The sequence below is a fragment of the Sporosarcina sp. D27 genome, from assembly GCF_000586555.1.
GTDB lineage: Bacteria > Bacillota > Bacilli > Bacillales_A > Planococcaceae > Sporosarcina.
Window position 1 is genome coordinate 115,343 of record NZ_AZUC01000014.1, and the last position, 57,671, is coordinate 173,013.

The 57,671-nt window shown below is 38.2% G+C and carries 49 protein-coding genes and 2 pseudogenes (2 of these 51 running past the window's edge); 38 read left to right on the plus strand and 13 right to left on the minus strand.

All coding sequences use genetic code 11. The annotated features are described in order from the left end of the window. On the minus strand, nt 1–973 hold the 5' portion of the coding sequence (locus tag N693_RS0103290; RefSeq protein ID WP_025783353.1) for a M28 family metallopeptidase. 473 nt of this gene lie to the left of the window's left edge; only the first 973 of its 1,446 coding nucleotides appear in the window; it begins with the start codon at nt 971–973; its stop codon lies off the left edge, out of view. A 1,161-nt stretch (nt 974–2,134) separates the two neighbouring features. Between N693_RS0103290 and N693_RS20520 the strand changes: the two genes are divergently transcribed. Together N693_RS20520 and N693_RS0103305 are read left to right on the plus strand one after the other, a co-directional pair. Then, on the plus strand, nt 2,135–2,395 hold the full coding sequence (locus tag N693_RS20520; protein WP_025783354.1) for a M14 family zinc carboxypeptidase: 261 nt from the start codon (nt 2,135–2,137) through the stop codon (nt 2,393–2,395). Between the two features lie 616 nt (nt 2,396–3,011). Further along, nucleotides 3,012–4,055: a M14 family zinc carboxypeptidase gene (locus tag N693_RS0103305; RefSeq protein WP_025783355.1), complete on the plus strand. Its 1,044-nt coding sequence runs from the start codon at nt 3,012–3,014 to the stop codon at nt 4,053–4,055. Between the two features lie 1,065 nt (nt 4,056–5,120). Here the strand turns inward: N693_RS0103305 and N693_RS0103315 are convergent. After that, nucleotides 5,121–5,756 (minus strand): 2OG-Fe(II) oxygenase, encoded by a 636-nt coding sequence (locus tag N693_RS0103315; protein ID WP_025783356.1) that lies wholly within the window; start codon nt 5,754–5,756, stop codon nt 5,121–5,123. Between the two features lie 399 nt (nt 5,757–6,155). On the opposite strand from N693_RS0103315, the gene N693_RS0103320 reads away from it, so the two are divergent. The 8 genes from N693_RS0103320 (at nt 6,156) to N693_RS0103355 (ending at nt 15,476) form a co-directional block, all read left to right on the plus strand. Then, the gene (locus N693_RS0103320; protein WP_025783357.1) at nt 6,156–6,845 is read left to right on the plus strand and encodes a FadR/GntR family transcriptional regulator; all 690 of its coding nucleotides are present in this window, start codon (nt 6,156–6,158) and stop codon (nt 6,843–6,845) included. Between the two features lie 62 nt (nt 6,846–6,907). Then, a complete protein-coding gene (locus N693_RS0103325; protein WP_081760073.1) occupies nt 6,908–8,080 on the plus strand; it encodes an MFS transporter in 1,173 nt (390 codons plus the stop codon). 449 nt (nt 8,081–8,529) lie between these two features. Further along, the gene (locus N693_RS0103330) at nt 8,530–9,144 is read left to right on the plus strand and encodes a sterol desaturase family protein (protein WP_025783359.1); all 615 of its coding nucleotides are present in this window, start codon (nt 8,530–8,532) and stop codon (nt 9,142–9,144) included. A gap of 62 nt (nt 9,145–9,206) precedes the next feature. Next, nucleotides 9,207–9,920 (plus strand): GntR family transcriptional regulator, encoded by a 714-nt coding sequence (locus N693_RS0103335; RefSeq protein WP_025783360.1) that lies wholly within the window; start codon nt 9,207–9,209, stop codon nt 9,918–9,920. A 15-nt stretch (nt 9,921–9,935) separates the two neighbouring features. After that, on the plus strand, nt 9,936–11,915 hold the full coding sequence (locus tag N693_RS0103340; protein ID WP_216593573.1) for a bifunctional UDP-sugar hydrolase/5'-nucleotidase: 1,980 nt from the start codon (nt 9,936–9,938) through the stop codon (nt 11,913–11,915). Between the two features lie 93 nt (nt 11,916–12,008). Continuing rightward, complete coding sequence (locus N693_RS0103345) at nt 12,009–12,671, plus strand: lysoplasmalogenase (protein ID WP_025783362.1); 663 nt, start codon at nt 12,009–12,011, stop codon at nt 12,669–12,671. A gap of 285 nt (nt 12,672–12,956) precedes the next feature. Further along, nucleotides 12,957–14,447, plus strand: a complete 1,491-nt coding sequence (locus N693_RS0103350; protein ID WP_025783363.1) for an aldehyde dehydrogenase family protein — start codon at nt 12,957–12,959, stop codon at nt 14,445–14,447. A 312-nt stretch (nt 14,448–14,759) separates the two neighbouring features. Further along, complete coding sequence (locus N693_RS0103355; RefSeq protein ID WP_025783364.1) at nt 14,760–15,476, plus strand: hypothetical protein; 717 nt, start codon at nt 14,760–14,762, stop codon at nt 15,474–15,476. A gap of 313 nt (nt 15,477–15,789) precedes the next feature. On the opposite strand, the gene N693_RS20525 is transcribed toward N693_RS0103355, so the two are convergent. Then, nucleotides 15,790–15,900, minus strand: a complete 111-nt coding sequence (locus tag N693_RS20525) for a putative holin-like toxin (protein ID WP_253271151.1) — start codon at nt 15,898–15,900, stop codon at nt 15,790–15,792. Between the two features lie 344 nt (nt 15,901–16,244). On the opposite strand from N693_RS20525, the gene N693_RS0103365 reads away from it, so the two are divergent. The 10 genes and pseudogenes from N693_RS0103365 to N693_RS0103420 all read left to right on the plus strand — a co-directional run bounded on the left by N693_RS0103365 (nt 16,245) and on the right by N693_RS0103420 (nt 23,955). Further along, nucleotides 16,245–16,712 carry a GNAT family N-acetyltransferase gene (locus N693_RS0103365; RefSeq protein ID WP_025783365.1) on the plus strand — a complete coding sequence of 156 codons (468 nt, stop codon included), beginning with the start codon at nt 16,245–16,247 and terminating at the stop codon, nt 16,710–16,712. A gap of 630 nt (nt 16,713–17,342) precedes the next feature. Continuing rightward, nucleotides 17,343–17,981, plus strand: coding sequence for a hypothetical protein (locus N693_RS0103375; RefSeq protein WP_025783367.1), 639 nt, complete (start codon nt 17,343–17,345; stop codon nt 17,979–17,981). A 126-nt stretch (nt 17,982–18,107) separates the two neighbouring features. Continuing rightward, the gene (locus N693_RS0103380; protein WP_025783368.1) at nt 18,108–18,674 is read left to right on the plus strand and encodes an NUDIX hydrolase; all 567 of its coding nucleotides are present in this window, start codon (nt 18,108–18,110) and stop codon (nt 18,672–18,674) included. Nucleotides 18,675–18,748: 74 nt separating this feature from the next. Further along, a complete protein-coding gene (locus N693_RS0103385; RefSeq protein WP_025783369.1) occupies nt 18,749–19,447 on the plus strand; it encodes a peptidase E in 699 nt (232 codons plus the stop codon). Between the two features lie 386 nt (nt 19,448–19,833). After that, a complete protein-coding gene (locus tag N693_RS18830; RefSeq protein ID WP_051508680.1) occupies nt 19,834–20,382 on the plus strand; it encodes a DUF2441 domain-containing protein in 549 nt (182 codons plus the stop codon). Between the two features lie 740 nt (nt 20,383–21,122). After that, on the plus strand, nt 21,123–22,208 hold the full coding sequence (locus N693_RS19590) for an S-layer homology domain-containing protein (RefSeq protein WP_025783372.1): 1,086 nt from the start codon (nt 21,123–21,125) through the stop codon (nt 22,206–22,208). A gap of 173 nt (nt 22,209–22,381) precedes the next feature. Next, a complete protein-coding gene (locus N693_RS0103405) occupies nt 22,382–22,699 on the plus strand; it encodes a hypothetical protein (protein WP_025783373.1) in 318 nt (105 codons plus the stop codon). Between the two features lie 209 nt (nt 22,700–22,908). Continuing rightward, nucleotides 22,909–23,256: a hypothetical protein gene (locus tag N693_RS0103410; RefSeq protein ID WP_025783374.1), complete on the plus strand. Its 348-nt coding sequence runs from the start codon at nt 22,909–22,911 to the stop codon at nt 23,254–23,256. Nucleotides 23,257–23,355: 99 nt separating this feature from the next. Next, nucleotides 23,356–23,499: pseudogene (locus N693_RS19860) on the plus strand (DUF2441 domain-containing protein); the annotation flags it as partial. 138 nt (nt 23,500–23,637) lie between these two features. Continuing rightward, nucleotides 23,638–23,955: a YqhV family protein gene (locus N693_RS0103420; RefSeq protein ID WP_172643567.1), complete on the plus strand. Its 318-nt coding sequence runs from the start codon at nt 23,638–23,640 to the stop codon at nt 23,953–23,955. A 119-nt stretch (nt 23,956–24,074) separates the two neighbouring features. Here N693_RS0103420 and N693_RS0103425 read toward each other — a convergent pair whose 3' ends face one another. Beyond that, nucleotides 24,075–24,371, minus strand: a complete 297-nt coding sequence (locus tag N693_RS0103425) for a hypothetical protein (protein WP_025783376.1) — start codon at nt 24,369–24,371, stop codon at nt 24,075–24,077. Nucleotides 24,372–24,693: 322 nt separating this feature from the next. Between N693_RS0103425 and N693_RS0103430 the strand changes: the two genes are divergently transcribed. The 4 genes from N693_RS0103430 to N693_RS0103445 all read left to right on the plus strand — a co-directional run bounded on the left by N693_RS0103430 (nt 24,694) and on the right by N693_RS0103445 (nt 30,490). Next, nucleotides 24,694–26,082, plus strand: coding sequence for a TldD/PmbA family protein (locus tag N693_RS0103430; RefSeq protein WP_025783377.1), 1,389 nt, complete (start codon nt 24,694–24,696; stop codon nt 26,080–26,082). A 2-nt stretch (nt 26,083–26,084) separates the two neighbouring features. Then, nucleotides 26,085–27,428: a TldD/PmbA family protein gene (locus N693_RS0103435; protein WP_025783378.1), complete on the plus strand. Its 1,344-nt coding sequence runs from the start codon at nt 26,085–26,087 to the stop codon at nt 27,426–27,428. A 408-nt stretch (nt 27,429–27,836) separates the two neighbouring features. Beyond that, nucleotides 27,837–28,088: a phage holin gene (locus tag N693_RS0103440; protein ID WP_025783379.1), complete on the plus strand. Its 252-nt coding sequence runs from the start codon at nt 27,837–27,839 to the stop codon at nt 28,086–28,088. A gap of 524 nt (nt 28,089–28,612) precedes the next feature. Then, complete coding sequence (locus tag N693_RS0103445; RefSeq protein WP_025783380.1) at nt 28,613–30,490, plus strand: AAA family ATPase; 1,878 nt, start codon at nt 28,613–28,615, stop codon at nt 30,488–30,490. A 104-nt stretch (nt 30,491–30,594) separates the two neighbouring features. Here the strand turns inward: N693_RS0103445 and N693_RS18840 are convergent. The 4 genes and pseudogenes from N693_RS18840 to N693_RS0103465 form a co-directional block, all read right to left on the minus strand. Continuing rightward, nucleotides 30,595–31,650: pseudogene (locus N693_RS18840) on the minus strand (M42 family metallopeptidase). 210 nt (nt 31,651–31,860) lie between these two features. Further along, complete coding sequence (locus N693_RS0103455) at nt 31,861–33,507, minus strand: amidohydrolase (protein WP_025783381.1); 1,647 nt, start codon at nt 33,505–33,507, stop codon at nt 31,861–31,863. Between the two features lie 238 nt (nt 33,508–33,745). Continuing rightward, complete coding sequence (locus N693_RS0103460) at nt 33,746–34,438, minus strand: LrgB family protein (protein ID WP_025783382.1); 693 nt, start codon at nt 34,436–34,438, stop codon at nt 33,746–33,748. Continuing rightward, nucleotides 34,429–34,812, minus strand: coding sequence for a CidA/LrgA family protein (locus tag N693_RS0103465; protein ID WP_025783383.1), 384 nt, complete (start codon nt 34,810–34,812; stop codon nt 34,429–34,431). The genes N693_RS0103460 and N693_RS0103465 overlap by 10 nt, the downstream gene beginning before the upstream one ends. 311 nt (nt 34,813–35,123) lie before the next feature. On the opposite strand from N693_RS0103465, the gene N693_RS0103470 reads away from it, so the two are divergent. The 4 genes from N693_RS0103470 to N693_RS0103485 all read left to right on the plus strand — a co-directional run bounded on the left by N693_RS0103470 (nt 35,124) and on the right by N693_RS0103485 (nt 40,819). Then, nucleotides 35,124–37,244 carry an ATP-dependent Clp protease ATP-binding subunit gene (locus N693_RS0103470; protein WP_025783384.1) on the plus strand — a complete coding sequence of 707 codons (2,121 nt, stop codon included), beginning with the start codon at nt 35,124–35,126 and terminating at the stop codon, nt 37,242–37,244. Between the two features lie 268 nt (nt 37,245–37,512). Continuing rightward, entirely contained in the window at nt 37,513–38,415 is a 903-nt protein-coding gene (locus N693_RS18845; protein ID WP_037592634.1) for a DMT family transporter, read from the plus strand. Nucleotides 38,416–39,043: 628 nt separating this feature from the next. Further along, nucleotides 39,044–40,072, plus strand: coding sequence for a DUF2268 domain-containing protein (locus tag N693_RS0103480; protein ID WP_025783385.1), 1,029 nt, complete (start codon nt 39,044–39,046; stop codon nt 40,070–40,072). A 342-nt stretch (nt 40,073–40,414) separates the two neighbouring features. Next, nucleotides 40,415–40,819 (plus strand): hypothetical protein, encoded by a 405-nt coding sequence (locus tag N693_RS0103485; RefSeq protein WP_025783386.1) that lies wholly within the window; start codon nt 40,415–40,417, stop codon nt 40,817–40,819. A gap of 415 nt (nt 40,820–41,234) precedes the next feature. On the opposite strand, the gene N693_RS0103490 is transcribed toward N693_RS0103485, so the two are convergent. Both N693_RS0103490 and N693_RS0103495 read right to left on the minus strand, forming a co-directional pair. Then, nucleotides 41,235–42,281, minus strand: a complete 1,047-nt coding sequence (locus N693_RS0103490) for a DUF4179 domain-containing protein (protein WP_025783387.1) — start codon at nt 42,279–42,281, stop codon at nt 41,235–41,237. After that, nucleotides 42,271–42,798, minus strand: coding sequence for an RNA polymerase sigma factor (locus N693_RS0103495; protein WP_025783388.1), 528 nt, complete (start codon nt 42,796–42,798; stop codon nt 42,271–42,273). The genes N693_RS0103490 and N693_RS0103495 overlap by 11 nt, the downstream gene beginning before the upstream one ends. A 400-nt stretch (nt 42,799–43,198) precedes the next feature. Between N693_RS0103495 and N693_RS0103500 the strand changes: the two genes are divergently transcribed. The 4 genes from N693_RS0103500 to thrS all read left to right on the plus strand — a co-directional run bounded on the left by N693_RS0103500 (nt 43,199) and on the right by thrS (nt 47,915). Continuing rightward, nucleotides 43,199–43,711: a nucleoside deaminase gene (locus N693_RS0103500; RefSeq protein ID WP_025783389.1), complete on the plus strand. Its 513-nt coding sequence runs from the start codon at nt 43,199–43,201 to the stop codon at nt 43,709–43,711. Nucleotides 43,712–44,762: 1,051 nt separating this feature from the next. Next, nucleotides 44,763–44,966 carry a hypothetical protein gene (locus N693_RS19870; protein WP_081760041.1) on the plus strand — a complete coding sequence of 68 codons (204 nt, stop codon included), beginning with the start codon at nt 44,763–44,765 and terminating at the stop codon, nt 44,964–44,966. Nucleotides 44,967–45,037: 71 nt separating this feature from the next. Then, nucleotides 45,038–45,358, plus strand: a complete 321-nt coding sequence (locus N693_RS0103510; RefSeq protein ID WP_025783390.1) for a hypothetical protein — start codon at nt 45,038–45,040, stop codon at nt 45,356–45,358. Nucleotides 45,359–46,724: 1,366 nt separating this feature from the next. Further along, a complete protein-coding gene (gene thrS, locus N693_RS18850; protein ID WP_037592636.1) occupies nt 46,725–47,915 on the plus strand; it encodes a threonine--tRNA ligase in 1,191 nt (396 codons plus the stop codon). Between the two features lie 304 nt (nt 47,916–48,219). Here thrS and N693_RS0103520 read toward each other — a convergent pair whose 3' ends face one another. The 3 genes from N693_RS0103520 to N693_RS0103530 form a co-directional block, all read right to left on the minus strand. Beyond that, entirely contained in the window at nt 48,220–49,557 is a 1,338-nt protein-coding gene (locus N693_RS0103520; protein ID WP_025783391.1) for an MATE family efflux transporter, read from the minus strand. Nucleotides 49,558–49,739: 182 nt separating this feature from the next. After that, nucleotides 49,740–50,300, minus strand: coding sequence for a TetR/AcrR family transcriptional regulator (locus N693_RS0103525; RefSeq protein ID WP_025783392.1), 561 nt, complete (start codon nt 50,298–50,300; stop codon nt 49,740–49,742). Nucleotides 50,301–50,745: 445 nt separating this feature from the next. After that, on the minus strand, nt 50,746–52,821 hold the full coding sequence (locus N693_RS0103530) for a S9 family peptidase (RefSeq protein WP_025783393.1): 2,076 nt from the start codon (nt 52,819–52,821) through the stop codon (nt 50,746–50,748). A gap of 299 nt (nt 52,822–53,120) precedes the next feature. Here N693_RS0103530 and N693_RS0103535 point away from each other — a divergent pair, with 299 nt between their 5' ends. From N693_RS0103535 to N693_RS0103560, 6 genes are all read left to right on the plus strand, one after another. After that, nucleotides 53,121–53,612 (plus strand): RNA polymerase sigma factor, encoded by a 492-nt coding sequence (locus N693_RS0103535; protein ID WP_025783394.1) that lies wholly within the window; start codon nt 53,121–53,123, stop codon nt 53,610–53,612. 1 nt (nt 53,613) lies between these two features. Then, nucleotides 53,614–54,486: an anti-sigma-V factor rsiV gene (locus tag N693_RS0103540; protein ID WP_025783395.1), complete on the plus strand. Its 873-nt coding sequence runs from the start codon at nt 53,614–53,616 to the stop codon at nt 54,484–54,486. Between the two features lie 141 nt (nt 54,487–54,627). After that, complete coding sequence (locus N693_RS0103545; protein ID WP_025783396.1) at nt 54,628–55,500, plus strand: polysaccharide deacetylase family protein; 873 nt, start codon at nt 54,628–54,630, stop codon at nt 55,498–55,500. Nucleotides 55,501–56,130: 630 nt separating this feature from the next. Next, complete coding sequence (locus N693_RS0103550) at nt 56,131–56,613, plus strand: site-2 protease family protein (protein WP_025783397.1); 483 nt, start codon at nt 56,131–56,133, stop codon at nt 56,611–56,613. A gap of 228 nt (nt 56,614–56,841) precedes the next feature. Then, the gene (locus N693_RS0103555) at nt 56,842–57,330 is read left to right on the plus strand and encodes a GNAT family N-acetyltransferase (protein WP_025783398.1); all 489 of its coding nucleotides are present in this window, start codon (nt 56,842–56,844) and stop codon (nt 57,328–57,330) included. A 222-nt stretch (nt 57,331–57,552) separates the two neighbouring features. Then, nucleotides 57,553–57,671, plus strand: partial view of a histidine phosphatase family protein gene (locus N693_RS0103560; protein ID WP_025783399.1) — the 5' portion only. Its footprint extends 451 nt past the window's final position; only the first 119 of its 570 coding nucleotides appear in the window; it begins with the start codon at nt 57,553–57,555; the stop codon falls past the right edge of the window.

Sequence of the window (57,671 nt, forward strand, 5' to 3'; positions counted from 1 at the left end):
TGAACTTCATGTCTACGTCCGTGTTGTAACCTTTGAATACACGTGCTAACTCGAGCATTAAACCTGTGCCAGACGCATTGTCATTTGCACCCGGGGCACCGACTACACTATCCATATGTGAGCTAAGAATCACTTCTTTGCCTTTATTCTTTTTATTCTTGGCCTTTTTAGTACCGATGACATTGACGGATTGCAAATTGGAATAATGTTTCGAGCTAAGCGAAATTTCAACAGGACCTTTATCCATCTGTTCTTTCAACCATTCTCCTTGGATATAAGCCGCTCCATAAACTGGAATGTCATAAGATTTCGTTAAATTAGGATTGAAGGTGGAACCATAGTTGCCGCGGCTACCTACAACGCTTTGAAGGATGATCCCGGTAGCACCAGCAAGTACTGCATTGTCAACTTGCAGGCGGTAATTAGCAGTTGTGGAAGCACGTGTTAATAAGACAACCTTTCCTTTGACGTCCGCTGGGAAATCACTTGCATTCGTCCCGTCTTCCACAAAAATAACTTTCCCATTCATTGGCTTTTCACTTATTTTACCATTAGGTGCTGCACCCATTTGCCATGCTTCTCCATCAGCAAATTCAATAGTTGCAATATATTGATCAGCGACCGGAAAATATTGATATTCCACTTCATAGCCGTGGTTTCTTAGCTGGCTTGCAATATAATCTGATGCTTGCTTTTCCGCTTCCAATCCCCCAGGACGCGGACCGATTTCCTCCGACAAATACCTGATATGTTCGATCGCCCTCTTGGCATCTACTCGTGCAACAACTTTCTGGTCGTGTGCTGCATCTGACTTTCCATTTGAAGTTTGAGCCGTTAGTGGTGCGGCGTTAGCTTGTCCGATATCCGCAAATGGAGATGTGCTGAAAACCATTGTCCCTGCAAGTGTAATAGTCAAAATTGATTTCCTGAAAGCTTTACTGCCATTTCCAATCAATATTTTACTTCGTTTCATAAAAATCTCCCACTCCTTCTCAGTTAATATTTGTCTTTTCGAGTTGAACTTGAAAACATGGAAGTCTTTACTTAGAGCCATCAGTCTCTCATTTCTACTATCACACTCCTATAATTACCTAGCGGTTCATGTCGCTCAAAGTATTCTCTTTTCAACTCTTTAACTCCTTCATAAAAAATGAAATCAGCTATTAGTTATCACAAAATTGTGAATTTTAGGGTTTTTAGAAGTGAAATGGGCCTGTCTGCTAATTAGTCCAGGTCCTTAATGCATGAAGGCACTAACAATGGCAAGAAGTTTTTTGGAAGGCAATCATATTAGCATTTTGTTGCCTTCCTTTTGTCTTTTTTTCAAAATTGCAATGAGATTCCTGTGTTTCAAATCTCGAGAACGTATCAAGAAGTAAATCGCTTAACTAGTTCAATATGTTCAATATTAGAAAGGAAAAGCGTTGAATGTATAACAGGTTAAAATACCTATAAAGGGTGTAATCTTTATGAATCATTCTGCCGTTTAAAAGGTATGTGGTTCTAACTGTTTTCACTTTTGTGGAAGGGATTGGTGAATTAGAAAGAGAATCCTTTGTTTAGTTTGAATTTTCAAAGAAAGGAAAAAGAGCGGAAGATATGCTAAATGTCTCTGTTAATAATTTTATGAGAAAGTAAGAAAGGAGTGGTGTTAGATATTTCCATACAAAATAGAAGAGTTAAAGGAACCGAATTATTAATAATGGCTTGGATGTGAGCTTTTTGTAGAAATGTTGGTGATCATCAAATTAAATGCATCAATCGTTACTACCAATATCGATTGATGCATCTGTTGAAAAACACTGAAGTGCCAAGAGTGATTAAACATGTATCAAATTGAAAACGTGTATCATCATACACTGGAAGTTACAACTGCTGAGAATACACAGCTTACACGGTTACAATCTTCTTTAGAGAATATAGGAGCATGTGTCTTTGCTATTGTGACAAAAGAAATATCATGTCTGAAGATGTGAGTAGATGAATCGGAAGAAAGAGGTTGGATAATTGGACAAAGGGGAGTGTTTAGTTGATGAAGAAAAATTCACTAGCACTGTCGGGATCCTGACACTATGAGCCAGTCTCGCTTTTCCTGGAAATGCAGTAGAAAAAACGGACAATCTAGAATCCCATCATGGAAATTCCATCTCGGGATATTTACAAAGCGACTGTTGGGACAGGAAAAAAGGGGATCCCCATTGAAATCGAGACTCATGGAAATGAAAAGACAGAGACTGAGGCGGTCCTTAATTTACTCAAATCAATAGGGTCTAGAAATTCACGTGAGTCAAAGAAAATTCGCGATGAAGTAACACTTGTTTTTCTACCAAAAATGAATCTTGATGTGTCAGTGGGGACAAAAGACGGAACGATATGCCTTGGGAAGAGATACTAGCCAGTTTTCCACGGTTAAGTGGAGTAGCTCTTGCTTGAAACTATATGAACCATGGCATTAGCCAAATGTATGAATATAGTACCAATCCAGGATTTGATGTGAAATGTGACTTCAATCCGGATTTAAACTATGTCCCACGGGAAAAAGGTTTTCGAGGAAACTCAAGTTCACTAGGATGGTTTATCACACCTGAAACGCAAACCGTTCGCGATGTATACAAATCGTTAAAAAGGAGTATGGCAACGTAAAGAATCTTGCAGCCTATAATGAATTACAGGAATACGGTAATTCACCGTTTAAGAATTATCCACTTTATTTACAAGGGATTGTCTTCCCTGGGACTGCATTAGGCACATTCGCGTTAGACAGCAACGGCACTGTACTATTTGAAATGACTGGCCAAACGCAGATAATGGGCCAGAAGAATAAAGGGCAACTTGTAAAAGCTGTTTAAAGAGGACTAATAGGCAAAATTCATGCAGTTGCTGACGGTTCAATCGTCAACTTAAATCCTGAAGACTACGAGAAAATACCATTGACATCTGATTTTCCTGCGAACTGAACTAAAAAATTATTAGCTTAAGCAATACTACTAAGTTAAAAGGGAGAGATAAGAATGAAAAAAACAATGCTTGCATTTTCGCTTGCAGGAGCATTAGTTCTAAGTGCATCACCGTTTGCACTGCCGATAGCGGAGGCGGTTGGAAACGGTCCGAATTATGGCGGTAATGAAACGATAAATACATCCATCTTACACACTTACGACGAAATGGTAGATAACCTTAAGAAGCAGCAAACAAAACAAAAAGATATGGAACTGGAAGTGATTGGACAAAGCGTTAAAGGAAGGGATCTGTATCTTGTAAAGTATATAAAGAATCCTGAAAACCCAACAATCCTTTTCCTTACACAGCAGCATGGAAACGAGCAGCTGACGACAGAAGGATCACTTGAGTTCATCAAACACCTCGGTACCGGGAAGATGAAAGGTGTCATCGATGGTGTAAATATCTTGATAGTTCCAATGCTCAATGCAGACGGTGCAATGGGAGATGTCGACTTTTCCTTAGATGATTATATCGCTAGCGGAAGTCGCCATTTAACCCGTTACAATGCGCTAGGAGTAGATCTGAACCGGGATCATGTAAACAAAATTCAACCTGAAACGAAAGCACTCCATGATAATGTAATACGTGCTTATAACGTAGACTACATGATTGATTTGCATCACCAAGGTACTAAGAGTGAGCGAGATGGAGAATTAGTGTCAGGTTCCATTCTTTATCCCACTACACCGAATGTTAGTCCTGATGTATTACTGAAATCCAAACAGCTTGGCGCAGTTGTTTTTGATTCAGTCGATTCAACGGGATGGGGCCATCTTGGCAAATATAATGGAGGGTCTGCCGAAACGATTAGCCGTAATGGAATCGCAGTGGAATATGGCATTTCCACACTTCTTTTTGAGATGCGAGGCATGTCGGATCATTCCTCCGAGTCTGCTGTTCTGGGTCAAAAGAGTAATGGTTACTTAATTAAGCAGACCATTAAGACGCTTGATGCGACTGTACGTGCTATAGCGGACCGTTCTATCGATAATAAGGACATTAGTTTCTGGGATACACTGGCTACTCAGCAATCACAACCTTCCAAAGAGTAAGTAATAAGAGATATGTAATAAGTAAGTCTTAATTTTTTGCGATATCTCCCTTCATGGCATTTTTAAATGGAGGGGGATATTCTTGTTTGATTTTCTAAAATCTTTAGATGCCATGAACCATCATGAATGTTTAATCAGACACGAAAGTTTGACACGTTGGTTCCTTTCCAACGGACCTGCAGATGCAAAAGAACAAATCCATGCAGCTCAAAATCACTTGCCACAACTCAGGTAAGTGGCTGTTTGGCACGCAGGAATCGAGTGGGAAAAAGTATATTCCTAGTTTCGAAATCGAGTATGATGAAATACAGTTAATTCAGAAGGTAAAATATTATTATCAGACTTAACGAGGAGGAGTTATATGAACAAACGATTCTGGACCTGCGCGCAGCGTTTGGACACTGAAATTGAACGATGAGAGGGTGCTGGAGATTGAAGATTGGTGAAGGAGAAATAGATAGTTTTCCTATGCACGACCCAACTTAGGCAAGGTTCGGGATTGTTTCTGAACTGTATTGTGGAAGAGTTTTACTTGAAGCATGACAGCTGAAATTACTGTATAGTACATAGTAATTTCAGCTTTTTATTTCGTTTACAATACTTACGATTAAGAGATTGGAAAATGCAGAAAAAATCGTGAATATTCTAATATCGAATAAGTGTTGAGCAATTTGCAAACTTACTTCAAAATAAATCCTCAGGCAACATCGGTAAAAATACTCACAAGTTTTATCGATGTAAAGGGATGAATGTATGTTTTATCATAGGAATCTGAAAAAAATAATATACGAGGGAGAAAATGATGGAGAATTTAGGGAAGAACTTATTTACTAAATAGAATTAAATAAGTCTAGTAAAAAGAATTATTGTTGGTATTATTCTTGCTCTTACGGTTCCCGATGCAAGCTGGATCAATATTTTGTTTGGGTGACTGTGCACGAAACAATCATGTTTAAACAAACATGATTGTTTCGCGCACAGGCACCACAACTATGGATTAAAGATCTGTATGTTTACACTATTCAGAAAAAGGAACTAACAAATTAATTCAGTTAAACCTCCCACTCACCGTACCCTCTGTTTCCGCATCCATTGTGTCGCTACCCACTTTTCCCCAGTTACCACAGGTGCTCCGCCATGTAGCGTTACATCATTTAATGTTGGATCGTTATAGAAATATTCAAAGTAGACGGCCATCCCTTTTCTCGGCGATACGGAAAAGTTCAGGTGGGGGAAGAACGTTTCGCCACCTTCCTCTACATCATTCAAGTACATGACTAGCGTACTAATTCGGTTGTTTGTTACCTTACTAGTCGACGAGAAGAAATCGTGATGTGCTCTGTATTCTTGACCCGGCTTGTACTGCAGGATTTGCAGACCTTCTCCATGTTCAATGGGAATATTCATAACCGCTTCAATTCTTTTTTCGATTCTCGCAACAATTTGGTTTTCGCTTTCTTCAATAAACATACTGCTACTTGTTCTCAACTCGTTTTCTTCACGTGTCGTGCCGATTTTTGAACGTTTCATCTTGTCTGTGGACAATCTGATTAGTTCATCGCATTCTTCATCACTTAACATATTGCCTAAAACGACAATCAATGGTTCTTCGATTTTCGCGACTATGTCAATCTCTCTATCCGTCAGTATCTTTTTACCAACGTGATTAAATATCGTTTGCTCTTTATTCTCCGCTATCAACTTCGAACACCTCTTCAATAGTTTGATTTTCAAATCAAATACGCCCTGTGGCTATGAGTGTACAGCTAATGTCGGACTTCTTGTACGGTTCACACTTCCTCTTTGGATGTAAAGTTAATTTATTTTAGCATGCTGGAATGAGTATCGTAAATTAGTAATGTAGTCAAAAAGGTAGTTATATATTCCTGTTTTTACTAATATGTTTGCCATTCGGTCATATCTTAACAGGCTTAATAAATATTGGTGAAAAAACAATCATCACTGGTTAAATAAAAAAGATAGTTTCTTCCACCGACATCTGACAGGAGTTCTCTTATTTACTTATAGTAAATTAAGTGATATATTGGCTAAGTCCAATCATCCTACAACTTTTCAAAAAGAACCATTGGAGGTGCACTCATGCTGAAAAAGACAGAACGTTTGTCATTGGTTGAGCAAGTGGTAATTCAAATTGAACATCTTATCGAAAGTAGCCATTGGCAAATTGGCGATCAATTGCCTGCAGAGATGCAATTAATGAAGGAATTTGACGTGAGTCGGAATACATTAAGAGAAGCAATTCGTGCTCTAGTTCATGCGGGTTTACTTGAGACCAAACAAGGGAGCGGTACGGTTGTAAAATCATCTAGTGCCTTTGGTGTAGCCCTTCATAGACAAGTTGAAAAGTCGAGCGTCATGGAAACGTTAGAGGTGCGTCTTGCTTTAGAAAGAGAAGCAGCACAGCTTGCAGCTATCCGACGTAATGATCTTGATTTAGAAGCAATGACCGAGTCTATTCAGTTATGTAAATTGGCATCTGAAAAAGGAGATGTACAAGAATTTTTACAAGCAGATATTATATTTCATAAAGCAATGGTCAAAGCATCACATAATAAGATGTTAGAACGTCTTTATGAACATATAACTGAACCACTGCAGTCTTCAATCGAAGAAATAATGGTGGCAGGTGCATACTTTAACTATAGTGAAGAGATTCACTATGAATTACTAGAAGCCATTAAGCAGCAAGATGTGCATGCAGCTATTAGTTATGTAAATCAATACATAAACGATTTCAGAGAGAAGATTAAACGCATTCAGGAGGACTAAACTTGCAAAAAGATACAAAATTACAACAAACAAAAATAGATTCTAAGAAAAAATGGCTCTTAATGATTGGCGTCATCTTAATTGCTGCCAATTTAAGGGCGCCACTTACATCGATTGGTTCTTTAATTACATCAATAAGAACGGATTTAGGTATTAGCCATGCTTTGGCTGGAACGATTACGACACTTCCTTTACTCGCATTTGCTCTACTTTCACCTCTCGCACCGAAAGTGGCCCATAAAATTACGATGGAAAGAACTATTTTCCTTTCATTAGTTGTCTTGGCAATTGGTATTGTCTTAAGATCATTATTTGGAACAGGCGCATTATTTGCAGGAACTATTCTAATCGGGGTTGCAATTGCGTTTGGTAATGTACTACTACCTGGATTTATTAAAATGAACTTTCCATTAAAAGTTGGGATTATGACTGGAATGTATGGCGTGTTTATGAACATCTTTGCAGCACTTGGGTCGGGCTTAAGTGTACCTTTAACAACTATCGGTGAAATTGGCTGGGAAGGATCACTCGCATTTTGGGCAATTCCTGTTATTATTGCCATTGCGGTTTGGGCTCCACAATTGAAAAAGGGTAAAGAGCCGACTGAATATTCAAAGGCAACACCAAAAGAGAAATTATCGTTAGCTCGCTCTCCGCTTGCGTGGGCAATTACGTTGTTTATGGGAATACAATCTCTTATTTTTTATACGTTAGTGACTTGGCTACCAGAAATACTACAAGGCATGGGGTATAGTATGAGTGCAGCTGGATGGATGCTATTTTTAATGCAATTTGCTATTATTCCATTTTCATTTATTATTCCTATACTTGCCGAACGAATGAAAAATCAAATCCTACTAGTTGTAGCTATTTCGGTTCTGTTCATTCTTGGTATAACAGGCGTTTTAATTGGAAATTCCTCATTCGTACCGATATCAGTAATTATGATTGGTATTGGTGCAGGTAGCGCATTTAGCTTATCGATGATGTTTTTCAGTATGAGAACAAGCAATGCTGTTGAAGCATCTGATATGTCAGGAATGGCACAATCGTTTGGATACTTACTGGCAGCTACTGGCCCGATTGTATTTGGTGCTTTACATGATATGACAGATAGTTGGACAATGCCTCTCATTATGTTAATTGCTTTCGCTGTCGTCATCTTACTAGTAGGTATTGTGGCTGGAAAAGATAGAGTACTTGGAAATACAATTTCAAAAGAGCTACAATCATAAGAAGCCATTAACTGTGTACGACACAACACTACTGCAATTCTAGAGGTTGTCGAAACATTTGCAGAGAAAAAATAAAAGCTAGATGGAAGCTATTTTTTGTAGCTCTCATCTAGCTTTTATTTATATAGAGGATTTTAAGACGGGATGTTGTTTCACAACTCATTTGAGGATTTTTCACGAAATTGATTCCATTACCGAATGTGTGAGAAGGGGGCACTTTCGAAATAATGATTCTATTCATTGATTGAGCCCGATCTGCAATTTGTAGAAGAAAAAATTGTTAATTTGCTTTTAAATAACCTTCAGTACTTTCGAATTTAATTGACTATCTTTTTAGAAAACTATATAGTTTGGTAAGACCAATATTAATACTGGTCATACCAAGAGTGACATTTTCATAGGCTAGACTACCTTGAGAATTTTTCAACTATACGATAGGAGGAATGTAAATGAATACTAAGTACATGAAAGAGTTTGTCACGTATCCAGATATCACTATTATGCTCGTTCTCTTTATTCCGCTCATGGGTTATACTCTATTAAATGCTCTCTACATTGGTACGTGGATTGCTTTCCTTATTGGGATGGCGACTTATGCAATGAGTGAGTATGTAATCCACCGATTTTTATTTCATATGAAGACTCCAACTAATCCTTTTTTGCTGAAATGGATTAAGCGCTTACATTTTGATCACCACGCTGATCCTAACAATTTAAAACTGTTATTTTTACCCCTTTGGTTCAGTTTGCCGGGCTTCTCAATCTTTGCGCTCCTATTCTACTTAATAACAGGAAGCTTCCAATTAATGATTGCTTATCTAGCAGGCATCGTTGTCTATTTTATGTATTACGAATGGAAGCACTACATTGCACATCGACCTGTTCAACCGCTAACGGAGATAGGGAGAAAGATTAAGAAAGCCCATCTTTGGCATCACTTTAAAAATGAAAACTACTGGTTTGGTGTGACGCATACCTCTGTTGATAAAACGTTTGGAACTTATAGAGATCAAAAAACGGTCGAAAAAAGTGAGACTGCAAAGAATTTAGAGAAGCGCACTTGAGTGGAAAGCGATAGAGGTATTCTACGTTCTCTATTTATACGTTGCCAAAAGGAGACCTTGCTATGAATCGAACAGCATCTGTTGAAAAAGAACTCATTAAAGCAATCCTTCAAGGAGAATATTTAGCAGGCAGCCAAATTGAGACGGAAAGAGAATTGGCGGCTATCTATGAAATAGGGCGCCCTGCGATTCGAGAAATCTTGCAGCGCCTCAGCCATGGTGGCTGGCTGACGCTTAGAAAAGGACAACGTGCTGTTGTGAATGATTATTGGTATGGCGGAAATATTACAACGATCGTTGATATAATCGAGTACTTTGACCAAGTACCCGATGCTTTTGTTCTCTACTTTTTAGAACTGCGTATTGCGCTAACACCCAAGTATGTAAAAAAAGCAGTAAAGCTAAATCACCCTAAAGTAGTGGGCTTGCTTTCCGAAATTGATGGGTTGCCAGACACTCCGGAAGCATTTGCGTCTTATGATTGGAAGGTGCAAAAAGAGTTAGCCAGGTTATCAGAGAACCCTCTTTTTGCACTCGTACTTAATAGCTTTGAGACGGCCTATGTAAAAATGGCAATGAAATACTTCGAAAGCTCTTTTCGCCGAGAAGCTTCGTTGAGCTATTATAAGAAATTAATGGCCGTTGCATTAAAAGGGGATGATCAGCTAGCAGAAGAGCTCGCCCATGCGATGATGGAAAAAAGCTATACGCTATGGGCAAATCAATTGTCATCTGATGAAAAAATAGGTGTGAGATTTAGGTTCGATGACATGTAATAAGCAAGTTATGCTTTGCACAGATACTTAAGGGGGAGAGGGATTACAATTACTAAATTACTAGTCAGGTTTCTTTCAATCGTTCTACTTATAGCAACAGTCTTCATGATGGATCTACCAAAAGGGAACGCTGCTTCAGCTGAGGATTCCATAACCATCCTTTTCACGCATGATTTACATGACAATTTCCTTCCGTTTGAAATCGATAGAGGGCAAGGGGAAGTGACAGTTGGCGGGTATGCTAGATTACATAGTGCGATTCAAGAGCAAAGAGAAAAAGATCCGGATGCCCTATTAGTCGATGCGGGTGATTTCGCGATGGGGACATTGTTCCAAACGATTTACCAAACGGACGCACCAGGTTTAAAAATGATGGGACAAATGGGATATGATGTAACTACAATCGGAAATCATGAGTTTGACTTTAGAGCGGAAGGGTTAGCGAGAAGTTTACGCGCTGCGAAAGATAGTGGTGAAGAACTTCCTAGCATTGTTGCTTCAAATACGATCTTTCCGACAGATGAGGATGGGGAGTTAGCCGACAACATAAAAGCTTTAAAAGAAGCGATGAATGAGTACGATGTGAAAGATTATATGGTCATCGAGCGTAAAGGGATTAGAATCGGCATATTAGGGTTGATGGGAGAAGAAGCAGCTGGCAACGCTCCTATGTCCGGTGTTACGTTTAATGATGCGATAGAAAGTGCCACGTCAACAGTTGCCACCCTAAAGAATGACGAAAAAGTAGACCTTGTCATTGCTCTTTCCCATTCAGGTACGTCCGAAGACCCGTCCCAATCAGAGGATGAACTCATAGCAAAAAAGGTTCCGGACATTGATGTTATTATTAGTGGTCATAGCCATACAACTCTAGAAGAACCAATTATTGTAGGGGATACAATTTTAGGTTCAGCCGGCGAATATGGAGAAAATTTAGGTGTGCTAACTGTTTCAAGGAATGAAAAAAACAAATGGACAGTCAATAATTATGAACTACAGTTAATCGATGATTCTCTTCCTTTAGATCCGGAGATTACCAAAACAATTCAGGAGTATAAACATGTGATTCAGGAAAACTACCTTCGTCACTTTGGAATGGAATTTGATGAAGTGCTTGCTTACACACCCTTCGATTTCACTCCTTTTACAGAGTTAGGAATCGATCAACAAGAAGAACCATTAGGCAATTTGATTGGAGACTCCTTTGTTCATACCATTCAACAATTGGAAGGGAGCGAGTATGAGCCGATTGCTGCAGCTGTTGTCCCTGTTGGTACTATTAGAAATTCATTTAGTAAGGGGAACATCACGGTTTCAAATGTGTTCAATGTAAATTCTTTAGGCATTGGCCCCGATGGAATTTCTGGGTATCCTCTTCTAGATATATATCTAACCGGGAAAGAATTAAAGACGGTCGCGGAAGTCGACGCCTCAATTACACCGATTATGAATGAGGTTCAGTTGTATATCGCTGGTTTAAGCTATACGTTTAATACAAATCGTCTCATTTTCAATAAAGTGACAGATATCAGCTTGCAGTCTCAGAATGGCACAAAGGAAGAAATCGATGATAAAAAACTCTACCGTGTCGTAGGCGGATTATATTCTGTTCAAATGCTCCCTTATGTTAATGAAAAGTCTTTTGGAATCCTCTCTGTAGTACCAAAGACAAAAGAGGGGAAGCCTGTGACAGATTTTGAAGACCATATTATTTATATGAATGATCACCAGGAAGTGAAAGAATGGTACGCCATCGCCAATTACATGAAATCCTTTGAAAAAGATGACGGCGTCGCACAAGTGCCCGCCTATTATAATCAACTGAAAGATAGAAAAATCGTAGTTCATGATGCAAATATTTTTGCGATCCTTAAAAATCCGAATGGCATTATCCTAACCGCATACGGGATCGTGCTAGCTTTCGTTGGATTCCTTGCTATACTGATTACCTATATTGTGAAAAGGAGAAAGCGTAAAAAGGGAACTGCAGTTTAAAGCCGCTACCTTGGCACGACACAACTCTGAAATAGTTCTAATAGTATTAAGTTGTGTGGTGCACAGGCAGCCATTAAGAAGGAGTGAAGTTGCTTGCGTAAAGTACTACTGGCCCTAATTACCATAATGGGGCTTGTCTATATTTTTCTGATACCGGAAGAACCGGTAGGCATCAAAATCGCAATGAAATTAGTTCCAATGATGTTGATTATCCTGTACGCGGCTAGGAACACGTCTCTTGTTTCTCCTCTCTATAAAAAGATTGTTCTCATCGGCCTTGCCGTGAGCATGGTAGCGGATGCGGCAATTTATTGGTTCATGGCTGGCCTTGCTACATTTTTAGTCGCCCATTTGTTTTATATCGCTGCTTTCCGGACAGCCCGCCGCAAGTCCGTCCCTCTGATTGCTGCAATACCGCTTATCCTCTACGGGATTTTTATGGTATTTTGGATTGCGGTTCCGCAAATCGCTTCAGGAGAAGTGGTGCTCGGCGTAGCAATCATTGCTTATATGGGGGTCATTCTGCTGATGGGGTGGGAAGCGATTCGAACACGCTTGCCACTGGTGATAATAGGGGCACTTCTGTTTATTTGCTCGGATTCATTCCTTGCGATCGATCGATTTGTTACCCCGCTTCCAGGTCGTGATGCACTCGTCATGATTACTTACTACGCTGCGCAAGTCTTTTTTGCCGCAAGCATCGGGAGCCAGTATGTGAAGCTAAGTCCTGACAAGGAAAAGACGATACCTAGTTAAGAAAAAAATAAGATAAGATTGCTACACAATTTGTATACTAGAATCCATTAAAAGTAACCATCTCATCTACTAAGTCAGGTAGATGAGATGGTTACTTTTTGCTTTACGAAAATAGCGAAAAGTGGTTACCTGTGCACGAAATAACTATAATGTGCTGAAGGTGTGTAGTGTACAGTCTAGCTTTTTTTGTCGAAGGTTATGTATGGATAGTAGACTTTATATGTTTGTTGTTAGACTATTACGGGGAAATAAATGAAATAGATATACAAAGGAGGACGAATAAAAATGAGTTCTGTAAATGTAAAACAGTCTATTGACTCATCTTATAAGCTCTATATAAATGGGGAATGGACAGAAGGTTCAAAAGGTGTAAAACTCGATTCTATTAATCCCTCAAATGGTGAAAAACTAACTGAATTTATTAATGCATCGCATGATGACGTTGACGCTGCTGTTGCCGCTGCACAAAAAGCATTTCCAGAATGGTCGAAAGTAGGCATTGAGGAAAGAAGTAATATTCTACTAAAGATTGCTGATGTAATGGAAGAAAATATAGATCATTTAGCTATGATAGAAACGCTTGATAACGGAAAACCATTGAGAGAAACAAATGGTGCGGATCTTCGATTAGCTGTTGACCATTTTCGTTACTTTGCCGGTGTGATTCGTTCAGAAGAAGGGACAGCTCAACAACTAGACGAAAACAACCTCACAATCGTTCTCAAAGAGCCACTGGGTGTTGTTGGACAGGTTGTTCCTTGGAATTTCCCAATTCTTATGGCTGCTTGGAAACTTGCACCTGCGCTAGCTGCAGGTAATACAATTGTCATTACACCGTCTTCTTCAACATCATTGAGTCTCTTAGAGTTTGCTAAGTTATTTGATCCCCTATTACCTAAAGGGGTAGTCAATATCATTACAGGTAAAGGGTCAGAATCTGGTGATTATCTCCTTAACCATGAAGGTATCTCTAAATTGGCATTTACGGGTTCTACAGAAGTAGGTTATAAGGTTGCTAAAGCAGCGGCTAATCGTTTAATCCCTTCTACTCTAGAGTTAGGTGGTAAATCCGCGAATATTATTTTTAATGATGCTCCTTGGGACCGTGCGATTGAAGGTGTTCAAATGGGTATTCTCTTAAACCAAGGACAGGTTTGTAGCGCAGGTTCACGTATCTTTGTCCAGGAAGATATTTACGAAGATTTCTTAAAAGCAATGAAAGAAGCTTTTGAAAAAGTTAAAGTAGGACTTCCATGGGAAGAAGGCGTCCAAATGGGTGCGCAAATTAACCAAAAACAACTTGATAAAATTTTGAAATACGTAGAGCTTGGTAAGCAAGAAGGGGCTAAAGTGGTTACAGGCGGTTATCAACTTAAAGATGATGAATTAGGTGATGGTGCTTTTATGGCACCAACTATTTTAGCGGATGCCGACAATAAAATGCGCATCGCTCAGGAAGAAATCTTTGGGCCAGTCGCAACAGTCATTAAATTTAAAGACGAAGACGAGGTCATACAGCTAGCGAATGATTCCGACTATGGACTTGCAGGAGGCGTGTTCACTCGCGATATTAATAAAGCGCTTCGCGTCTCTCGTGGCGTTCACACAGGAAGGATGTGGGTTAACCAATTCACAAACGTTTCTGCCGGGGCGCCATTTGGAGGGTATAAAAAATCAGGTATCGGTCGTGAAACTTACAAAAGTATTTTAGACGCTTATACTCAAACAAAGAATATTTTCATTAATACTAGTGAAGAAACCGAGGGCATGTATTAATTCAAAACTGCTTTCTGTTCACGATGTGATCTTGAGTTGATTCGAAGTTGTTCGGTGCATAGGTAGAGGCACTGGTTATATGAAAATTGTAATTAAAGTGAAGGAAGTAAATAAGAGAAGCGATCATCATTGTTTGGTGATCGTTTCTTTTTTAATATCTAAAATTGTATGAGAACCATTCATGAATCTTTGTCCAAAGAGAAAACTACTTAAAAGGCATCTCTAATTAAGAGGAGTTTAATTGAGAATTGTTATCATCTATAGTATATTAGATAAGGAAAGATACTTAAAATTAGTAAAGGGGGATTTACAATGCAAATATACTGGACAAAAATAAATAAGATTATAGAAGAAACGCCTGAGGTTAAAACCTATTTACTCGATTGTCCTGAAGACTTTACATGGGAAGAAGGGTCTCACACTCACTTTGCACTGAAAGGTTTTAATGCCGGAGAGAAACCGAATCGTAGCCTGATTCGTCATATGTCCATTTCCACGTTGCCTCATGAAAATTCGATTGGTATTACAACCCGTATAAAAGAACAGTGCTCTGAGTTTAAAACAATTTTGAGAGATCTTGATGTCGGTGATGAAGTTGCAATATTTAAAACACATTCAAATGTACCACTAAAAAGAGAAGACAAAAATGTATATTTGCTGTCTTCAGGTGTAGGGTTGGCAACGTTCAGACCGCTGGTACTTGATTATTTTGAACGTGCAGACAATGTCAATCAAATCCATTCACTGAACATTGACTCATCAAAAGATTTTTTATTCACTACTATTTTTGAGTCCACGCCTGATAAGAAGTTCACGTCACAGTTTGTTGATAACCGAGAAGACTACTATGAAGAAGTGAAGCAACTTGCTTCAGACAAGGATGGACTCTTCTATGTGGTCGGTAGCGATGAATTCCTTGTGCAGAATATTAAAGTACTGCGTGAGCAGGGGGTAAAACCGGAACAGATAATGTTGGATAAACGTGAACAATCTCTTCCTGAGTTTTTGTCGGTGGATGTACCAATTTAAATGGGACAATATACTTAGTGATGACTGTCTGTGCAAGGCTCAACTCCAGAAAGAATTTGAATAGTATTCGAGTTGAACGGTGCACAGGGATTACTAATCGTATAACTACCAGGTACATAATTTAAAGTTGGTTTTGAGTCTTATCGAAGTGATGAAATCGTATGAATGTGATAAGATTAACATATACTAAAAAAGACAGGGTGCTAGAACACCCAGTCATTGTAGCTGACATCCGCATGAAGTGCGGTTAGCCAGTGGGAAAAGAGTGTTAAAAGTAACCATCTCATCTACTTAGCGTGGTAGCGGAGGGTGGTTACTTTTTTTGTTTGGTGTATAGAGCAATCATCGATACAACCGCTGTTACAGTTGCCACGAGGAACATTCCGAATTGGAATAACATGCTAATTGCTTCGTAGGTTACCATAGTAACACCCCCTTTCTCAAGGGAGTGCCAACCGCCCATCCGCTATATATCGCTACCTTATTATTATACCATTTATTAAGTATAAAACCAAACGTATGTTTCTTTTTTTATGAAAAATAAAATTAGTATTATAAAGATCTAATTTCAGTAACATGAAGAAAAATATCTGTATACTTAGAAATAGTAAGTTCTTTCTCAAGGGGATGTAGTTGTTGGATAACGGTTACGCATTATTAGGACCATTATGAATCGAAAGCGAGCTTGGATGATGTTAGGGGAAATCCTTTATAATTAGGACTGAAGCGGAATATTTAGTATTTTGATGAAAGGTATGAGGAGCTATCATGGATTATATTTTTAGTAAAATGTCACAAAAACAAGCAGAAAATATTGCTTCAAACTGGCTCTATGAAGGCAAATATTCTTTTTATGATATTGGGGCGGATGAGGAGGATTTAGCTGAATTTTTGAATCCTCTAGAACGTGGGGAGAAATATTTTTCAGTTAGATTAGACGACGAAGAAATTGGGTTTTTCTGTTTTGATAATGAAACTGGTTCTGTTGATATTGGGTTGGGAATGAAACCTGAACTAACGGGGAGGGGTTTTGGATTGGATTTTCTCAAATCCGGTCTAAACTATGCAATATCAAAGTATAACCCAGAAAATATAACGTTGTCAGTAGCTACATTTAATGAAAGAGCCATAAAACTATACATAAAAGCAGGTTTCGAAACGACAGGAACCTTCATGCAAGACACAAATGGTAGTCGATTTGAGTTTATGAGGATGCGGTATGTCTGTGTAAAGTAAACAGCTATAAGGATCTTACTTAGTCTCGCTCGTTTATAAAATTTAGGATCAGTGCATTTCTAGTAATAGTCCAAGGTTGTGAACTCTTTTACTGCTATTTTACATACAATTAGTTGGCAAGTTCTAAAGGGGGAGCAGTGTGAATAAAAGACGTCGAGCTTTATTATTTTTAACGATTAGTGTTTGGATTGCATATATTGTTTGTGCAATAATCTTTGGATTCAGTGTCTGGTTTGTTAAGGTCCTAAGTATAGCGTATATTACTCTTTTTGGAATACTACTATTCAATGTTTGGAAGTATGTAGAACTCAAAAATGGTTCACAGCAATAATTCGGAAAATGATTGCAGGTACGGAGGTGGCCCTACGCTTTCTACTAGACATTTGACGATGTGTACAAAATATAAAAATGTTCTAGCTAAATAAAACTGAAAATGATGAACCTTTAATAAAATAGAACGTCATAAAGTGTAAAGAGGTCACAATTCTACCGTATTATTGAAGTATGGAAATATAATTTTTCTAAACACCTAGGCAAAATAATAATAATTGAAAACGGAACAGCTAAGGTAAATGTTACTAGGATATAGGGCAGACATCTAAATTCAAGTATTTATAAAGGAGGAAGGCTATGCGTAAGTTTTTGAAAATTTTGTTTGTTGTGTTTGGGGTTATCACTTTAGGCATTGCACTACTTGTATTCACCTTTCTTCAAAGTATGAAGCCGGATAAGGATAAAGAAGAAGCAATAAAAAGCCAAGCTGAGCAATATTTAAAGGAAAATTTCAATGGGAATTATGAAGTCTATGATGCCTTGTACGACAATATGGGCAACTTCGGATTTGAATATGCTGCAAAAGCGATAAGAGAGAACACTGACTTTTTAATTTATTATGATGATGAAACAGAGAAATTGGTGGATACGTACATTGCAAGTAAGTGGAGAAAGGAACTAGAGGGTGAAATACATCCTTTTCTTTCGGAAAATCTCGGAGAGAACATCGATGTCTACGCCTTCTTTAATGACAAGATTGGAAATGATTTAGGAATTGATCCTAATGGCTCTAGTAGTTATAAAGATTTCGATGTCGAGGCAACTATTCGTTTGACTTTACCCAGAAAAAAGAAAGCAGATGATGAGAGAGTTTTCAACGAATTTATATCATATTTGAAAACCAATGATAAATTGCTACACGGTAAAGTTGTGGTTGCCTATATTGCTGAGAATGGTGTGATTTTAGAGGACGATGAATGGTGGGAAGATTTCTGAGAAAAAGGTAAAAATATTCTGCGAATTTTCGTCAATCTTGAATTAGTCTTGGACTTAGAAGGAGTATTATAAAACACTAGATCCTAAAGTAAGATAGAAAAAAGAAATGTATTTCGGAGGATAACTATGAACAAGTGGAAAACGATAAAATCAAAGTATTTACATGAAAGTCCATTCGGGAATATTAGAATAGATCGTTGTGAGCTTCCAAACGGTAAAGTGATTGATGATTATTGTGTTAATGAATATTCTGATTGGGTAAATGCGGTTGTCATTACGGAAGAAAATCAGATTGTTCTGGTTGAACAATATCGTTATGGAGGGGATGATTTCTTCTTAGAAGTTCCTGCCGGGAAAAAAGAAGGGCACGAAACGCATGAGGAAGGCTTAATTAGAGAGGTGAAAGAGGAGACAGGTTACACTTCTTTGAAAAACCCTATTTTCTTAGGTGAATTTATGGTGAATCCAGCAACACAAAACAATAAAGTTAGGACCTTTCTGATCCTTGATGCATTTAGCGCATATGAGCAAGATTTAGATGATACTGAAGAAATAAAGGTTAGATTATGCGACTTTAATAATTTTGAAAATGAACTAGTGGCAAACAAAATTAATACACAGTTATTTACGGCAACAGCTTTTTTTATGGCTAAGAACTATATTCTTAAAAACGAACCTGGAAGATTAAGCTAAACGGCCAGCCAAGTTCTACAAAATTTATTTGTAGAGCTTATTTCTTATTACTTTTTTCTGAAAGGAGGACGTAGATGAGACAAATAATTGCTCTTGGTGGTGGCGGGTTTTCAATGGAACCAGATAACCCTTTGTTAGATTTGTATATATTAAAACAAGCAAAGAGAGCAAATCCGCATATTTGCTTCATCCCTACTGCAAGTGGAGATTCCGATAATTATATTTCAAGATATTATGACTTTTTCAATCAACAAGAGTGTCAACCATCTCATTTATCTTTATTTGAACCTCCGACAAGGGATTTTGAGAGCTTTATTTTAGAGAAAGACATTGTTTATGTTGGTGGAGGGAATACTAAAAATCTATTAGCTTTGTGGAAAGAATGGGACTTAGACGAGATTTTAAGAAAAGCGTGGAATCAGGGAGTTATTTTAACTGGATTAAGTGCGGGTTCCATTTGCTGGTTTGAAGAAGGGGTTACTGATTCGTATGGGGATGGACTTGAACCAATCCAGTGTTTGGGTTTTTTAAATGGGAGTAATTGTCCCCATTACGATGGGGAAATAGAAAGAAGACCTGCATATCACGAACTTATTGAATCAAATAAAATACAATCAGGGTTTGCGGCAGATGATGGAGTTGCCATTCATTATAAGGACCAAGAAATTAGTAAAATAGTTAGCTCCAGGACAAATGCTAAAGCATATCGTGTTTCTTTTGAAAATTCAGTTATAGAGACGGAACTTCAAACAGAATTTTTAGGTTCTTACTGAACGAATGTTTGTGGGATAAGATCTTAAATTAGTTAAAGGTGTATTGTATGCTCAACATTCATGAATGTTGAGATTTCAGGTACCACAATAGCGATCCTTCCCGCGTTAAAATCATTCCCGATTTTCAAATCTTCTAGGGAGGCAGAAAAATGGACGAGAAGACTAAGAAAGCATATTTAGAAATGATTGAAGAGGGAGCTAAGCACGATGATGGTGCGGATTTAATAAAGAGAACAGAAATAAAAGCTGACCAGTTTAAATGGCTTGTTATGCAGGCGAAGAAGGTCGAAAGCTTACAGAATGAAAACGAACAGCTCAAAAAGAAGATTAAGTATAATCTTGAACAAGAAGAGTTCTTTGCTTATCACATTGTTACTAATCAAAGAATGAGTCTTGGACAGAAACTTTGTTTTGGCGAGCAACAAAAAAACACCTTATATCGCTTCTTCTTTGAAAAGGAACGATTATCGTCTACCGGTGAAGACTTTATGCAGATTTTGTACGAACATTATACAGATAATGGATTAAACTTAGATAAAGATAATGCAAAAGTAGTTGTTGATTATGCAAATCAAACGATTAGAGCTATTAGGGAAGTGATAACAGAAATGGTCAGACTGCAGGAATTTCCTAAGTATCCATCAAGGTTATCTTGCCTATACGCAGCAAAAAGCTACGAAGAAGCACTCAAATGGAAAGAATTATTTGTTTCGTACAATCGCAACGTCTTGCAGATTGTTAAACTAAAAGTTGTTGGGAATTATTTCGAGGGTGACGGAGAACTTTTACCAAAAACAGATGGTGTTGCGTTTGCTAGAAAAGTTGAACAAGCAAGATCGTATTGGAATGGCAATGTGAAAAACGATCTCCCTGAGCTTCTAATTAACGGAGAAATCGAGGTTGCGGAAATCATTGATGAGTTTCTAATGCTATAAAAAATTATTTTTGCGGTCAACAAGCACTGGAATATGGTACGCAGTTTGTAAAATATCACAGAATGTACCTGTGTGAGAGACAACTATGGAAGATTAAGCTGTATTTGAAATAGTATAAGAAGATTGTAAGTTACTAGTATGCAAATACCTATACAGTCCAGATCTGAAAAGCATTAAAACAGGTCTGGATTTTTTTGATAAAAAATACCGTCAGTGACTGGTATAAATCTCTGGATATTTATCGAGTATTGCGACAACTTTTATTTGTAAATGAGCTATGGATATAGATGAAAAGAGATTCCAGTGCAATAAAATAAAAATGCAACACATGAGGAATTAGACTGGTTACAGAAAACAACTCTGCCTACTTAGAAGAAAACAACATGAATTTTCTTTTGAGGAGCTTACTGCAGTTCGTTTGTTCCAAAGAATCCAAGGGAGCTAATGAGATGCTAAAGGAAATCGAAAAGATCATGAAGTATTGGAGATGGATCTGTAATATGAAAACAGATTCCGTTTTGTACCTTGGAAAAACCACAGATTGTGCAAGGCATAACTTGGACATCATTCTGATTTGAATCTAAGTAGTTTTCTACAATGGCGATGCTCCCTGTATAAGTGGGCTAAACTGTATTAAAAATAAAATTGTCATGAAATTGTAAGCTATTCCATAAGCTAGATAGATCGAGTTGTCACAAACAAGAGAGTAACTTACATCTACAAAAACAAGGAGAGGTGCTATGAAAAGAATTCTATCACTTATAGCTGTTTTGGGAATTGCATGTATAATAGCTGTACAACCAACAGTAGCCGAAGCGGCAACTAGTTTTCCTGATGTTCCAGAAAACAATCGATTCCATGATGAAATTCAGTACTTAGTCAATAAAGAGATCATAAGCGGCTATTCCAATGGGAAGTTTCAACCAAAGCGTAATGTCACTCGAGGAGAAGCGGCGATAATGATCGGCCGTATGCTTGGCTATGATGGAAGACCAACTGCCACGCGTTTTACAGATGTTACTGCACAAAACGGAGCAAGTGGATATATTTCTGAAGCTGCAGTCTATGGAATTATTTCTGGTTATCCAGATCGCACATTCCGTCCGAATGAATACATCACACGAGGCGATATGGCGATATTTTTAGCACGTGCATTTGATATAGAAACAGGTTCGATTCGGGAGTTCAAGGATGTCCGTGAACAGATGAAAGCATATTCTTCTATACGAAATATAGCCGGGGATTTCATTACAACAGGTTATTCAGACGGCACATTCCGTCCGGCTAGCAAAGTGACTCGGGAACAGTTTTCTGCATTTCTAGCACGGGGTCTTAGCCCTGAATACAAACAACGAACGGTCAAAAAAGATGGCTATTCTCGAGATATGACGAAGAAATATGTATTCAGCTCTCCAAATGGGGATATCCGTATGGAGTACAAAAAAACGATGGGGCAATTTGGTGAACTTCACTATGCTGGTTTCTTCTGGGTGATTCAAGGTCCAAAATCTGGAGATATTTGGTACATCCAGCAAGAAGAAACAGATGAGATGCTGATTGAATCTTATCCGTTCTCTAACTATGAAATAGCGCTGAAGTATCCTGTGAAGGTAGGGACTTCTTGGAGTGGTTATGGCCTATCTGAAACTGATGCTTTAAAAATTACAGGAGTTAATAAAACGATAAAAACACCATATAAAACATTCACAAATGTTGTAGAAGTGAACGAAAAAGGATATAAGCATTACTATGTCAAAGGCGTAGGTCATGTGAAGACGGTTGACCCTACCGGAAAACTGGTAAGTGAATTGAAGTCAATTCGATAAAAGAACGTCTAAACGTCGGTGATAAGCCGACGTTTTTTTATGGGATGAGATGGAATTTTTTATTGAAAAGTTCATCAAACTGCAATAGACCTACCCCTTTTGTATAATGGATACCAGAGGTGATGATATGTATAGCAGTAAAAAAGAAATGGAAATCAGTGAGGGTCAGACTGATGGCGTTCGGAACTAATCGTACAGAAGTGAGAGCTTGGAAAGAGGCGGTCCGTGCCGGAGAGATTGCATTTCTCACACATTATTGGCTAGATGACCGTTTTCCTGGGTGTAAGACAGTGACAAAGGTAGGCTGTGCGAATGTTAATCGCCTGATACAGTGGGGACAAACATACGGGTTAAAGCCTGAGTGGATTGACTACAAAAAAGACTATCCCCATTTCGATTTGTTTGGCAAAATCGAAGTTGACGCTTTGATGGATGCAGGGTTTGAAGACCGTGTGGAACGTTTTAATCTGATGAAAAAGTATGAGGGATAATAAGTGAAAGGTACCTGAATAGGGTGGTCAAGGCTTTTAAAAATCATAATCGAATCCTTCAATAGTAAGCTGTAATTCAAATTGCATACGACATATAATTTGGACAAACTTGCACCTTCGCCAGACTGTTCCTGGTTTATATTTCCTATTTACAAGATAGCTAACTCTCAATTATACTTAGCTAAATTGTTAAGTATAAGGAGATTAGTATGAAAACATCAGTACCTTGTCCGAATTGCCAAAAAGCCATTACCCTCGAGGATTTTGAGGATTTTTCGTCACCTTTAACTATGAAGTGTCCGTACTGCCAAGCCAAATTAAAAGAAACAAAAGTAACCCCATTTCTAATAGTGGGTGTAATTGCAATCATTCCGTTATTTATTTTCTTAACGGAACTAGTTATCTCCTTACTGTCTAGTGTTGTACCGATTATTGAAAAAATGCCTACAGCTGTCGTATTCCTTGGTCTGCTGTATCCAATATATGCTCTTTATGAGCGCGCGAATGGACTACTTATGTTTAATAAAGGGAATTTACAATTGAAAAGAAGGCAATGATGAGCGTGGAGATCCCACGCTTTTATAATTAGTTCAGGTGTCTGAATTTTGAAATATAATGTTCTTGGAGCTAAAAGATAGACGGGTTGTTGGGAAATATTTCGTGGGGACGGAGAGCTTTTACCGAAACCAGATGGCGTTGCTTTTGTTCAAAAAATTGAACAAGGAAAAGCGTATTGGAATGGCAATGTGAAAAGTGAGCTCCCTGAGATGCTGATTAACTGTGAAATAAAGGTAGTTTAGACTATTAATTAATTTCCATTGTTTTAAAGAATGAAGATCCCGAAATACATTATGAATGTTCGGTGCGCAGACATTTAAATTAAGACACCACTCAGAATTGTTTCCAAGTTGTACGCTGGATGCTCTTTCAAATAATGCATGGTCAGGTTGCATATACTTAGTGTGAATACTACAGGGGATGTGGTCACAGTTATTGAAAGGGCTTTACTTTTCATCATTTTGTTAAGGGTGATTTCGGGGAGTATAGAAATATCAGCTGCTGCATTAATGTACAAGTTTAATGATTTGGAGAAGGCTTTCTACATTAACAGCATGCTTGCTTTAGTGGGCCCAGTTATATTGGTTGTCACAACAGGGATTGCACTGAGTGGGCTCACTGAAAAAATCTCTTTAACGAGGATGGTCTGTTTGTTTGCTGGAGTTTTACTAATCCTATATAGTTTGAAGGCCAAGTGAGAACTTTTACGGGAAATAATTAAAAGGTAGCTGTGCCGGAAACAATCATGAATGATTAACAAATATGAAAGTTAGGTGCACAGCATACCTTATTAACTATTTTTGACTGTATGTACAAGTTACTTTTTCAAGCGCTGAATTTCATCCGCCACTACAAATGCCAGGTCGTCATTTCCGAACATTTGGAGAACATCCAACATCGTTTCATTGTCGATATGAAGTTCGTCAAATCCATCATCACTTTCGATGACTTCCTCTAATAGTACATTTAACGGTTGGGCGGGGTATGCTTTTTGATAGAGAGTTTGTGAGTCAAGGTCATGATTAGCACACCATTGTACAAATAGGCGAACCATAAGAGTTTCATCTTCTTTATACTTCTGAATGACTTGTTCATCAATATTTTTAAATTCCATCGTCTAATCCTCCAAAGTGAAGTTATGATTCTAAGTATAAACGATAAGTTGAATATCTAAAAAGAATGTCATTCCCGTCTACATATTATTAGATTAACTGCGTGATTCAACTTTCATGAATAATGAAACAATCTCGAGAATATAATGGAAGGCTGTCTAAATAGAGACGGCCAATTTCGCGTGGAGTATGTGTACTTTGCCGATTTATACGATGGGAATTCAGTATGTACTAGTAGTGACTGGAAATTAAACTGAATAGTTGACTAAATCAATGTATTCTAACAAAATATAGGTTATAATCCAAATGGAGGGGGAATGGGAAATGATAAAGCAATCAATAATAGAAAATGTATTGGAAGCCGCGTTATCGACTGGCGGTGATTTTTCAGAGGTTTTCATAGAAGACAAGTTTGTGAATTCAATTGAGTTGCAAAGTGATAAGGTTGAAAGAAGTATTACGGGTCGTGACTTCGGAATCGGGATCCGAATTTTCTCTGGACTTCAAAATGTGTATACGTACACCTCCGACTTTACAGAAGAAGGACTGATTGAGGCTGCGAAGCGTGCTGCGTTAGCAATTAGCGGTGGAGGGAATGGGATTATCCATCCCTTACAAAAGGAAATCATTAAACCGATTCATACCATTGCTCAATTACCACAAACAGTAGAACATGCGCGCAAAATAGCGGTGATGAGAAAGGCGAACGAAATTGCTAGAAATTATGACGAACGCATCCGCCAAGTTGGATTACGTTATGTCGATGAGGAACAGAATGTCTTGATTGCCAACTCGGAAGGAAAGTTCGTAGAGGATAAACGTGTCCATTCACGACTTGCGATTCAATCGACAGCATCGGATGGTGTGGAAATGCAGAGTGGGTTCTACGGTCCGGGAGCACATGCTGGTTTTGAATTCATCGAGAATCTGGATCTTCATCATTACGCAGGAGAGGCGTCACGTATTGCCGTGACGATGCTTGGTGCGGATGAGTGTCCAAGTGGAAAGTTCCCGGTGATTATCGACAATGAATTTGGTGGTGTGATTTTCCATGAAGCTTGCGGACATGGACTTGAGGCGACATCAGTGGCGAAGAATACCTCGGTATTCGCGAATCGCATCGGTGAAAAGGTTGCACCTGATATCGTAACGTATATCGATGATGGAACGCTTCCGAATGAGTGGGGCTCTCTGACAATTGACGATGAAGGTGAAAGAACACGTAAAAATGTATTGATTGAAAATGGGATTTTAAAAGGGTATATGATCGATAAATTCAATGCACGTCGCATGAATGCGGAAGCGACTGGCTCTTCTCGTCGCCAATCGTATCGATTTAATCCAACTTCACGGATGACGAACACGTATATTGCACCAGGGGATTCGACACCGGAAGAAATCATTGCATCGACTGAGAATGGGATTTACGCGAAATATATGGGTGGCGGTCAAGTGAATCCAGCAACAGGTGATTACAACTTTGCCGTTGCTGAAGCGTACTTGGTGAAAGATGGTAAGATCGGTCGACCTATTCGTGGTGCAACTCTTATTGGGAATGGTGCGAAAACATTACAACTTGTCGATAAAGTAGGCAACAATTTGGCACATGGTGCAGGGATGTGTGGGTCTATCAGTGGTAGTCTCCCCGTAAATGTTGGTCAACCTATGTTGCGTGTCAGTGAGATTACCGTTGGTGGGACAATGGGGGAATAACAATGGACATTCAACTATTTCAGGATGAACTTTTGAAAAAAGCACAGGATGTTGGTTTTAATGAGGCAGAGGTTTATTATGAAAAATCTAACTCGTTCCAAGTTAACATATTTGAAGGGGAAATCGATAGCTATGAAACTTCTGAAGAAGGTGGAGTTGGATTCAGAGGTTTGTATAATGGAAAAATGGGTTATGCGTATACAGAAAAAATCGATGGTGATTCCATTTCTTTCTTAATCGAGGGTGCAAAAGCGAATGCAGACGCGCTAGATGAAGATGACGGCACGGACATCTTTGGAGGAAGTGAATACTACTCGGAGCACTCCCGCTATAGTAATAAGCTTGCGAATGTCTCTATTCCAGAAAAAATCGCTTTTATAAAAGAAGTAGAAAAGAAAACTTTGGCTTATGATCCCAGAATTGTATCGGTAAATTATTGTGTACTGCAAGACTTTTCGCAAGAACGAGTTCTTACAAACAACAAAGGACTTTCTTTGCAAGATAAAACGAATGGACTTATTGTTTTCATATACGCCGTTGCTAAGGATGGGGAAGAAATGAAGACGGGTCGCGCGGTGCGTTTAACAAGGGATTTTAAATCGTTGAATGCAGATGAGATTGCAACTGAAGCAGGGGAGGAAGCTATTTCTAGTTTAGGAGAGAAATCGATTCCCTCACGGAAGTATCCGATTATTATGCGGCACGATGCATCCGCTTCTTTATTAGCAGCTTTTACTCCGATCTTTTCCGCTGAAGAAGCACAGAAAGATCAGTCATTGTTGAAAGACAAAATTGGCGAAGAAATCGGAGCAAAAAACTTTAGTCTTATAGATGATCCGTTTCATCCTGAAGCATTGTTAGGTAGAAATTTCGACGGAGAAGGGGTTGCAACTAAAAAAACAATGCTCATAGCAGATGGTACCTTAAAAACACTTCTTCATAATCGGAAAACTGCTAAAAAAGAGGGCGTCAACTCAACTGGTCATGCAAGTAAAGCGTCCTACAAGAGTACCTTATCGGTTGGACCCGGCAATTTATATATTGCTCCGGGGGAAAAAAGTCAGGTAGAATTGATGGCTACTATAGAGGAAGGCGTGTTGATAACAGATTTGTCGGGTCTTCACTCAGGAACAAGTACCATTTCAGGTGATTTCTCAGTGGCGGCATCAGGATTCTATATTAAAGAAGGAAAAATCGCGTCCCCTGTGAAACAGATGACGATTGCAGGAAATTTCTATGACTATATGAATGGAATCGTATCGGTTGGATCTGATTTAAAATTTGTTCCGGGCGGGTATGGGTCGCCTTCTGTAAAAGTGAAAGAACTGTCAGTTACAGTGGACTAACAGAAATGATGGGCAAAGGGATGTTTTATCTACGGACCAGATGGTCTTGCGGAACTCAGTGAATTGTAAGCTTTACATTCTGGTTACGTTCATTTTTGACTTTTTGTTATGACCCCCTTTACCTCATTTAATAGTTGGCATATTTGTTGATTGTAGCTGAGAGCTAGCTCCTAGGAAAACGTCCGTCGCAGAGGAAATCAACCTTTCATAGATAATTCTATTGTAAAAAAAATACTGTAGGCAAGCCCAATGATTTCTGGAGTTTGTCTACAGGCCGGGACATCCCTCATAGGATGTCTTTTTTTCTATGCATAGAATAGAGAATAGCCAATATGAGATGTATAAACAAAAGGTACACAAACACATGTATTTTCTTCTGAAAAAGTAGTTAAGAAAGGAGGGATTGAAGTGAATGCAGATAAATTGAAACAGTATATCGGATTGTTTGGTGGTTTGGCTTCAGCTGTCTTTTTGTTTTTACACACGATTGGTATTCAGTTCACCTGGTTTAATCCAACAAGCATCGGAGCCTTCTCCGGGGTACTCGTGGCAGCGATTCCGTTTGTTCTAATTGTTTATGGTGTATATAAAAACTCGTATATCATAACAGAAAAAGCTAAAAAACAAGAGAAGGAATTGAAAAGGAGAGGACTAAAATAATATTTTAAAAAAACAGCATCTCAATTGGTTTTTTCCTCTAATCTTTGAATGCAAGAACTTTGCATACTCCTAAATAGAAAACCACAAAACTATCCCCTCGCAAATAAAAAAAACCAGTGACCCGGGAAAAAGGTACTGACCTAAGAAAGTGAGACAAATAAAAACACCTTACGTTGAAAAACGGGTATTAGACCTTATTACATCAACGTGGAGGTGTTTTTTCTAGGGGAACTAGAGTGAGTTATCTGCAGAAGTAAAAATAAAAGCGATTGAAATGTGATTGGCAGGAATACCTGTGAAAAAGTGATAGGACTTATTGACTAAAAAGTGAAATTAATGTAAGACTTTGAAGAGTGACAATCAGAACTATGCCCTTACTACAACAATTAGATAAAAGGTATAGAGAAAACAATGTAGAAAATTGTCGAAATATATAGCTTTATTTAATTTGTTTATATGAGATAATGGGTGTAGGACTAAATGTTCATAATGAGTTTTCAAAAACAATTGTGAGGTGGAGAAAAATGAGATTACATTCATTTCGTATTCAAGGTTTTAGAAAAAACATTGATACTGAAATTTTATTTTCAAATGCGACATTCTTAATCGGTGAGAATAACGTTGGAAAGAGCACGGTTCTGAAAGCTTTAGAATATTTGTTATCCGATTCAAAAAAAATACCTGTTAATGAGTTCTTCAGTACTTTTATTGAGGATACAAATGAACACATATACTTATCGAACCAGATAGTACTAACAGCAGAATTTAGGAATGTTCCAACTGAAGCGGAAAATTGGCGTGGATTTAAAGGGCGTCTTTTAGAATATGACTTGACTGATTGTCCAGAAGAAAGTGGTTTAATGATCGTGTATAGAAAAACATTTGAACCAGGTAAAGACTACGTTGTGGAATTGAAAGAGAATAAAAAGAATTTAGAAGTGAAATTCGAAAAATGTGAAACCTTAAATGATTATATTGATAATGGATTAGATAATGATCTTATTGATAAATTATTCACTGGTGAAGATAAGAACAAAAAAATAACTAAAAGCTCTAAAATTTACAAGGAATTAGTATTGTTAGATGAATTATACTCTATTGATAAGACAGTTGAGAACTGGGTTGTTAATCCAGGTGGGATTCCAGGAAACATATTAGTTAGACTACCGAAGTTTTTGCTAATCCCAGCTCAGGACAAGGTGGATGAAATAACGGGACAAAACGGTTCATTAATTAAAACATTAAACAGTTTATTCGAAGATGTTAGAGATGCGTCTGAAAACTTTGACCATATTCAACACTATCTTAGCCTCTTAGAAAAAGAGCTCAATCCTAAAGATGGTGATACTGAATTCGGGAAAATGATGATAGAATTAAATGAAATTCTAGGTGATGTATTTCCTAACACTAAGCTGCTTGCAGCAACAAATTTAACAAATGCTAATGTTATAAAACCAAAATTTGATGTAGAAATGACCAGTAACACAAAAACTCCGATTGAAAATCAGGGCACTGGGGTTATTAGATCAACAGTTTTCGCTATGCTAAGATATAGAAGTAGAAGAGAGAATACTAGAACTCGTCCATTAATAATAGGGTTTGAAGAGCCAGAGATATATCTTCACCCTAATGCAGCGTTTCAAATGAGAGATACAATATATGAATTAGCTACTTCAAGTAATAATCAAATCATATGTACCACACATTCACCTTTTATGGTGGATTTAAGCAGAGACTCTTCTCAAGTGTTAAATAGTTTAACAGAAGTAAAGCAGGACATGGAAAATGGCGGAATCTCTCTGACAGTTTCTAAAGTGAAATCACAGCCATTCAATATATCTTCGGCGTTTAAGCAGCTCCAACAGGATGAAAAGACATATCTTAAGATGTTAGTGAAAATGGATGATTATATGTCAAAGGTATTTTTCGCAAGGAATGTTTTAATAGTAGAAGGAGATACTGAAGAGGTAGTTTTCAAAGAGACAATTGCAAGAATGCCAGTTGGTGTAAAGAAAGAGATTCAACATAACTGGCAGATAGTTAAAGCGAGAGGTAAAGGCACTATAATTTCTTTAGTGAAATATCTAAAGGCAATGGATATTCACCCACATGTTATCCATGATGCAGATGTTGGGACAGCAGGGGCTGAGAAATTCAATCTACCAATATCGGAAGCAGTCGCTGATGAAAAAAAGCACATAATGTTATCGAATTGTATAGAAAATATTTTAGGTTATCCAATACCTTCTAAAGATAAACCATTTAAAGCTTATGAATTTATAAATGTGAATTGGGGAAGCGATTGGGATAATGTTTCAAAAGATTGGTCTGAGATTGTGGAAAAAGTTTTTAGTGAAGAATTTAAAGACCATAAGAGTTCCATTGAAGAGGTAATTCTATAATTCTAATTTCCAAAGTATTTATTAGTAATTACAGTTGTAAGAAATAATTGAAGCCAATGCTTTGCAAAGCATTGGCTTCAAAACTATGTTTTTTTATTTGAACATTAATATTTCTGCATATCCGACTGTACATAATGATAAAGCAACTGCAATGTACATTCCAGCGACTCCTCATGCGTGCGTTCAAACGCATGCGAAGAGTCAATCCCCGGTCCAATCAGGCCATGAATGATGTCATGTCCTGCTTTGATCGCTGCGGATGCATCAGAAGCATAATATGGATAAATATCAAGCTTATATGCAATGTTATGTTGCTTTGCTAACTCAACAAGTGAATTACGGAGTCCTATGTGATAGGGACCACTACCATCTTTTGCACAAATGGACACCGTGTATTCATCCGTAGATTGGCCATCTCCCATAGCACCCATGTCGACTGCGAGGTACTCGACGGTTTCCTCAGGAATGTTGGAGTTCCCTCAATAGCCGATTTCTTCATTATTAGAAATTAGGAAATGCGTTGTATATGGTAGTGTGATTTTTTCTTCGTGAATCTGTTTAATGAGTTGAAGTAGAATTGCGACACTGGCTTTATCATCCAGATGACGTGATTTGATGAACCCATTGTCACAAATCTCCACACGTGGATCGAGTGACACGAAATCACCTACCTCAATACCAAGTGCACGAACTTCCTTCTCATTCTTCACCTTAGCATCAATACGCACTTCCATATTCACTTGGTTTCTTTCTGCTTTCCCAGCATCTTTATAGACATGTACAGACGTTTGGTGCAATAAAATCGTACCAGTAATTGTTTTGCCTGAGGATGCGTGAATCTTACAATATTCACCCTCGATCGAATTATAGTTATAGCCGCCTATCAAATCGAGACGTAGACGTCCATTGCTCTTGACCTCTTTCACCATAGCACCAAGTGTATCGACGTGGGCAGTAAGCATCCTATGCTCCTCGTTGTTTTTACCTGGCAATGTTGCAATGAGACCGCCTTTGCGGTTGCGCTTTGTTTCCACATTGTATTGCTTCAAGTATTCCTCAACAAAAGCAATTACCTCTTTTGTGTAGCCTGATGGGCTTGGAATTGATACAAGTTGTTGGATGAGTTCTTTTGTTTCAGCTGTGTCTGGTTTATACGTCATATGTATTCTCCTTTCGAAATGGTTCGTCTCTCTAAGTTTATCGTTTTATAAAAATTGTAACAACTATTCAGGCTGATAATGTAAGGAAAGTATTTAAAGGGGCATTCATAAAAATAACTTCTGGGAAACAAAGAGGTGTTACAAAACACATAGAAGGTGGAGGGCATAGGAATCACCAGGTGCTTTCACACCTGGTGAATGTACTAGTATTCAGCTTCGTTCATATACGAGTTCTCCATCGATAAAGGTAGCAAGTACGTTTATATCTTTAATGTCAAGGGGGTCAATTGACGTTGGGTCTTTGTCTAAAACTGCGAAATCTGCGCGCTTGCCAACTTCAATGCTGCCCGAGGACGCTTCATCGAAATTAAGCTCCGCACCGTAAATTGTCATCGATTTAAGTGCTGTAAGGACGTCACACTTTTCCTCAGCTCCCAGAACTCGACCTTCCTTTGTTAGGCGATTGACTGCAGCCCAGATTGAGAACAAAGGTGAGATCGGTGTAATCGGACAATCGGAATGGAGTGTAAAGAGTATGCCTTTTTTAGCAGCTGTTTCCACTGGATTCAACCGTTGAGCACGTTCATGCCCAAGGAATATACGCTCATGTCGATCACCAAAATAATAAATATGATTTATGAAAAAGGAACTGGCTACGCCGAGTTCTTTCATCTTGTTCAGATCTTCCATAGTTGCAGTTTGTGCGTGTTCAATACGGTGGCGATGATCATCTCGAGGGGCATTGTGTAGTGCATACTCATACCCTTTCAAAATCGATTCAATCGCTTTGTCCCCATTTCCGTGGATAGCAATCCGGTATCCTCTTTGATGAAAATCCAATAGCTGATCGTTCAAGGAAGTTTGGTCGTGGATAAGCGTTCCAGTGAGGGAGTCATCACAGAAATAAGGCTCACGCAACGCGGCTGTCAAACCTTGTATGGAACCATCTTGAAACAGTTTAACCCCATCTAAGCGCACACGGCCATTTGACTTTTCTTGTATTTCTTCATCAAGTTCCTTTGCAGAATAGTTACTAAATAGACCATCATCTTGTAAAAGTGAATGGATCATCAACAACTGAGTGCGCATCGGATTTACTTTTGTTTTTCCTGCATTTAAATGAACATCCAATTCCTTCTTAGGATTAGTAGACATTCCTATAGCTGCAACTGTGTTCATAGTAATCCCTTGCGCGATATATTCTTCAGCTGCTCGTCCAAGTAATTTAATCATGTCTTCTTCTGTTTTTTCTGGTATTGCATGACTGACAGCGGATGTCGCTGCATGTTCATACAACACTCCATTTAAACGCCCATCAAGATCCCTTCCGAAATGGCCTTTCGAAGAATCTTCAATGTCTTCAGGGACCTGTGCTAATGAAAGTGCTTGCGAATTAGCTACAGCGATATGTCCGGAAGAGTGGTTAAGTAAAACAGGATGATTTGGAGCAACTTGGTCAAGTTCCTTTCTAGTAGGATGACGTTGTTCCGATAGAAGCGTATCATCGTACCCAAACCCTTGTATCCATTGACCTGACGGTAGTTGTTCCGCTTTGAACCGGATCCGGTTTAATAGATCATCAATGCTCTGGTTGAGTGGTGAACTGCAATCTACCATTTCACTCAATAGAGCGTAAGATAATATGTGATTATGTGTGTCGATAAATCCTGGGATTAAAGTTGCTCCTTTTAAATCCATGATTTTTGTGCTATCAGAAATCGAATTTGTACCTGCGGGGGGAGTAGGTGTATCCCAAATCTCTGTAATTCGTCCGTTTTTAACCGCTAAAGAACGAGCTTGTCCATTGTTAGCATCAAGTTTTAAAATTATGGCATTTGTAATAATTAAATCTGGCACGTTGCATCCTCCTTGTACACATTATTTATATTAATATGAGGTACATGCTACTTCACTATGAATTTATACGTCAAGCTTTTAGGGTTTTATATTTGCTTATTTATTGCCTAAAAGAACTTTAACCTTTGTTGAAGAGCAGCTGTAAGATGAATTGAAGGAACATTCTATTGCATGCATTCAACAACGGAGAATCACAAAAAAACGCGCCTTGTAAAGAGACGCGTTAACAATAATGATATTATCTATAAAATAACCATGCAATAACTGGCCCAAGCAGTGATCCGAAAATAGCGGAAAGGGTCATGGCAACAGAACTCAACGAAGCTTCCTGTTCACCGTATTCAATCGCTTTGGACGTTCCGATGGCGTGGGTTGCAACGCCTAACCCAATTCCACGACCAAGTGTGCTGTCCAACTTAAAGAACGCGAGAAAATAGTGACTAAGTAGTACACCGCTAATTCCCGCAATGATGACAAAGACAGCTGAAAGTGCTGGAATTCCACCTACTTGTGTCGCAATTTGCATCGCAATCGGAGTCGTAATCGATTTAGGCAAAATGGATAAGACTAGTTCTTTTGAAAACCCTGCACTTTTCGCTAGCACCACCCCAGTAATCATGCCCGTTAAACATCCAACTAAAACTCCTGTAATAATCGGATAGATTTGTCTTTTTAACAATTCTCTTTGTTTATATAAAGGAATTGCCAACGAAACTACGGCAGGGCCAAGTAGCTTATCGATCCACTGTCCACCAACCATATAAGTTTCATAAGGAATATTAAACAGCACTAGAATCACGATAATGACGATTGTAGTTGTGATAATAGGTACTAAAAACGGCAAATGGACCTTCATGTAGAGTACAGTCATTGCAAAATAGACCGCAATCGTTAGTAGTATGAATCCCAATGATAGAATGATCAATTGCATTCAGATCCCGCCTTCCTCTTGTCCATCCGCTTCGCAACCGATTGGCTAACGAAACTAGCGACTCCCATCGTCAAAAACGTGCTAACGATTGTAATGGGAATTAACAAACTGCCTTTCCCTGAAAAGAAATGACCATAATTCATGATGGCAACTGTCGCAGGGATGAAAAATATAGGCAAAACAGATAACAGGGAATGTGCCCCAGATTCAATCCATTTCAAATTTATAAGCTTTGTGCTCAAAGCTCCCCATACTAATAATAATCCAATGATGCTACCCGGAAGTGGGATGTGCAGGATGTCATGTAACCAGCTTCCGATTACATAAAACCCATAAAGAAACGCTACTTGAATCAGCTTAATAAGAATATTCATAGGCTGCTAATTCCTTCTTTCATCAATTTCGAATGAGTATGTGTTGAAAGATACCGTTAAGTAGTCAATCTTACACCTGTTTTACTCTGTCCTTTTATTATATAAAAGAGGTTCAATCAAACGCAAAAGACATTGTTTTCAGTGTTTATTAATAAATTTTGTGATTCGAATGCTTGAAAGAACATGTCATAACTTATTAAAACAACACAAGCAAATTTCTTGAATGTCAAATAAGGTCAGCGTAAAATAGAGTTAAGGTTAAAGATAGTCAAAGTCAAATCGTATTTTGAAACATTAGGGAGGAACTTAATATGAAATGCCAACATTGTGAAAAAAACCAAGCAACTATGAGTTTACGGCTACAAGTGAATCAGCAAGCGATGCAGGTAAATCTATGCAGCTCCTGCTTTCACGAATTAAATGGCCAACTTAGTGCGGGCAACGTACCGTCATTCTCAAATGAATCCTATCAGGCAAATGGTGCGAAACAAACATATACGCAAGTGAGAGAGCCAGAAAGTCACGAACCAGGTTTATTAGACCAATTGGGTAAGAACTTATCTGACGATGCGCAAGAAGGATTAATAGACCCAGTCATAGGACGTAATCAGGAAATTAAGCGCGTGATCGAAACTTTAAATAGAAGAAATAAAAATAATCCAGTTCTGATTGGGGAACCCGGTGTCGGTAAAACGGCGATTGCTGAAGGGCTTGCAGTGAAAATTCATGAAGGTGATGTACCAGCGAAATTGCTAAACAAAAAAGTATACGTGCTGGATGTTGCATCACTAGTTACCAATACGGGAATCCGAGGACAGTTTGAAGAACGGATGAAGCAGCTGATTGAAGAATTGGAAATGCGTAAAGATGTTTTGGTGTTCGTGGATGAAATTCACTTACTAGTTGGTGCTGGGACAACTGAAGGATCTAAAATGGATGCAGGGAATATCTTGAAGCCAGCTTTGGCTAGAGGGACATTACAACTTATCGGGGCAACAACACTTAAGGAATATCGACAAATTGAAAAAGATGCTGCTCTCGAACGTCGATTCCAGCCTATCATCGTTAAAGAACCGTCTGCAGAAGATACGTTTAAGATTTTGAACGGTATTAAAGATCGATATGAAAACTTTCATGGCGTAAGCTATTCAGATGAAGCGGTACAAGCCTTTGTGTCGCTATCACAACGCTATATCCAAGATCGGTTTTTGCCGGATAAAGCAATTGACCTGATGGACGAAGTGGGAGCACGATTAAACCTGGAACAGACATCAGCTGGTGATTCAGACTCAATTGAAATGCGCCTGCAAGAAATTGTTCAGCAAAAAGAGCAAGCAGCAGATCAGGAGAATTATGAAAAAGCAGCTAACTTGCGAGCAGAAGAAGTGCAATTACGACAAAAATTAGATGAAACAAAACAAAATGGAGAAGCAGGGCATTCTGAAGTAGCTATAGCGGATATTGAATTGATTGTAGAAGAGAAGACTGGTATTCCTGTGACGAAACTTCAAGCTGCAGAGCAAGCGAAAATGAAAGGACTTGCCGAAAACCTTGGCAAAAAAGTCATTGGTCAGTCTGCAGCGGTCGAAAAAATCGCAAAAGCGATTCGTCGCAGTCGGGCTGGTTTGAAGTCAAAAAATCGCCCAATCGGATCGTTCTTATTTGTGGGACCTACGGGCGTTGGTAAAACAGAAATCACAAAAGTATTGGCGGAAGAGCTATTCGGTTCTCGCGATACGTTAATCCGTCTGGACATGAGTGAATATATGGAGAAACACGCGATTTCCAAAATTATCGGCTCACCTCCGGGTTACGTGGGTCATGAAGAAGCCGGTCAATTGACGGAACAAATTCGCAGAAATCCCTACTCAATATTGTTACTCGATGAAATTGAAAAAGCACACCCCGATGTGCAAAATATGTTCCTTCAAATTATGGAGGACGGGCGTTTAACCGATTCACACGGTCGTACAGCAAGTTTCAAAGACACGGTCATCATTATGACAAGCAATGCAGGAACAGGCGTTGCTAAAAAAGTGAGCGTTGGATTTAATCAGACAGAACATGAGTCAGTGACGATGCTAGAAACGTTAGGTGATTATTTCAAGCCGGAATTTTTGAACCGTTTCGACGCGATTGTAGCATTCAATGAGTTAACAGAAGAAAACTTGCTAGAGATTGTAGATTTGATGCTGTTAGATCTTCAAGAAAATATTGAAGAAAATGATATCAACCTCAACATCACATTAGAAGCAAAGCAAACACTCGTGAAGTTAGGTTATGACAAACGTTTCGGTGCTCGTCCACTTCGCAGAGTAATTCAAGACAAAATCGAAGATCCACTGACAGATCTTTTATTGGAGAATGAGTCTGTTGGTAAAGTGAATGTCGACTTAGTTGAGGATGAAATTATTGTGCAGAAATTCCATTAAATAGTCATTTTCAAAAAGAAAAAAATTAAATAGTTGAATATAGTAATTTTGGTAACCACCTTACATGCATATAAGTGAGCATACAAGGTGGTTATTTTTTAGTTTGCTTATTCAGCAGATGGTGTGCTACCTTTTGTCATCTATATAAGCGAAGGGGACATCTCCTATAAAGCCCTGCGGACGTTTCTAAGTTAGTCTATTTATCGCTGATTGGATATTGTATGATGAAATTTAGGGAATACATATATATAGGGTAGGGGGAGAAGGGATGGTTACTGAGCCAGGACTTAGAGTCTATCTGATGACCATAGCGGGGGCAGCATGCTGGGGACTGATAGGATTATTCATCGCACCGTTGTATGCACGAGGTTTCACAGCTTGGGATGTCGTAGCCATAAGGGGGATTTTTAGTTTTATCTTTTTGCTTCTGATCATGTTTTTATTTTACCGAGAACAGTTACGTACTCGCTTAAAAGATCATCTTTTTTTCGCAAGCGCGGGGATTTTCAGTCTTGCGCTGTTTAACTACTTTTATTTCGAAGTCTTTTCTCAATCAAGCTTGTCCCTAGCGGTGACGCTTTTGTACACCGGTCCCTTGTTCGTCACGATTCTGTCTCGAATCTTCTTTAAGGAACCTCTAACGATTCGCAAAGGGTGGGCGCTTGCGTTTGCGATTACCGGTTGTGCTTTTGTGGTAGGACTACTCCCGCTAGGATCACAAAGTATTCCGGGTAAGACGCTATTCATGGGAATTCTTTCAGGTTTTTGCTATGCACTTTATAGTATTTTTACAAAACCAGTCACAAAACGATACTCTGCGTTGACCATCACTACGTATACGTTTTTCTATACAAGTATCTTCATGTTATTGACGAGTGATATTTTTGGTAAGGTGGATAAATTTCAGTATGCCGATGTGTGGATTTCGGCTTTGCTGTTGGCATTGGTTTCAACAGTTGCCGCATATGTATTGTATACATCCGGGCTAAAATATTTGGAAGCAGGGAAGGCATCCATTTTGGCGACGATTGAACCGATAGTGGCTGTACTGATGGGTGTCTTGTTTCTCCATGATCAGTTGCATGGATGGCAAGTGTTGGGGATTGTGCTCGTTCTGTATTCAGCCATACTTGTGGCGGGAGGGCGGTCACGGAAACTGAATAGAAGTTGAGAAAGTTCCAATCAACTATAGGTAAAAACACTACGTTTTATCAATTTACTTTGATGGATGTTCAGCATAAACGTAAAATCATAGTGACTTGAACGCATGAAGAGCGGTTATCCATAGTTTAAAAAAAGCTTTTAAAAGAGTGACCCCCATTTAGTTCCTTTGACAAAGGGAATGGGCGGTTACTTTTTTTTATTGCTTAAGAAGACAACCATTGCAATTATAGCTAAAGCTACTATTGCAACTGTTATGTATGAATTTTTAAAAAGTATGATTATTTGAAATAAAGCTCGATAATTAATTAGAAAATTTGATACAATAGTGTAAACAAATGGATTGTGTGGCAATGCAACAAACGTGCCAGTAAGAAGTATAATAACTGTTGCTTTCCGCTCCAGACTGCACGCTTTCCGAGGGGCGTGGCTTGAGTCTCCTCGGTCGCAAAAAACGCTCCCTGAGGGACTCAAGGCGAGTACAATGATGTGCTCCTTCTCGCTGCGCTTCACTCGAAAAAGCCGTTCTTCGTTACGGCTTTCGCTGATCCCTCCGGAGTCGTCCGTCTTCCGCTCCAAGTAACGGCAAGTATTATAAATAAAGCGCCCATTCATCAAAGGGGCAATTAGGGGGAAAAATGAGAAAATCAATAGTTCTTTTTTTTACTTTGTCAATATTGACTCTATTAGGTTGTAGTAATGACCCTGAAGAGTCTAGTCCATCACGTGAAAATAATGGAAAAGCTTCAGAAGAAACCATACAGAATTCAGTGAAGGAAGAAGTGGCAACTAAAAAAAACGTTCCAAACTTTAATGCATTTACATATAATGGCCAAAGATTTGAAATAGTATATTTTTATCAAAATTTTATAGACTATCTTGAAAAGGCGAAAGAACAACCAGACAATTTAGATGAATTATATTTGGAAACTGTAATAAATCCACTAGGTGGTGGAGATGGCCAATGGATTTTACAACAGTGGGGCTTTGGAACTCCGACGCGTCCGACTCTTTTAGATAAGTATCTACAATCACTAATTGATAACCATGATACTATCAAAAATTTGATAATTAATGCTTTGAAAGATTCAGCTGACCAGTTACCACCAGGGGCTACTAAATACGTTTATGTTCTTCCTGCCAATCCAGATGACGCGTTTACTTTAAGACGAAACGAAGGTGTGGCAGGTGTTGCGTGGGATCAAAACTTTATGACAATCCAAATTGCTCCTCCTTTCCTTAAAGAGAGCAATTTAAAATTTGCAGTTGCACATGAGTATCATCATACAGTCTTTTTAGAAAATAATAAATTAGCAATGGAAGATTCCTTATTAGATTTCGTTCTGATAGAAGGAAAGGCAGATACGTTCGCACGAATCATCTACCCAGATATACAAACGCCATGGAGCGATTTTTCAACAGGCAAAGATGAAATTCAAACGTGGCAAGTCCTTCAGAAAAACGTAAGTTCAACTGACTCATTAATTAAAGATCTTTTTTTCCGTGGCGATGGAGTAAAAGGACTTCCCAGATGGGCAAATTATAAAATCGGGAACAAAATAATGGAAAGCTTTATAGACGAAAATACAAATGTTTCTATTACTGATTGGACTAATATGCCTTCCGATGAAGTTCTTGAGAAAAGTAAGTATAGTGAAAAGCATTAAATTATATATATTACTGAGAAATAATATCCAATCAGAACCAACTTTCATCAAACAGGGCATTAACGGAATAAAAGTTGTGCCAGAATAGGGCCAGATTACGAATTAACGGATAACTGGGGTGATGTTTTGAAACGTCTTCTTATAGGAGTTTTGGTCACAATTGCTATCGAGAGGAAGAAGAAGGTATGAACATCTTAAAATCTAAAAAAGGCTTAGTGATTATTATTGCCTTTCTAGTTTTTTTTAGTAATTTTAATTTTTCCTCAAGGAAATAATAAGGAACAACTTACAAGTGAAATTGAAAAGCATGGGAATAATACAAACATACAGCATATTGAAGTATTGAATGGTAATAAATCTATAGCTTTTATCAAAAATGATGATGGTACAGAAAGCGAAATGTATTTCGAGAAATCTTTGTTTTCTTGGAAATTCAAACAGGACTTCACCTTTGAACCGGAGGGAATTAATGAACCTATTCATCTTTCATTTTTCCAGTCTCCATTTAACAAGGAAGAAAAATTAAACACTGTTTTAATTAGAGTATTTAATAATGAAATAAGTAAAGTTAGAATCGAAATAGAAGAGAAAATATTAAATGATTTTGAACTTCTACCCAAAGGTTCTGGTGAAAGATTTGGACTATTTAATACTGAAAATAATAGTATCTTTGAAGCGGAGTATATTGCTTTCAATAGTAAAGGTGAGGTAGTTTATACACTTAAACCTGGAGAGTATTCCCAATAAGTAAATAACACACATCTTCAGCTTAAAGGGGCAATTCTAGAATAAGCATTATGCCGTTAAAGGGCCGCTTAAGGGTGTAAGTTATATTCAAGGATAGGGGAAATCGGAATGGATTGGTTAGGACTTGGTTTGCTTTTTCTCTGGCCGCTGGAGCATTTTATGAATCATCACAAGTAAAAAAGGAAAATAAAAAGTTAGAAGAAAGAATTGAAATGTTGTAAGATGTGGTATACAAATAACTGCAATCGAGGGCTTTTGCTTTATAAGCGATTTCGTTCAATAATAATCGACTGTAAAATATTATTAGAATACAGCTGTGTAGTGCAGGAGAGAAGTACAGCGTACATTAAAAAAGACTGTTTGGAATTAGCATTTCCGAACAGTCTTTTTTATACGCATCAGTATTCTTTACTCCCTAATTTTTAAACAGTTCAACTTCTCCAATGTCGTCAATAATAAATTTCAATTTATCAAAGTGATCATAAGAAGTGATCGGAAAGTTTGTCGAAATATATGTTTGATTATCTCTTATATCTATATTAAAGCCCTCTGATTCATACACAATACCATTTTCATCAATTACTTTCATTGAGAAGCCAAAGGGGGTTTCATCTTCATATACTTGATCTACTGAAAATTTCAGGTTAAGTGATGTTGGATTTGCCTTGGCAGAAATAACTTGAATGATGGATGATGGGTCATCCATTGCATAATCAATAATTGGAATTGGTTTTCCTGTTTCTTGATTGAAAAACTCTAAGTTCCATTTTCCATCAATTTTTGTAAGACCTGCAAACTCAAGATCGCGAAATATATTAATGCTTTCTATTTCAACGACTGCATCTTGTAGAATAGGTAACGTGCCTTTATTGGATTCAATGATTATGTCGAGTTGTGTTTTCCCCGTCTTAGCATCTAGTATTGAATTCTTAAGCTGAATACCTGAAACATTGTATGTGTTGTTACCTTTTAATGGCTTTGTATCTGGAATAAATTCTTCAATATACACACCGTTTCCATTTTTCAATCGAAAATCCATCGTAACGTCCGTCACTCCATTTTCAAGAACTTTTGGATCTTCAAATTCTAAAGAAAAACTCATTCCGGCTTTATTTTCATCTGAGAAACTTTGTAAAAGCGTTACTTTGACATTCTGATCAGTGGCAGTACTACTATTTTCTTGTGCAAACCCTTCCGTAATAGCTCGTTCTATTCCTTTATCCCCAAAACTAAATAAATCATTGATACTTGCCCGTACTTGTTCATTTGTGAGGACCGCACCAGCGATAAGAAGTGCACAAGCTGCTGCAGTTACCTGTTTCCAAACGAACTTGTTTTTCTTCTTTTTCGATTGTGTTTGAATCGTATTGTATGTTCTATCTAAAGATTTTCTTACATTAAGAGGCATCTCTTTTTCTTTACTCATAACGTGTTCGAATTCTTCATCAAACTCAGTTTTCATTTGCAATCGCTCCTTTTTTATAGTAATTATTTCTGAGTAGCAGTTTACCCCTGGAGAGTCTGGATTTTATTGTTCCTTCGGGCTCTTTTAAAATTGCACCAATTTCTTTCGTGTTTAATCCTGCAATATAATATAAGATAAAAGCAGTTTTATAGTCTGGATTTAGACTATTTAAAGCATCTTCTAGCTCTATATTCTGAAAGTCGCCATTTGACCCTTCAGGAAGTGCATGTAAGTCGACAGGGGAAAAAACCTTCCTTTTATTCAATAAACTGTTGCACTTATTTAGTAGAATTTTATAAATCCATGTGTTGAAATACTCATCCTTTCGAAGTGTATGTAATCTTTCATAAGCTGACATAATCGTTTCCTGAAGAGCATCTGCCACGTCTTCATCGTTATTTAACATTCTGTTTGCAGTTCTATACAATACATCCTCATATTGCTTTACAAGAGAAACAAACGCATCACCATCACCTTTTTTAGCCTTTTTTACCAAGGGTTTTATAGATTTCATTCAAGCACCTCCCGAATCGTTCCTTTTTTGTTGTTCAATAGATTAGATACACAGAACAATCAAATGGTTGCACTGCTTTTATATAATATAATTTAATTATAGTTCAATCGGATTGTTTCTTAATGTATACTTTTGAAAAATCAGAAAGAAAAAGGTTGGTAATAAAATATAAGCAATTGAAATAGTGGATTACGCTTTTGAGGGATGGTTGAAGCTAGAAATTTAAACAGAGTAATACTCGTGGAATTGCAAGAGTTAAAGCTAGTAATTTTCTTAAGTACTGATTTTAGGTTTGAGAAGAATAATGATTCTGCAATCCGGAGTATTGCTTACATAACGTTTGTGCTTCAATGTGGCCATTTTATGTAGGGAAATAAAGAATACGTGGAGGTTGTTTATTATAAATATCGATCAAGATAGATATTTTTTAGAATTGGCTCTTGATGAGGCAGAAAAGGCATTGAATGAGAATACCTATCCAGTTGTGGCTATAATAGTTGGTGAAAATGGAAATATAATTGCAAAAGGACGCAATAAGGTACATACCCAACAAGACGCAACTGCTCACGCCGAAATTGATGCTATACGTAATGCTGGGGAATCAATATTTAATGCTAAAATCAATGGTGAAAAGTTTACAATATACTCTTCGTTGGAACCTTGTCCGATGTGTACAGGGGGAATTCTGTTTGCCAAAATAAAGAAGGTTGTTTGGTTACTAAATGACGATAACGGTTTTGGTGGTTACAAAAAAATCAAAGATGCAAAAGTCTTTGATAGGAAATTTCATGAAATTGAAGCTATTGAAGAACCTTATGACGATCTTAAGAAGAGACAAATGGAATTAATGAGTAAATGGTCATCAAATCTTAATAATGTTTCTAACTTACGGAAGGCTGTTATTCGAGAATAGGGCAACTGAATGAAACAATTAAACATAAAAATAGGATGAAAATTGGAATGAGTTATTTAATAACCATTGAACAATGTTATAATTAATTTAAATAGTCTCACACGTTATCGTCAGGAATTTAATTATATTTAGAGGTTATAAATACAGCATTGGCTTGCTGAAAAAACTTTCGCGTAACTACGAAAAATTTGATGACTGGTATAAAAGATGGCTACTTAGTTAATTACAATTGGTGCATTTTTCGTTATGTAATTTGTTTTCAATATGCTCATGGATATCCAAAAGGGAATATATTTTTGGAGTTGGAAGGTAGATATACAAGTCTCACTGATCAGGAAACTCCTTTAATGATGATTTGAAAACAAGGAAAAACTGCGGAGTATAAGGAAGACTGTCAGTACAAAGTTGATGCACGTTCTTATCTTGTGCAGAAACGAAGTGTTTCTATGGGTGGAGCTCCACTTGAAAGAACAGTATTAGTCCCACAAAAAAGTAATGATCGGCCCTTTTGAAAGGATGGATATTGCTTTAATAATCAGGGCAGTTGTAACATTAGAACTGTGCTGTAATCCGGCCATTTCCAGGTTAGGAGAAGTGCATGAATACATTTTAAAAAGTAATTGATTTTCTAAACAGAACGAAAGATTTTGATGTATGGGGAGATAAATGGGAAGGTATATCCGATAAAGAAAGGGAACACATAGATAATGCTACAACGGAAAATCCTTATGGGCTTATAGGTTTAATGCTCGGTGTAAGTGCGTTCATATTCGGTCCGACATTTGGTTTTATTCCTGTTGTAGCTTTACTATTTTGCATTGTAACGTTTTTTACTTTTGATAAAGAAAAGGAAGATAATGCTTGGCCTTTTTACTTAGGGATTGTGTTCTCGTTGATTGGTTTAAGTATGTTTATGACTGGGCAGGAACACATCCTAATATTCTAATTGTAATTGATTTAACTACCCCACAAAAGGGAGCGATTGCAATGAATTTGATATGGTCTATATCTGAATCCGGCCCTATATTAGAATAATAAAGTAGTATTAACTATGTCTAAAGAAGTTATTTCGATATTTGCCATAGTTTCTGCTGTGATATGGATTGCGGTTCCCCCAGAGGCTGTAAAAGTTTCAAAAGAGATAAAATGGCGAAAAATGATAACATTACTGTCTGTAGGATCTTTATCGGCATTAGTTCTAACGATTTCGCTTATTAAAGCCTGCCGTTTTAGTTCCATTTACAAAGGGCAGTAACGGAAAAAAGTTGTGCTTTAAACGAGCCAATTCGAGAAATTATACTATTGACTTTGCGGGGGGGGGTTACTTTGGAGGAACTTACATCTTATGATTATTGGCAGGATTTAAAAATCGTAGTGATCCAGTTAATTATTCTATTAGCTGTTGTCACATTAATTGTGCTAGCCATTCAAACTTTATCAAGAAGGTCAAAAGGAATGGGTAAATTTACAACAAGTATATTTATCGCTGTAGTGATTATGTTAGGTCTTTGGTTTGCTCTAGGAATTCTAGGAATAAATGCAGTCTATTTTGTTCCAATGTTCATTGAATGGACTACGAAGTTTATTCTACCGTGGGTGGTATTATATTGGCTAGTAAAGCTTATTAAAGTTCTGGAAAGAAAATAAATTTAGTCTAGAAGCGGCCCGATTGCTTTATATGCGATTGCATCTCTATCCCAATCGGGCTAATTACTTCACAACGCCAGAATAGACTTGTGATGATTTTATAGAAATGTTCCACCTTATTTAATCTGAATTTACAGAACTTTTAACGAGTTGTAACGTCCTATTATTAAGTTTGAAATGAGGTGAATCTTTGGGATTTTGGTATTTCTTAATATTATTTATAGGAATATTCTTATTTGTTAAAGGGTTACTTAAAAATAAAAAGTTCAGCTTGGTATTTGTAGGGATATTATGTATTTCATTCTCGATATTTATGTTTTCGCCTGGAAGTGATGAAATAATTTCGCACATTTTCAATTTGAATTAGAGAATGATATAGATTTTAAACTTAAAACTTTATTATTTTCATTAACTGGTACAATGAAGGAATACAAGCTGCGTCTAAATCTGGAAAATATTTAACGGAATACCATTTATTAATTACATTAAAGAATTGATGTTGTAATTGTAAGAATTAATAATAACTGGAGGTTTTCAAATCTACCTATAGTTTCTTTATACTTTTTATAAAGCTAATAAATGACGTGCATAATATTCTGTTTATGATAATTGTATTCATGATACGTTTTACATGGTCATAAGTTCCATTTCGGCATGCACTAATAATATGCTATTTACCTAGTAATAAGCTCTGTTTACACTTTTCTTCAACGTACAGTGATCCATCAATTTGTTTCACCTCTGAAATCACAAAGCAAAAATTCCTCTTGACATCTCCAAAAACTCACTCTATAATCCATAAACAAAGCTTCGTATCCATAAATTTGCAATGAGAAGGACATGAATCATTTCATAATTTCGTTACCAGAAAACAAGGTCATTGGCTGGAAACCTTGAGCGAAATCGAGTGATTTACCACCTTTCTGGCTAACATGAGGAACTGCATGCGTGCATGAAATCATGTTCGGGAAACCGTTATCGACTTAAGCGCATGCCTGCATTTTTGGCATGCGGAAACTTGGGTGGCACCACGACCGCATTCGTCCCTTTTACAGGGGACGGGTGCGGTTTTTTCAATTGAATATTGAAAGCTATGACAAGGACATGAATTATTCTTTAGTTCTTACCAGAGAACAGGACCATCGGCTGAAAGTCCTGAAGAAACGAGAGATGATTTACCGCCTAGAAGCTGACATGGAGAACCATGGAATTCCATGAAACCGTGTCCGGGAAACCGTTATCGTAATGAAGTGCAGAGGCTTGCTTTTGGCATCTGCAAAAACAGGGTGGTACCACGACCGCATTCGTCCCTTTCCAGGGAGGAGTGCGGTTTTTTATATATAAAAATTTCGGGAGGCGTTTTAAAATGTCAATTCAATCAGAGGAAGAAAAAAGAAATCATCGTAAACTCGGTCAAGAGCTAGAATTATTCATGGCATCTGAGGAAGCTCCAGGAATGCCATTCTATTTGCCAAACGGAATGATCCTGCGCAATGCGTTGGAAGAGTATTGGAGAGATGAACATCGCAAAGCGAATTACAAAGAGATTAAGACACCAATCATGATGAAACAAGAATTATGGGAAACATCCGGTCATTGGGATCATTACCAGGACAATATGTATTTCTCGGAAGTCGATAATCAGAAATATGCACTTAAACCAATGAACTGTCCAGGAGCTATGCTGATTTTTAATCATAAGCGGCGCAGTTATCGGGAGCTGCCAATTCGATATGCAGAATTAGGATTGGTTCATCGTCACGAGCTCTCTGGTTCTTTGAATGGATTATTACGAGTGAGGTCTTTCACACAAGACGATGCGCATCTATTCGTCCGGGAAGACCAAATTGAACCCGAAATCGATCGAGTTTTGGATCTCATTCACGATATGTATTCGAAGTTCGGATTTCGTTACGAGGTTGAACTGTCAACAAGACCAGAAAGTTTTATGGGTTCTGTTGAGCTATGGGACCAGGCGGAACGCTCACTTGAAAATGTTCTTGAGCAGCGGGGGATGCCGTATACGTTGAACGAAGGAGATGGTGCGTTTTACGGTCCGAAAATCGACTTCCATATACTTGACTCTCTCGGCAGAAGTTGGCAGTGTGGAACGGTTCAATTAGATTTTCAAATGCCCGAAAAATTCAATTGCCAGTATATCGGAGAAGATAATTCGCTACATCACCCAATCATCATTCATCGGGCGATATTTGGTTCCATTGAGCGATTCCTCGCGATCTTAATTGAGCATTACGAAGGAGCATTTCCATTATGGTTGGCACCTGAACAAATCCGGATTTTACCTATTGCGGATGTCCATCTCGATTACGCTTATGAGTTAAAACGAGAGCTTACTGAAAAAGGCTATCGCGTGGAAGTGGATGACCGTTCTGAAAAATTCGGATATAAAGTAAGGGAAGCAGCGAAAGCCAAAATTCCATTTGCTTGGGTAGTCGGGGATAAGGAAGTAGAGAATCAGGCGGTGTCCGTACGTAAACGGAAAGAAGGTGACCTTGGGCAACTGTCGGTTGAGGCAGCACTGGAGTTGCTGGAATAAACTCAAAACAGTATGTAAAACACTCATTTTGGAAACTATTTAGAGGCATTGTTAATTGATAAGGTGTTAAATAACCCTTTATTGTTGTTCTTTTTCACTATCTATATCTTGAAGAAACGAGTTACATGATCCGGATAAAAAGAAAAGCTGAACGTATGAAGCACGTCCAGCTTTTACAGTTAATTAAAGTGGTTGGGATAGAAGTATTTATAAATAGTTGAAGAAACTTGAATGCTTAATGTAGAAAAATACAAAATAGCTAGAACTCTTCCTTAGTACCTCCAAGTAACTTTTTCATAGTCATTCAAAGTGATTTTGCAGCGTTTCGCTGATAGAGCCAAACACCAAGGAAGACAACAAATTCCGATGCCGGTATTGACATCCAGATGCCATTCATTCCGAATAGTGCCGGTAGAATGAGAAGAAAAGCGAGCATGATCAGGATTTCTCTTGAAGCGGTAATCAAAGTCGCCATCCGGACGTTGCCGACGGATTGGTAATACGTCATCATGACGAAGTTCATGCCTGTGAACAAGTAGGCGATGAAGAACAGATGGATTCCCGATTCTGCAAGTGTTGTGACCTCTTCAGGAAAATCGCCGAACAACGAGACGATCGGGCTTGCAGCGAATTGTCCGACGAGTAGGGAGGTGATCCCAGCTCCGAGTGCAGTCGCCATCGCGAGCTTCATAGTGGTTCTTTTTCGTTTCTCATTTTTCGAACCTTGATAGTAGCTAATAAGCGGTTGGATTGCACTGCCTAGTCCGAGGAACAACATGAGCATGACACTGTGCACATAGTTCAAAATTGAAAAGGCAGCAACTCCAACAGTACCTGCTGTCCGCTCGAACGCGATATTGTGCGAAATCGTGAATACGGATATTCCTACTTCTGACAGGAAGCTTGGGAAACCGATGACAACAATGGCAACAAATAATGTTTTATCGAACGAAAATCGAACCCATTTTAAGTTATTGGAGGGTTTCAGAAAGTGGCAAGCCAAAATCAGCATCCCGAGCGCTGAAGCGAGGATGGTCGCGAATGCGGCTCCTTTAACACCGTAGTCATAGACGAACAGAAATAGATAGTTCAGGATGATATTCAAAACGGATGTCGAAATAAGTGCAACCATCGCAAGATTCGGGCCGCCATCATTCCGAACAAAAATACTAAACATGTTTTCCACTGTCAAAATGACGCCAAAGAGTAATATTACGTATAAATAATCAGAAACGTATTGGAATGTGTCCGGGTTCGCCCCAAGAAGGTAAGCGAGCGGTGTGCGGGCGAGAAATGCGAGTAGACCGATAATGAGCGTAATCAGAACTATGGACACGAGTGCATGGCTAAATATCCGACGTCCTTCTTCCGGGTTGCTAGCGCCCATCGCCATGGAGTATTTAGTTGCCGCTCCAATACCGATCCAAAGAGAAACAGCAAGAAAAATCGAGTAGACAGGAGCCGCGATTCCTACACCTGCAAGTGCTTCTGCGCCAAGACGGTTGCCGACCATGATGCCATCTGCGACAATGTTGACTGCCATCAGCAACATGCCGATCATCGATGGGATGAGGTAGCGTAAAAAAATGCGGCCAACGGGTTGGGTGTCAATGTCATTCAGTTGTTTAGTATGTTTCCCCATGGCACATACCACCTCCCCATTTATATTGGTAATAATCCATTTGTCGATGTTGATAAATTCCCTCATTTATACAGAGGTTCATAATTCCATCCTACTTTCAATTCATTGTGAAACATAAAAACTATTTTTGTTTTATTAGTTTACAAAGTCGAGGAAAAAAACCGAACAATGTTTCGGTCTTTTCACATACTATCCACTTTTACCATTCCATACAGTAGGATATCGACAATTTCATCCAAAGCTTCTTCAACAGTAATCCGGTTCTTCAGAAAAAATTGGCGATCCATCGTTGAATTGGCTGCTTCGATAATAAGTTTCATGAGAAGAGGTACACTGTAGTCTGCAATGACTCCTTCCTGTATACCTTGTTTTATCAGTTCCTGTAGATCATCCCATTCGTTTAAAGCCGCATGAATGCGTGCCCAGTGGTCGGGATACGATTTTTTCATCTGTTCAAGTATCTGCCATGTATAAAAGTCGTTATATTTAGGAATGACAGTGATTGTCTTCTTTATTTTTTCGATTAAGGTCAAGTGAGGGCTCTGCATGATCGCTTCGGTCTTTTCGTCGAATTCCTGAAGTGTGGAGTCGATGATTGCATCCAAGATGTCCGCTTTTGAGCCGAATTGTTCGTAAAGTGTGCGTTTACTGATTCCTAGCCTCTTGGCCAGATCATCCATTGTAAATTTCATACTTTTCTCTTGGACTTCCTCTAAAAAGGCTTTCATGATTCGTGCTTTCATATTTCTACCTCCCGCCAAGTGTAAACTTAAAAAACAGAAAAAGTTTTCAACGTTCAGTGTGGACTATATAATATATTCAGCAACATGTCAAGTCAGTTATTCACACGTAGACGAGCAAGTTCTTAGGTATCAGTATAGGGTCCTATCTGGATGAGGGAAGGCTTTTGAGTAATTATCAATGGAAATTACATAAAGGAAGATACTCGTAAGTTCAAGTCATGTCTCATTTTTTTGTTTCATGGATTGGATGCAGTGCCGTACTTCATGAGATTCTGTCTCTTATTGTAGGGACGATCTAGTGAATGGGGGAGGGAGAGTGGTATACTGATACATTTCTCAATTCATCGGAACTGTAATATTAGGAGACTTCCTTTGAAGGATTGCAAAAAGAAATCAGGTGGGAGGGATGTGTAAACTTCCCCCTCACCTGATTCATATTAACGATTTATTGAACAGCATCCTGAGTTTTCAATTCAACGCCTGTCCCGATTTTGTCCAGTACAAATGCATATAGCGCAGCGACTTCTTTTAACTGATTGAAACGTCCTGACTCACCAAAGTGACCAGCGCCCATATTCGTTTTCATCACCAGAATATTGTCGTCTGTTTTCATTTCTCTTAAGCGAGCAACCCATTTGGCGGGTTCCCAATAGCCAACGCGTGGATCGTTGAGTCCGGTTGTGACATACATATGAGGATAATTTTTTGCTTCCACATTGTCATAGGGACTGTAGGATTTCATGTAGAAATATGATTCCGATTCCCGAGGATCTCCCCATTCATCCCATTCCAGCGTAGTGAGGGGGATGCTTGTATCGAGCATCGTTGTAACAACATCGACGAACGGCACTTCAGGGACGATGACATTAAACAGATCACCTGCCATGTTAGCGACAGCTCCTGCCAGCAATCCTCCCGCACTACCACCGCGGGCAGCTAGCTGGTCCGAAGTCGTGTAACCTTGCTCAATCAGATATTTTGCAGCCGCAATAAAATCAGTAAATGTGTTGCGCTTGTTCTGCATCTTTCCATCCTCGTACCACTGTTTCCCCATTTCCGACCCGCCACGTACTTGTGCTGTGACCAACACCACTCCTTTTTCTAATACAGGAAGTCGATAAGGACTGAAATTAGGGTCATTGTTGGATCCATAGGAACCATACGCATACAGGATAATCGGAGCAGGTCCGTTGTCGAGTGCCCCATCTTTATAAACAAGGTTCAGTGGAACTTTAACGCCATCTTCCGCTGTAGCCCACAATTGTTTTTGACAGAAGTTTGAAGGATCATATTCCCCGCTGACAGGAGCCACTTGCAGACATCGCTTTTCTCCAGTGAGCAGGTCTAATCCAAATGTTGTTTCTGGAGTAAGCATCGACTCGAAGCTGAGTAACACTTCAGGAGTATAGTAACTTTGCTTCGATTTAACTGAAACGGAATAGAGCGGCTCATCCCATATCATCTGTTCCAATTGACCATTTTTCAGCTCCCAAATTTGAGTCAGTCCGTTTTCACGACCAGCGACAAGTAGTTTGTCCTGGAAAGGATATAGTGCCTGAAGATAGCGATTTTCGTTATAGTCTACGACATTATCTCGTGCCTGCAAATTGTTGAGTGGAGAACGAAGCAGTTGGAAGTTTTGTGCTTCTTCGTTAGATAGAATCAGTAAATCCTCACCCCAGTGCTCGACGTCGTATTCGATACCATCACGTCGTGCATCTACTAGTTGCAGAGGGGAGAGTGGAGCATCAGCGTCAATTAGACGGATTTCACTCGTCGTTTTCGAATCAGCATGCACAAAAAAATATTTGTCGCTTTGAGATTTGTTCATATAGAGGGTAAATGTCTCGTCATTTTCTTCATAGAGTAGTTCATCCTGATTAGTGTCACTGCCTAAACGATGACGCATTAAGCGGCTAGGACGCTCATTTTCATCGACTGTAATATAGAAAATATATTCACCGCATCGGCTCCATTCCACACTACCGTAGATGAACACATCCGAAATTCGGTCCTGTAAAAGTTCTCCTGTTTCTAAGTCTTTAACATATATAGTATAGCGATCTGTCCCATCCCGATTTTCCAAATAAGCAATAAGGCGATGATCGTTGCTCCATTTTAGTGCAGTCACACTTAAATAGTCACTTTCCTTAGCCAATTCATTCAGATCGAGAACCACTTCCTCATGTACTTCAGACAGTAGCTCACGGCTGGTCGCCTTTTTGCGTGCATAGATTGGGTATTGTTTCGCTTTGTCCAAACGGGAGTAGTAGAAATACGGCCCGTGCTGTACGGGAACATCGATCTCTGATTCGGGTACAAGGTCAACCATACTTTGATAAATTTCTTCGGTTTGTTTCTTGAGAGGTTCCATGATTTCATCGTAGTATAGGTTCTCGTCCTCTACGTATTTGATGACCTCAGGATTATTGCGGTCATTCAGCCAATAATAGTCGTCTTCACGTATATCTCCATGTAATTCATGGGGATGGGGGATACGTTTAGCAATAGGTGGTTTCATGTATAAAAATCTCCTTCCATCGATATATGTAATAGTTCGCTATACACTAGGAAAATCCTTTTTTGTAAGAAGGTTCTGACTACGAAATGAAAGAAGTGAGTCTACGAACCCATCATGAATATTAGATGTAAAGTAAGCTCAAGTTGAGAAAGGGTCACGTTGTTAGCCTTCTGCAAAAAAAAAGATAAATGTTTTCCAACAAATTTTGGTTCAATCCAAACTTTTTTCAGAAGGTGCCCGTCTAACAAATAAGACGTGAGCGCGACATGTTTAAAACTGGAGAAGGTGGATCATTTGTCATGACAAAAAATGAAAAGTTTGAGCTGGTTGAGCGGTTCTTAATAGAAAATCAAAATGCCCATTACCGTATTGCCTACAGTTATATGAAAAACAAAGAAAACGCACTTGATATTGTTCAAGATTCAATTTTAAAAGCCCTAAAATCAATTGATAGTCTGGATGAAGTTAAGTATATGAAGACTTGGTTTTATCGGATACTGGTAAACACATCTATCGATTTCATCCGGAAGCATCAGCGGATGACGGTGATGGACGGTGAGATCCTGGATGGGTATTTACCAAAGTCAGAAGACGAGCAGTCAGATATGGATTTGTTAGACGCACTGGATGCGCTCACTCCCAACGAAAAGTCGTTAATTGTTTTACGTTTTTTTGAAGACCTGAAGATTGAAGAGGTAGCGACTGTCTTAGGAGAAAATGTCAATACAGCTAAAACGAAACTTTACCGAACATTAAAGAAACTGCGTTTAGAAATTGGAGAGGGGATTTAGGATGAAACAGATTAACAAATTTAAGAAGGAATATGAGGATATTGAAATTCCTTCTGAATTGGACCAAGTGGTGAAACAGTCTATTCAACGAGCGAAAGCATCACAAAAGAAGCATAATCCAGTAAAAAGATGGTCCCTTGGTGTAGCTGCCGCGGCTGCTTTGTTCATCGGGAGCATTAATGCCAGTCCGGCATTCGCGAATTCATTGGCGAACATCCCAGTTCTTGGATCCATTGTTGAAGTCTTCACAATAGAAACTCTAACGATGGATAGAGAAACGTACCAAGCAAATTTAAAAACGCCGGCCATTAGTGGTTTGGAGGATGAAGAGTTGCAGGCATCGTTAAATGAAAAATACATCGAAGAAAACAAAGAGCTCTTTAAGCAATTTAAGGAAGAGGTCGCGGACATGGAAGAGGTTGATGCAGGTCACTTAGGAATTGACACCGGATATGAAGTGAAAACCGATACGGAACAATTGTTATCGATTGCCCGGTACAAAGTGAATACTGTTGGATCATCTTCCACTACAATGAAATACGATACTATAGATAAGCAAAATAATGTTTTAGTTACCCTACCAAGTCTTTTCAAGGATGATTCCTATATAGAAGTAATTAGTTCCTATTTAACTAAAGAAATGAAACAGCAAATGGCGGATGACGAGAATATATCCTATTTCGCATTCGATGGGTCTGATTTAGACTTCCAAGCAATCCAAGCCGACCAAAACTTCTATATTACTTCTGATCACAAACTCGTGATCTCTTTTGACAAGTACGAAGTAGCACCTGGTTACATGGGAATTGTCACATTTGAAATTCCTTCAGATATCTTAAGTGATGTCCTTGTGGGGGACACCTATATTAGATAAGTTGTATGAATAAGCAGCAGATGAATGATTTCATCTGCTGCGCCCCTTGTTCTATTGAAGTGGTTCATTACTTACATAAGCTAACTAAAAAATCCATTCAGCATAAGAATATTCACAAAGTGACAGGAGGATTAGTTTGAAATGAGTGCATTAAATCAACAAGAGACTAGGAAAAGGAAGAGGTTAAAAAAACGATATTTCGTAATTCTTCTACTCGTTATATTTGGTACTGGTTTTTTTGTCGGGAAGTCGTATTCTGCCCGAGAACTACCAAGTACGCCGGATGAACCTTCAAGTACACAAGAATCAGTCGATAAATCAGAGGAATCAAGTCCTCAATCAGAAATGCCAGCTGAGGAAGAACTGCCTAAAAAAGAGCCTATTGAAGAGGAAAAAAAACCAGAAAAACTAGTCTATCTGACGTTTGATGATGGCCCCAGCAAGTTGACTGAGCGGTTTTTAGATATCTTGCAAGAGCAAGGAGTGAAAGCTACGTTCTTCATGCAAGGAAACAATTTGAAGAAAGAACACTTGCAGAAAAGTGTGAACCGTGCCGTACAAGAAGGTCATTACATCGGTGCCCACAGCATGACTCACAATTACAAAACACTTTACACCAAACAACAATTTGTGCCGGAAATGGTTGAAACACTAGACTTAATCCACGAAATAACAGGAACGAACCCTCACTTAGTCCGACCCCCTTATGGATCAGCACCAGGGTTGAAAAACGAACAGGTGCGAAAACAGCTCGCTGATGCACATATCAAGGTTTGGGATTGGACCATCGATTCGAAAGATTGGGAACTAGCGGGGAATCCTTCTCAAATTTTGCGGAATATCAAACAAGGTACGACCTCCGATAGAGAAATTGTCTTAATGCACGAAAAGCCGCAAACCTTGGAGGCACTTCCTGGGATTATAAAGTTTTTCAAAGAACATGGATACGCATTTGCTGTCTATGATGAAGCTCATCACTTTGTACTCAATTTCCAGAATGATTTAGAGCTTTAGGGAAAGGAGTTTTTTGAGTGTAATAAATGAATGGTTCACAATTACTAATGGTGATTGAACGAATAGTTTGTATTGAATAAATCCTGATACTAGAAAAGCTGCCATCTAAAAATAACAGATGGCGGCTATTTTCTTGTGAAAAAGTAGTAAAGACAGCAAACGGTAACTATAAAGAGGAAGGAGTATAATAATCTAATAAACCTAAATTATCTTGGAATAAATGAATTTTAGGAAAATATAGTTTATAATCCAAATAGAAGGTGAATGAGGAATGATAAATAAGGGATACTTTCGGAGGCGATTGTATTTAAGATAGATTTGTCAGATTTTCAAAATGGCACATATACATCTTTAGGATAATTCTCAGGTGCTGCTACTGACTTCCTATGGTTTTATTTGGAAATTTCTATCATGTGTCATTTTTTATAGTGAAAGAACACTAGGTTCCAGTGGAATAGTAGTGACGTTGACTAATAAAGCGCCACTGCGCAACTAGATAATAGATTTATCTAGTAAACGACGGTGTTGAAAAGTTATTGAAGGCTCTAAAATAGTGGTTCTTGGTTGTGTTACAAACTATCTAAATAAAAGATTAAGCGATGTATGTATTAGATGGGGGGAGTGAGCGAATTGATTGAAACCATAGTTGGATACATAGTTGCACTATTCATATTTCAGCCTTTGAATGTTTTCATTCACGAACATGGACATGCATTTTTTGTGAAGATATTTGGTGGAAAAGTATACAAAATAGAGATTGGAATTGGAGATCCTCTTTTTAAAATAGGATCTTTACAGGTAAATAAGCAATTTTTTATGTTTGGTATTTGCAGAGGTGAATATAATTCACCTGATTCCACATTACTTATTGAAAAAATAAAGTTATCCCTTATTGCTTTGGGGGGGATAATTTTCAATCTAGCTACTATATTACTCTTAATTGTAGTGAAAATGTATACATCGCATCATCATTTTCTAGATGGATATTTCTTTAGCTTTACAGGTGTACTCATTCTTTCAGCTATAATCCCTGTAACGTATTTTACTGGCTACAAGAGTGATGGCCTAGTACTTTTTAATACTTGGAAAAATGAAATCGATAAGGTGTATTAATAAGCGCGGGAGAATACACTTTAAAAAGGTTGATTACGGGATGTATGATAATTATGGAAACCGATTATATTTTAAATAATAAATCTATTTCTAGTTATTTCTCAATTTCCGGGTCAGTTATGGATAAAAACACGTTTGAATAGAGCCAAGAAAGACTTTTTGGCATGAAATAAAAAATAGAGAGGCTTGAGTACATTGAATTTAGATATGAAAAAAGGGGGGATTGAATTGACGATTACTCTTCAGGAGGTAAATGAAGAGGAAGTCCATATTTTAAGGAATCTGTATTCTCTATACCTCCATGATCTTTCAAGCTTCACTGAAAATATAGTTTTAGGAAAAGATGGTTCTTTTCATTTCGATGATATAGAGATGTTCTGGAATGTAGAAGGGCTTACTCCATTTTTCTTAAAATATGAGGATGAAATTATTGGCTTTCTACTACTGTTAGAACGTCCATTTTTAAAAAAAGAAATGGATTTTGGCGTAAATGATATTTTTATACTTAATAAATTCAGAAGAAAAGGGTTAGGTAAGCAGATCTTAGAGAAATTATTTAAAGAAAAACCAGGGAAGTATTTTGTGATTGAACTTTTAGAGAATAAGTCCGCGGTGTTATTTTGGAAAAAGGTGTATAAACAATTAAATATAGAAATTGAAGAAAGAAAAGAACTAATAGACGATGAACATTGCCTTATCCAAACGTTTAGAGTATAAAAAGTTCTTTATAAGTATTTTCTACCAACGTACTTAATTGGTAAGAGTTCGAACGTTCACTATTGGCTTAGGGACAAATTGTTGGAGTTGAAAGGATAAGTTTTGTGTAAAAAGGAGAAATAAACGTATGTTGATCTTTTATTATAATGAACATGATTAAGGCACAAATTCTAATGAAAAGATTAAAACTATCCCTTTCATAGTATATATAGGAGACGCAATATGGAAATTTCATTGATAAGACATGGTAAATCTAAATGTATTGAAAAAAGTATAATGAGCAGTAAAGATTTTAGTGGATGGGTTGAAAGTTATAATGATAATGGAGTTTTCGAAGAAAA

Coding starts and splice junctions, on each gene's coding strand:
- N693_RS20520 (WP_025783354.1), top strand. CDS start 2,135: ATGGAAATTCCATCTCGGGATATTTACAAAGCGACTGTTGGGACAGGA.
- N693_RS0103305 (WP_025783355.1), top strand. CDS start 3,012: ATGAAAAAAACAATGCTTGCATTTTCGCTTGCAGGAGCATTAGTTCTA.
- N693_RS0103320 (WP_025783357.1), top strand. CDS start 6,156: ATGCTGAAAAAGACAGAACGTTTGTCATTGGTTGAGCAAGTGGTAATT.
- N693_RS0103325 (WP_081760073.1), top strand. CDS start 6,908: ATGATTGGCGTCATCTTAATTGCTGCCAATTTAAGGGCGCCACTTACA.
- N693_RS0103330 (WP_025783359.1), top strand. CDS start 8,530: ATGAATACTAAGTACATGAAAGAGTTTGTCACGTATCCAGATATCACT.
- N693_RS0103335 (WP_025783360.1), top strand. CDS start 9,207: ATGAATCGAACAGCATCTGTTGAAAAAGAACTCATTAAAGCAATCCTT.
- N693_RS0103350 (WP_025783363.1), top strand. CDS start 12,957: ATGAGTTCTGTAAATGTAAAACAGTCTATTGACTCATCTTATAAGCTC.
- N693_RS0103355 (WP_025783364.1), top strand. CDS start 14,760: ATGCAAATATACTGGACAAAAATAAATAAGATTATAGAAGAAACGCCT.
- N693_RS20525 (WP_253271151.1), bottom strand. CDS start 15,900: ATGGTAACCTACGAAGCAATTAGCATGTTATTCCAATTCGGAATGTTC.
- N693_RS0103365 (WP_025783365.1), top strand. CDS start 16,245: ATGGATTATATTTTTAGTAAAATGTCACAAAAACAAGCAGAAAATATT.
- N693_RS0103375 (WP_025783367.1), top strand. CDS start 17,343: ATGCGTAAGTTTTTGAAAATTTTGTTTGTTGTGTTTGGGGTTATCACT.
- N693_RS0103380 (WP_025783368.1), top strand. CDS start 18,108: ATGAACAAGTGGAAAACGATAAAATCAAAGTATTTACATGAAAGTCCA.
- N693_RS0103385 (WP_025783369.1), top strand. CDS start 18,749: ATGAGACAAATAATTGCTCTTGGTGGTGGCGGGTTTTCAATGGAACCA.
- N693_RS18830 (WP_051508680.1), top strand. CDS start 19,834: ATGAGTCTTGGACAGAAACTTTGTTTTGGCGAGCAACAAAAAAACACC.
- N693_RS19590 (WP_025783372.1), top strand. CDS start 21,123: ATGAAAAGAATTCTATCACTTATAGCTGTTTTGGGAATTGCATGTATA.
- N693_RS0103405 (WP_025783373.1), top strand. CDS start 22,382: ATGGCGTTCGGAACTAATCGTACAGAAGTGAGAGCTTGGAAAGAGGCG.
- N693_RS0103410 (WP_025783374.1), top strand. CDS start 22,909: ATGAAAACATCAGTACCTTGTCCGAATTGCCAAAAAGCCATTACCCTC.
- N693_RS0103420 (WP_172643567.1), top strand. CDS start 23,638: ATGGTCAGGTTGCATATACTTAGTGTGAATACTACAGGGGATGTGGTC.
- N693_RS0103425 (WP_025783376.1), bottom strand. CDS start 24,371: ATGGAATTTAAAAATATTGATGAACAAGTCATTCAGAAGTATAAAGAA.
- N693_RS0103430 (WP_025783377.1), top strand. CDS start 24,694: ATGATAAAGCAATCAATAATAGAAAATGTATTGGAAGCCGCGTTATCG.
- N693_RS0103435 (WP_025783378.1), top strand. CDS start 26,085: ATGGACATTCAACTATTTCAGGATGAACTTTTGAAAAAAGCACAGGAT.
- N693_RS0103445 (WP_025783380.1), top strand. CDS start 28,613: ATGAGATTACATTCATTTCGTATTCAAGGTTTTAGAAAAAACATTGAT.
- N693_RS0103460 (WP_025783382.1), bottom strand. CDS start 34,438: ATGCAATTGATCATTCTATCATTGGGATTCATACTACTAACGATTGCG.
- N693_RS0103465 (WP_025783383.1), bottom strand. CDS start 34,812: ATGAATATTCTTATTAAGCTGATTCAAGTAGCGTTTCTTTATGGGTTT.
- N693_RS0103470 (WP_025783384.1), top strand. CDS start 35,124: ATGAAATGCCAACATTGTGAAAAAAACCAAGCAACTATGAGTTTACGG.
- N693_RS18845 (WP_037592634.1), top strand. CDS start 37,513: ATGGTTACTGAGCCAGGACTTAGAGTCTATCTGATGACCATAGCGGGG.
- N693_RS0103480 (WP_025783385.1), top strand. CDS start 39,044: ATGAGAAAATCAATAGTTCTTTTTTTTACTTTGTCAATATTGACTCTA.
- N693_RS0103490 (WP_025783387.1), bottom strand. CDS start 42,281: ATGAAAACTGAGTTTGATGAAGAATTCGAACACGTTATGAGTAAAGAA.
- N693_RS0103495 (WP_025783388.1), bottom strand. CDS start 42,798: ATGAAATCTATAAAACCCTTGGTAAAAAAGGCTAAAAAAGGTGATGGT.
- N693_RS19870 (WP_081760041.1), top strand. CDS start 44,763: ATGTCTAAAGAAGTTATTTCGATATTTGCCATAGTTTCTGCTGTGATA.
- thrS (WP_037592636.1), top strand. CDS start 46,725: ATGTCAATTCAATCAGAGGAAGAAAAAAGAAATCATCGTAAACTCGGT.
- N693_RS0103520 (WP_025783391.1), bottom strand. CDS start 49,557: ATGGGGAAACATACTAAACAACTGAATGACATTGACACCCAACCCGTT.
- N693_RS0103525 (WP_025783392.1), bottom strand. CDS start 50,300: ATGAAAGCACGAATCATGAAAGCCTTTTTAGAGGAAGTCCAAGAGAAA.
- N693_RS0103530 (WP_025783393.1), bottom strand. CDS start 52,821: ATGAAACCACCTATTGCTAAACGTATCCCCCATCCCCATGAATTACAT.
- N693_RS0103535 (WP_025783394.1), top strand. CDS start 53,121: ATGACAAAAAATGAAAAGTTTGAGCTGGTTGAGCGGTTCTTAATAGAA.
- N693_RS0103540 (WP_025783395.1), top strand. CDS start 53,614: ATGAAACAGATTAACAAATTTAAGAAGGAATATGAGGATATTGAAATT.
- N693_RS0103545 (WP_025783396.1), top strand. CDS start 54,628: ATGAGTGCATTAAATCAACAAGAGACTAGGAAAAGGAAGAGGTTAAAA.